The following is a 57,671-nucleotide window of genomic DNA, read 5'->3' on the forward strand; positions in this document are numbered from 1 at the left end:
AAAAAAGTGAGTTTGGCGATATAGAAATCGCTTTGCTCTATTTTAACAACATTATTATTTACTATTAAAACAAAGAGCGTCAAAATAAAACCTAAATGACCAAAAATAAAAAGATCGCCTAAATTGTTTTTAGACGACCTCGTTTTTTTATTTGTCTAAAGCTAAATTGATTTAGCCTAGTAAATGTGTTAAATAGGTTGTGTTTGAATATGATGCATCAGCGTGTCCTTATGCTCTGAAAAATAGTGATAGCCGTTTATTTATTTCAATTCTAAAATTTCAATATTTTTGAATTCTACAGGATGACTTTCGCTCTGTAAAGCAATATAACCGCCTGTTAGAGGTTGCCCATCTTTAGCTTTCCATGCTTCTGAAAAATCAGTTAAATCACCACCTACTTGAGGTTTGGTATAAGTCAGAACAATGTCGTTATTTATTTTATGCGTTATTGTGTCGTTTTTTACAATCACCTCCGCAGTAACCCATTGCTCGCCATAAAATGTTTTTGAATTTGATTCTGTACAATGGTCGGTTTTTAAATGACCTTCCATGACTACATGAGTACCTGGGGTGCATAAGTTTCCAGTAGGGCGTTTTATAGTTTTATCAACTCCTCCTAAAAGTTGCACTTCAATACTAAGTGGGAAATTTTGATCTATACCTATGCTTTCTGGAGATTGGCAATGAATCATAATACCACTATTTCGCTCTGCCCAATCTGCACCTCCTGCAACCTGTTCGCCAGTAAAGAGGTACTGCATTCTAAATTTATAATTAGAAAATGGCGTTTTATAAAACAGATGCCCGAATGAATTATTAAAATTATCGTAGCCGTCATAGGCTACTTTTATAATACCGTTTTCTGCTCGAAACGTATTATCAGGATTTTCACCTAATGGATACCCCTTTATTTTTACAATCCAATCGTTTAAATTTTCACCGTTAAATAAGGGTTCCCAATTTTCTGCAACTTCAGTAGTTGTTTTTTCTTTACAGCTTACTGCTAATAAAAATGTGGTTATTAAAAATAATTTAAAAATATTTTTCATGTTTCTGATAGTTAATTAAATGGACCAAGCCTTACCGTTTGTAAGATTTTCTAAAGAAGTACATCCTATTTGTTCACCAGGAATAGGATCGTATGCTAAAACATGTTCTCCAACCTGTTCACTAGTTTTATAAGCCCAAACTGAAGTATTTCTAATATTCGTGAGTGTGTTAAAAATAATAGCATCTTCATGGTCTTCATTGTGTTTGTCGCCATAAAATTTCTGTTGTTCTTTGCTAGATCTTAAATATTTAGCGAGTAGAATATCATAATCTTCTTTTTTTATAACGGAGAGGTTATCATCAACAATATTTAGAGCCTTAAAAATAAGCTCTATTCCTTTTTTGAACTTAATTTTCTCTTCGTCTTCATAAACTTTAAAAACAAATAAATCTATAAATTCTGGAACGTTTACCTCTAAAGCTCCAGGCGAACTTTCAGTTTTAGGTAAAATTAAATCAACCAAATTTGTTAAAACAGTGCCTTCTGTGATAGATAAAAATTGCGGTGCCCAAATTTTGGGTTCTGTTTTACAACTATGAAGTAAACTTAGTATTGATGGCGCAGCAACTGTATATCCTAAGGTTAGTCCTAATCCTTTTAAAACGTCTCTTCTATTCATGATTACAAGCTTTTAAATTGTTTAGCGGCATGATTTGCCGCTCTTGCGGTAATTGCCATGTATGTTAAGGAGGGGTTTTGGCAACCTGAAGATGTCATACAAGCACCATCAGTAACATAAACATTAGTAACTGTATGAATTTGATTGTATTCGTTTAAAATGGATGTTTTTGGGTTCTTACCCATGCGAGCAGTTCCCATTTCATGAATTCCAATGCCAGGTGCGGCTAATTTATTGAAGGTTTTGATGTCTCTAAACCCTGCTTTTTCTAGCATTTCGCTAGCTTGTTGAATCATATCTTTACGCATAATTAGCTCATTTTCTTTCCACTCCGCATCAAAAGTTATGGTAGGTAAGCCCCAATCATCTAGTTTATCATAATCAAGTGTCATTTTGTTGTCATGATTTGGTAAACATTCCCCAAAACCTCCCAGTCCCATGCGCCATTCACCAGGTTCTAATATTTTCTCTTTGTATTCTGCACCATAAGCAAGTTCTGCAACATGTTCTGAAATAGCACCTCTTCCAGCGCCTCCTTGATATCCATAACCTCGCAAGAAATTTTTATTTGTAGTTTTTTCATTTCCTAAATTTCTAAATCTCGGAATATAAATTCCCGTTGGACGTCTTCCTTTGTAATATTTATCATTGAATCCGTCAAATTTTCCTGATGCACCAGCTCCTAAATGATGATCCATAATATTATGACCTAATTCTCCTGAATCATTGCCTAATCCATTTGGAAAACGATCTGATTTAGATTGAAGCAAAATAGATGCTGATGCCATAGATGATGCGCAACAAAAAATTATTTTAGCATTAAAAACAAACGTTTCTTTAGTTTCAGTATCAATAACTTTTACGCCAGTTGCTTTTTTTGAATCGGCATCATAAATAATTTCGTGTACTATAGAATTGGGTCTTAAGGTCATATTACCTGTAAGTTCTGCGGCAGGTAAGGTTGAAGAATTACTGCTAAAATACGCTCCGAATGGGCAGCCTCTTCTGCATCTGGCTCGGTATTGGCATTTGCTCCTTCCGTTATAAGCTTTAGAACTATTTATATGTGCAGTTCTTCCTATAGTAAGAAGTCTATCATCATAATTTTTAGAGAGTTGATTTTTTAAATGTTCCTCAACACAATTTAATTCCATGGGAGGTTCAAAAATACCATCAGGTAATTGAGGTAATCCTAGGTTCTCACCGCTAACTCCAATATAGCTTTCAACATAATCATACCAAGGGGCGAGATCTTTATAGCGAATTGGCCAATCTACACCATGACCATCTTTTTTGTTAGCTTCAAAATCTAAATCGCTCAATCTGTAGCTTTGTCTGCCCCATGTGATTGATCGACCTCCAACATGATAACCGCGCATCCAGTCAAAACGTTTTGTTTCGTTATAGGGGTGTTTTAAATCGTCTACAAACCAATGTTTACTTTCAAATTTTGTAGTATACCTAGTTCTACTTTGCTTTAACTGTCTTGCTTTATCTTCTTCAGTAATGTAGTTTCTTAATTCCATATCCCAAGGGTCAAGGTTTGCCGTTGGGTAATCAGTAATATGTTTTATCATACGACCACGTTCTAAAACCAGTGTTTTTAGGCCTTTTTCGCATAACTCTTTGGCAGCCCAACCCCCGGAAATACCGGTTCCAATTACTATAGCGTCATAAGAGTTCGGGGCGTTGCTTATTTCTTCTTTAGTCATTACAAAGTTTTTTCATTTTTAAATATTTGAAAATATGGTATTAAATTTAATTTAATATGGCAATTTTTTGTTATAAAAATAGAGAAATTAATAATTTAATTCATAATTATTAGAAAATTAACTAATTTGGCCAGTAAATTTTTTTTAGTATTTCATATCATAAAAACACCACGTTTTTAAAATGATATATTTTTTTCATATCACAATATTTTAATTATATATTCAATTTAATATTAGATATCCATGAAAAGACGACAATTCGTAAAAAGAACAACTCAGGCAAGTGTGGCTGTTTCGATGCTTGGTTTTGCAGCCTGTAAAAGTGATAAAAAAAACGACAAAGTAGAAAATGAGATAATAAATGATGAGACTTCTTTGTTTTTCAAAATGTCTTTGGCTGAGTGGTCGTTGCATCGTACTTTATTTGATAAGAAAATGGATCATTTAGACTTTGCTGCCAAATCTAGAAGCTTTGGTTTTGATGGTGTGGAATATGTTAATGGGTTTTTTAAGGATAAGGCCAAGGATATGTCTTACCTAAAAGAAATGAAATTAAGAGCAAATGCTGAAGGACAACAAAATGTACTAATTATGATTGATGGTGAAGGTGCTTTGGCAAATGTAGATATTAAAAAAAGAATGGAAGCGATTGAAAATCACTACAAGTGGGTTGAAGCTGCACATTTTTTAGGGTGTCACGCCATCCGTGTTAATTTAGCAGGTGGTATTGATAAAAAAGAAGCTGTTAAAGCAAGCGTAGATTCCTTAAATAAACTTTCTGAGTTTGCAAAAGGTTCAAATATCAATATATTGGTTGAAAATCATGGCGGGTTTTCTTCTAATGGCGAATGGATGCAAGAGGTGTTTTCAGAAGTGAAAAATGAAAATTGCGGCACACTGCCAGATTTTGGTAATTTTTGCATTACAAAAGATAAAGATAGAAATTGTATTGAAGCTTATGATAGATATAAGGGCATGCAAGAATTGTTGCCTTTCGCTAAAGCGGTAAGTGCAAAATCTTATGATTTTAATGAAGCTGGAGATGATACAAAAATCGATTACTATAAAATCATGAAAATGGTAAAGGACTCTGGCTATAAAGGTTTTGTTGGTGTAGAATATGAAGGCAACATTAAATCAGAAGAAGAAGGTATCCAATTAACCAGAGATTTATTGACGCGAGTGGGAAAACAACTCTCATGATTTTTTTAACGAATTAGCCTTAATATTTTAACATGGAAAACATGAACAAGAATAGACTCTTTTTGGCAAGTTGCCTTGCTTTAATCACCACAGCTATGACTTTTGCTATTCGAGCAAGGTTGGAAACCGTTTTTGGACCAGAAGGTATTGGCTTAACCTTAGAGCAAATTGGTTATGCGTTTACGCCTGCTTTTTTTGGGTTCACACTGGCAATGATTTTTGGTGGTCCTTTAGTGGATTTTCTGGGGATTAAAAAAATTACTTGGATAGCTTTTGTAACGCACGCCATTGGAATTATCTGGACTATAATGGCCGATTCTATGAGTGCTCTTTTTATCGCTACTTTATTTGTTGGAATTGGTAACGGTATGGTTGAAGCGGCATTAAACCCTATGATTGCATCCATGTACACAGAAGAAAAAACTAAAATGCTTAATAGGTTTCATGTATGGTTTCCTGGAGGTATTGTAATTGGTGCTATTGTAGGTTGGTTAGTGATGGATGTTATGGGGCAAAGTTGGCAGATTATGGTAGCCACATTGTTTATACCTTTAGTTATTTATGGCGTTTTGTTTTATGGTCAAAAATTTCCAGTTACAGAGCGTATTCAAATGGGCATTAGTAATAAAAAAATGTTTTCAAGTATAGGTAAACCGCTATTCTTGTTTGTGGCGTTTTGCATGTTTTTAACAGCAGCTTCAGAATTAGGAACTACACAACGCATCGAATCTCTTTTAAAAGAATCTGTTGCTGTTCCACTTTTGGTTTTGGCATTTATAAATGGGATTATGGCCTTGGGGCGATTATTTGCAGGTCCTGTAGTTCATAAACTCAAACCAGCTGGTATGTTGTTGTATTCAGCAATATTTACGTTTATAGGTTTATGGTTACTCACTGTAGCCAGTGGTGGAATGACTTTTGTTGCAGCAGCTGTTTTTGCCATTGGAGTTACGTTTTTCTGGCCAACCATGTTAGGTTTTGTGGCAGAATATTTACCTGAAACAGGAGCTTTAGGTTTGTCTATTATGGGAGGCGCTGGTATGTTTTCAGTGTCATTAGTACTACCGATTATGGGAAAATTAATGGATGAAGCTAATGCAGTAGAAGCTTTAAGAACCATGTCGATACTTCCAGCAATACTTATTGGTGCTTTTATCGGACTTAATATTTACATGAAAAAAAGAAGTAAAACAGAACAAGTATAATTAAAATATGTCAAGAAAATTAAGAATGGGAATGATTGGAGGTGGCACTGGTTCGTTCATTGGGGATGTTCACAGAAAGGCTTCTTCTATAGATGGGATGATAGAACTAGTTTGTGGCGCTTTTAGTAGTAGTGCAGAAAAATCAATAGCTTCAGGAAAAGCATTATTTCTTCCGGAAGACAGATGTTACGGTAGTTTTGAAGATATGATTTTAAAAGAAAAAGCACTTCCTGTAAGTGAGCGTATGGATTTTGTGGCTATTGTAACGCCGAATCATATGCATTTTCCGCCCGCAAAATTAGCTTTAGAAAGTGGGTTTCATGTAGTTTGTGATAAACCGATGACACTCACTTTAGATGAAGCTATCGCATTAGAAAAAATTGTTGCTAAAAGCGGAAAACTTTTTGCTTTAACCCATAATTATACGGGACATCCACTTGTAAAACAGGCGAAAGCTATGGTTGCTAAAGGCGATTTAGGTGAAATAAGAAAGATTCAAGTACAATATTTACAGGGTTGGTTATCTACCGCAGTTGAAAAAACAGGACAGAAACAAGCGTCTTGGAGAATGGACCCTAAGAAGTCAGGAATTGGTGGAGCTTTAGGCGATATTGGTACCCATGCTGAAAATTTAGTGGAGTACATTACAGGTTTAAAAATTGATGAATTAGCGGCAGATTTAGGTCGGTTTGGCGACGGTAGAATTCTTGATGATGATGGTAATTTATTACTCAGAATGGAAAATGGAGCAAAAGGCACGATGTCAATTTCTCAAATTGCTTTAGGTGAAGAAAATAATTTGGCTATTAAAGTTTATGGCGAAAAGGGCAGTTTAGAATGGCATCAAGAAAATCCAAATCAATTGATAACGCGTTGGTTGGAACAACCTGTGAAAGTTTTTACTCCAAATGGGAATGATTTATATGATGAAGCTTTGAATGTGTCGCGTATTCCAGCAGGACATCCTGAGGGGTATTTAGAAGCTTTTGCAACCATTTATAAAAATTTTGCAATACATCTTATGGCTGTTTTAGACGGGAAAACTATCGAAAAACCAGATTATCCAACAGTTAAAGATGGTGTTCGAGGTATGAAATTTATTTATGCTGCGGTTGAGAGTGATAAGCATAATGCAGCTTGGACAAAATTTAATGAGTAATTCAGACCTGTTAGGTTTTTGAAACCTGATAGGTCTTAATATAGAAAAGAAATCTAAAAGTTATAAAATGAATTTGGCGGATATGCCCGCGTTAGGGATTGAACGGCATGTTGGAGCTCCTCGCAGAGAGCGACTAGTGAAAGCCCGACCCTTCTGGGTAACGCCAAAAAAACAAATAATAATTGAGTTCTAGTTCTTCCCTTTTGGGGAGGTTAGGTGGGGCTTTTAGATATAGAAAGATGAAAACAATAAAAGGACCAGCGGTTTTTTTAGCTCAATTTGCAGGAAGTAAAGCGCCATTTAATAGTTTAGATGGCATGTGTAAATGGGCTGCGGATTTAGGTTATAAAGGCATACAAATTCCAACTTGGGAACCTAATTTGATAGCTATTGAAAAAGCTGCTGAAAGCCAAACGTATTGTGATGAGCTAAAAGGAAAAGTAAATTCGTATGGCTTAGAAATTACAGAATTATCAACACATTTACAAGGGCAATTGGTGGCTGTAAATCCTGCTTATGACGCTATGTTTGATGGTTTTGCACCAAAAGCGGTTAGAGCTAACCCGAAGGCAAGAACGGATTGGGCTATAGATTTCGTAAAAAAAGCGGGCACAGCGAGTGGAAGATTAGGTTTGAAATCGCACGCCACATTTTCAGGGGCATTATTATGGCATACCATGTATCCGTGGCCACAACGACCAAATGGTTTGGTAGAGTTAGGTTTTGAAGAATTAGCAAATAGATGGCTACCTATTTTAAATCATTTTGATGGGCATGGTGTTGATATTTGTTATGAATTGCATCCTGGGGAAGATTTGCATGATGGTGTAACATTCGAACGTTTTTTAGAAGTAACAAATAATCATACGCGTGCTAATATTCTTTATGACCCCAGTCATTTTGTACTTCAACAATTGGACTATTTAACATTTATAGATTACTATCATGAGCGCATTAAGGCGTTTCATGTAAAAGATGCTGAGTTTAATCCAACAGGAAAACAAGGTGTTTATGGCGGGTATTCTGATTGGAAAGGTCGCGCTGGACGGTTTCGTTCTCTAGGGGATGGACAGGTGGATTTTAAAGGTATTTTTTCAAAATTGACGACTTATGATTGCGATGTTTGGGCTGTTATGGAATGGGAATGTTGTATTAAATCTTCAGAACAAGGCGCAAAAGAAGGCGCACCATTTATAAAAAAGCACATTATTGAAGCTGCAAAGCGTAGTTTTGATGATTTTGCAGGCGGTGAAACAGACGAAGATTATTTAAAAAGTATTTTAGGTATATAGCATACATCCTAATGAAAAGTATTTTAATCCTATTAATAAGTCTATTACTTTTTAGGTGTAATAAAAAGCAATCCGAAGAAGTTATAAAAGAAGAGCAAAAAGAGTTAATTGAGCCAACAAAACCAGAAGAAACTGAGTTATACGAGCCCGTACCTCCTTCAGTTAGCCCAAAAGGTCAAAATGGAGTTCCTAGTGATGCTATGGTGTTGTTTGATGGTAGTAATTTAGATGAATGGGAGATGGCTTATGGAAATGACGAAGTTACTTGGATTTTGAATGACGATGATAAAAGTATGACGGTTCATAGAACTGATGGTGTTAAAAATGCAACAATTCAAACCAAAAAAGTATTTGGTTCTGTGCAACTTCATATGGAATGGAAATCTCCAGAGGAAATAAAGGGCGATGGACAACATAGAGGGAATAGTGGCGTATTTCTTCAAGGAACATACGAAGTACAAATTTTAGATAATAATGATAACGACACCTATGTAAATGGACAAGTAGGGGCTATTTACAAACAATCTGTTCCGTTGGCTAAAGCGTCAGTGCCAACCGGAGAATGGAATACTTACGATATTATTTACCATGCACCAGAGTTTAATGAGTTAGGTGAAAAAACAAAATCGGCAACTATAACGGTTCTTCATAATGGGGTTTTAATTCAAGATCATTTTGAAATAAAAGGGAGCACCGAATATATTGGTTGGCCAAATAATTCAGCACATGGAAAGGCGCCTATAAAACTTCAGGATCATGGTGATGCTGTAAGTTATAGAAATATTTGGGTTCGAGAGTTAGATTAAAAAAAATAGAATTAATAAATACACGATTCTAATCGTACTTTTATTTATCAAAACTTATAATTTTTAAATTTTTTAAAACAAAATATCAGAAAAAAAGAGATTTACATAATTTTTGTCAAAAACCATATCATTTTTAGGCGTTTATAAAATAAAGTCTTAGTTTTACAGCATGGAAAATTTAAAAAATAAAATACGTTATGTGTTTCGCAGGTTGCCCGCAAGCAATCCCCGTCGCCGCTTTTAATCTTCATTTAAAGCAAAAACCAGTACGTAATTTAATTTTTTCATAGTGTCCAATTTTTTTATCATAGCAGTTCAAAATAAAGTTAATTCATTAATTAACAATAATAGTATGTGCCGTATTTTTCCACGTCGCCCGTAAGGGTGTGTTCAAAACTTATTGAACTAGGTGAGTCCAGTTCAGCTATCGAAAACAGAAAATAATAGACATTCAATACAAAAAAGGAAATGAAGGTTGTAATAGCCGATAAATCACATATTAAATACGCAGAGGTAATCTGTGAAACTATTGCAGAGTCTGCAGCGGTAAGAGGAACCGGTATCGCTAAACGTACTCCAGAATATATTTCAACTAAAATGGAAAACGGTAATGCGGTTATTGCATTAGATGGCGATAAATTTGCAGGTTTCTGTTATATAGAAAAATGGGGTCATGGTAAGTATGTTGCTAACTCAGGATTGATTGTTCATCCCGATTATAGAGGGGTTGGGCTTGCAAAAAAAATTAAGCATAAAGTATTTCAGCACTCCAGAAAAAAATTTCCAGATGCTAAAGTATTTAGTATAACTACAGGTTTTGCGGTTATGAAAATGAATACAGATTTGGGTTATCGACCTGTTCCCTTTTCAGAATTAACAGACGACCCTACGTTTTGGGACGGTTGCCAAACTTGTAAAAACTATGATGTTTTAACGCGTACTAACAGAAAAATGTGTTTGTGTACAGGGATGCTTTACGATGCCAAAGCAAAAAATAATTCAGGAGCTAAAAAAATTAAGGATAAAGCGTTTAAGAGGTTAAAGCATATTAAAGAAACCATGTTTCTAAAAAAAGATAAAAAGTAGATTACCGCTTTTGCGGGAATAAAAAATAATTAGATTTCCACGAAGGTGGAAAAAAAACAACTAAAAATGGAAAAATTAGTAATAGCATACAGTGGCGGTTTAGATACTTCGTATTGTGCAGTTAGTTTATCAAAAGCATATGATGTTCATGCAGTAAGTGTGAACACGGGAGGATTTACTAAAGAAGAAATAAAACATATTGAAAGTAACGCCTATAAAATGGGTGTTTCAACGTACAAGAATATTGATGCGATCTCTACATTTTATCAAAAAGTAGTCAAGTATTTGATATTTGGAAACGTATTAAAAAACAATACGTATCCTTTATCCGTGAGTGCAGAACGTATTATACAAGCTATTGAGATTGTTGAATATGCTAAAAGCATAGATGCAGAATATATTGCACATGGTAGTACCGGAGCAGGTAACGATCAAGTACGTTTTGATATGATTTTTCAAACATTGGCGCCAAATATTAAAATTATTACACCAATTAGAGACCAAAAATTAACGAGACAAGAAGAAATAGATTATTTAAAATCTGAAGGCATTGATATGTCTTGGGAAAAATCAAAGTATTCTATAAATAAAGGGCTTTGGGGAACAAGTGTTGGAGGTGTTGAGACTTTAAATTCTGAAAAACCATTACCAAATGAAGCGTACCCATCACAATTAAAGCATGCCGAAGACGAAAAAGTGAAATTAACTTTTTTAGAAGGTGAATTGGTTGCCGTAAATGGTATAGAAAACGATCCGGAAATTAATATCGAGGTTTTAAATAATCTGGCATCGCCTTATGCTATTGGTAGAGATATTCATGTGGGTGATACCATTGTTGGGATTAAAGGGCGTGTTGGTTTTGAAGCTGCGGCGGCTTTAATTACTATTAAAGCACATCATTTGTTAGAAAAGCATAACTTGACTAAATGGCAATTACAACATAAAGAATATCTGTCTAGTTTTTACGGCATGCATTTACATGAAGGACAATATTTGGATCCTGTGATGCGAAACATTGAAGCATTTTTACAAAGTAGTCAAGAGATGGTTTCTGGTGATGTTACAGTAACTTTAAAACCGTATCACTTTTCACTGGATGGCATTGTTTCAAAACATGACTTAATGAGTGCTAAGTTTGGAAGTTATGGTGAAGAAAATAAAGCTTGGACTGCTGACGATGCTAAAGGGTTTATTAAAATTCTAGGAAATCAAAACAAAATTTACAGACAAGTAAATTCTTAAGATATGATTGAGGTCTGCGAGGTTTTTAAACCTTGTAGGTCTGTAAAAAGAAATGTCAAAATGAAAAAAATAAAAGCAGGAATTATTGGAGGTGCTGGCTATACGGCAGGTGAATTAATTAGATTATTAATTAATCATCCAGAAACTGAAATTGATTTTGTATTCAGTACAAGTAATGCTGGAAATAACATTAGTAAGGTGCACCAAGATTTAGTTGGGAGTTTAGACTTAAAGTTTACAGATACCGTTAACCCAAATGTTGATGTATTGTTTTTGTGTTTGGGTCATGGGAATTCGGTAAAGTTTTTATCTTCAAATACGTTTTCTGATAACACAAAAATTATTGATTTAGGAAATGATTTTAGATTGGAAGCTGATAAGGTTTTTAATGGAAAGACTTTTGTTTATGGTTTGCCTGAATTACAAAGAGAAGATATTAAGAGAGCAAAATATATTGCAAATCCAGGGTGTTTTGCTACAGCGATTCAGCTCGGGTTATTGCCTTTAGCAGATAAAGGTTTGTTGAATAATGATGTGCATATTAATGCCGTAACAGGAGCAACGGGAGCAGGAACATCGTTATCTGCAACCACCCATTATACTTGGAGAGATAATAATTTTTCGTATTATAAACCATTTACGCATCAGCATTTAGGAGAAATTAATCAGTCGGTAAATCAGTTACAAAATGATTTTTCGTCAGAGATTATTTTTATGCCTAACCGAGGTAATTTTTCGAGAGGTATATTTGCTACGATTTATACTGATTTTGAAGGCTCTGTTGAAGAAGCAAAAGCGATGTACAAAGCGTTTTATGCCACTGCTAAATTTACGTTTGTTTCTGATGATTTTTTACATATGAAACAGGTGGTGAATACCAATAAATGTTTGGTGCATTTACATAAGCATAATGGTAAGTTGTTGATTACGAGTGTTATTGATAATTTATTGAAAGGGGCTTCTGGTCAAGCAGTACAGAATATGAATTTAATGTTTGGTTTAGAAGAAACAAGAGGGATACAATTGAAGGCTACTTATTTTTAAGAAGCCCCACCTAACCTCCCCATAGAGGAGGAAACTATTGCGGAACGATACGTTGATGACGTTAGAACTAGGATAAGAGATTCTTCTAACATAGAGGTAATTAAAATGTATTAGTGAAAAAAATAATAACTTAAAATAAAAGTTCTTTTTTTCTCCCCTATGGGGAGGTTAGGAGGGGCGCATTATAATTATGAAAATAGCCATTATAGGTACCGGAAATTTAGGAAGTTCTATTGCTAAGGGATTGATTGGAAATAAATCGTTTACATCGTTGTATTTAAGTGATATTAACACAGGAAATGTTGACCAGTTTAGTGCTGTGGATGGTGTGGTGGTTACTAATGATAATGCGTTAGCTATTGCAGCATCAGATGTTGTGATTTTTGCGCTTCAGCCGAAGCATATTGATAAGGTTTTGGCAAATGTTGCTAATCAGATTACAAAAAAGCATGTGGTAATGTCGGTTGCTGCAGGTGTTGGGATTGCTAGAATTGAAGGCGTTATTGGCGATGATAAAATGATTATTCGTGTAATGCCTAATACTGCAATATCTATTGGAAAATCGATGACTTGTTTAGCGTCGAATGCTAATGCCAAGTCAAAAATGGATATGGCAAAAGGGATTTTTAATCAGTTGGGAACTACGATGGTGATTCCTGAAGATCAAATTCAAGCTGCTACCGTTATTTGCGCTAGTGGTATTGCGTTTTGGATGCGTTTAGTGCGTGCCACAACTCAAGGTGCAATTCAGTTAGGTTTTGAGTCTCATGAAGCTCATGAATTAGCCCTACAAACGTGTTATGGTGCGGCAAGTTTATTGATAGAATCGGGAAGACATCCTGAGGAAGAAATAGACCGTGTAACCACACCAAGTGGATGTACTATTGAAGGCTTAAATGAGATGGAACATCAAGGTTTAAGCTCTTCGCTTATTAAAGGGATTACTGCATCTTTTGAGAAAATTAATCAATTAAAGAAAAACTAATATGTCATTATTTAATGTTTATCCACTTTATGATGTAACACCAGTTTCAGGAAAAGATGTTTTTGTTTACGATGAAAAAGGAACTGAATATTTAGACCTTTATGGGGGGCATGCCGTAATTTCTATTGGACATGCGCACCCTAAATATGTAGAAGCTGTTACGAATCAGGTTTCAAAACTTGGTTTTTATTCTAATGCCGTACAGAATCCTTTGCAGGTTGAATTGGCTGATAAAATTGAAGCGCTCTCAGGTTGCAAAGACTACGAATTGTTTTTGTGTAATTCTGGGGCAGAGGCCAATGAAAATGCTTTGAAATTAGCCTCTTTTAAAACAGGTAAATCTAGAGTTATTGCTTTTAAAAACGGATTTCATGGAAGAACTTCGGCAGCAGTAGCAGCAACTGACAATACAAATATTATTGCTCCTATAAATGCACAACAGAAAGTAACTATTCTTGAGTTGAATGATATTTTAGGTGTTAAAGCCGAATTAGAAAAGGGTGATGTTTGTGCGGTAATTGTGGAATTTATTCAAGGTGTAGGTGGTTTAGATCAGGCGCATACTGAATTTTTTGAACAGGTTGATTTGCTTTGTAAAGCCAATAACACGATGTTTATTGCAGATGAGGTTCAGTCGGGTTACGGACGGTCGGGAAAATTCTTTGCGTTTCAATATTATCGTGTTACGCCAGATATCATTTCTATTGCAAAAGGTATGGGGAATGGTTTCCCTATTGGAGGTATTTTAATTCATCCAGATATTGAAGCCAAGTTTGGCATGCTAGGAACTACTTTTGGTGGAAATCATCTTGCTTGTGCAGCTGGTTTATCAGTTTTAAATGCGATTGAAGACCAAAGCTTAATGGATAATGTTAATACGATGTCTGCTTACTTTATAAAATTGGCGGAATCTATTCCCCAGGTAAAAAAGATTAAAGGACGCGGATTAATGTTAGGTTTAGAATTTGATTTTGAAGTTGGCAACCTTAGAAAAAAACTAATTTATAATCATCATATTTTTACTGGAGGTGCATCAAATAAAAAGGTATTGCGAATTTTGCCACCATTAACCGTTAGAAAAGAACATATTTCTATGTTTTTTGAAGCATTAATTGAAGCATTAGCTGAAGTTGAATTAACCGTTGAATAAACCATGAATACACTATTATCTATAGAAACAAGAAACGCGGTTTTACTTAAAATGGCTGTGCTTTTAGAGCGAGAGCGCCATGCGATTATCGCTATTAATATGAAAGATTTAGGCGCTTACAAAGGGGATGATATCTCTATGTTTGATCGTTTAAAAGTTGACGATGCTAAGGTAGATGAAATGATAAAATCTGTAACGCATTTAGCATCTCAAGAAGACCCAGTTGGTGTTGAGCGTTTCAGTTTTAAACATGAGAATGGTATGCAGGTTTATAATAAAACAGCATCATTTGGTACGGTTTTAATTATTTATGAATCTCGACCAGATGTTACGGTTGAAGCTGCTGGTATTGCCTTTAAATCAGGAAACAAAATTTTACTAAAAGGTGGTAAAGAATCTTTAAAATCAAATTTAAAGATTGTAGCATTATGGCACGAAGCTTTAAACGAATTTGGTGCTTCTACTGATTGGGTTGAGTATTTACAATTCAATAGAACCGAGACCCAAGCCTTTTTAGAAAAACCAACTCAAAAAGTAGACTTAATCGTTCCTCGTGGCGGAGAACGTTTAATTGCTTTTGTAAAAGAACATGCCACCTGTCCTGTGATTATTAGTGGTCGAGGAAACAATTTTGTGTATGTGCATGAAGAAGCTGATTTGAATATCGCTTTAGATGTGATTATGAATGGGAAATCAAAAATATCAGCTTGTAATGCAGTAGATAAGGTTTTGATAGATCAAAATCTACCTAATAAAAATGAATTTGTAAAAGCCTTAATTTCAAAATTAAAGGATTTTAAAATTGAAGTCTTAGGGGATGATGTAATTGCTGAAACTAATGCACTTGAACGTATTAAATCGGATGCTATTTGGTATGAAGAATTTTTAGATTATAAAATATTAATTGGAGAAATAGGTTCTAATCAAGATACTATTGCTATGATTAATAAATATTCTGGAGGGCATTCATCTGTTATTGTAACATCAAATGAAGTTGAAGCTAAATTATTTATGGAAAATGTTGATACTGCTGCAGTGTACCATAATGCATCTACGCGTTTTACAGATGGCGGACAATTAGGTTTAGGTGGCGAGTTAGCCATAAGTACAGATAAATTACACCAACGCGGTCCAATTGGTTTACAACATTTGGTAACAAATAAATGGTATGTTCATGGAAATGGACAAATACGATAAACATGCAAAAGAAGAAACGCATTTTACTTAAAATAGGTTCTAATACGCTAACCAAGGAAACCGATAATATCTCTAGAGGTAAAATTGAGGACATTGCAAGTCAGATAGCAAAGCTTAAAGATACGCATGAGTTTGTTATTGTAAGTTCTGGAGCTATTGCTGTGGCTAAACAATTTGTAAAATTGGAAAGTCAACGTAAAGAACTTTTTGTAAAACAAGCATTAGCGTCTATAGGTCAACCACATCTTATTCGAATCTATCAAGAGATTTTTAGAGAATATGGCCTACTAACATCACAATGCTTATTGTCGTATTCAGATTTTGAAAAAAAGGAAAGTAAAACCAATATTGTAAACACCATTAATGTATTGGTTAACAATAATTACATTCCAATAATTAATGAAAATGATACCGTTGCTACAGATGAAATTAAATTTGGGGATAACGATAAATTGGGTGCTTTAACAGCATCGCTATTAAAAGTAGATTTGTTTATAATAGCCACTAATACAAATGGTATCTATACCAAACAGTCTATTGAAAATAACACGCCCGAAACTATTAAGGAAGTGTCAGATTTTGAGGCATTAAAACAGCAAGTCGTTAACTCAAAATCATCGCACGGTAGTGGTGGTATGCAATCGAAAATAGAAGCCGCTTCAGTGACTAAAAAAGTAAATATAGAAACATGGATTGTAAACGGACTGGAAGATAATTTTATAGTAAACGCTATGGAAAATAAGGTGCCGTTTACTAAAATAAAATAACCTGCGAGGTTTTAAAAACCTTGTAGGTTTAGAAACAAATTGGATAAATTTGAATTAAAATATATTACCACTAAAAGCTCTTATTATAAAGAAGCAGTTGTAATTAGAGAAAAACTATTTTTCAGAATATGGATAATAGTTTAAATTTAATTAATGATGAATTTGAGTCTGAAGGGATTCATTTAGTGTGTTTAAATAAAGGTAAAGTTGTTGGTGTTGGACGTTTAAATATTGAAAACGAAACGAGCGTTATTTCTCAAATGGCCATAGAGAAGTCGTTGCAAACACATGGCATTGGAACAAAAATAGTAAAGGAATTAATAAGATATAGTAAGGAGAAGAACATAGCTAAAATTGAATTAAGTGCTAGAGAAACAGCTATAGCATTTTATGAGAAATTTGATTTTTTAGCCTTGGGAAATAAATATCCATCCAACAAAACAGGAATCATCCATCAAAAGATGGTATTGAAAATAGAATAGTAAAAATGAAACATTACACATCCATAAACGATATAGATAACATCAATGCTTGGATTGAAGAAGCAAAAGCTTTAAAAGCAAATCCGCTCAAGCATATTGAATTAGGTAAAAATAAAACCCTAGGTTTATTATTCTTTAATTCGAGTTTACGGACGCGATTAAGCACTCAAAAAGCAGCATTGAATTTAGGGATGAATCCGATTGTTATGAATGTATCTGGTGATGCTTGGGGCATTGAGTTTGGTGATGGGACAGTGATGAATGGAAATACCGCAGAACATATTAAAGAAGCTGCAGCAGTGGTTTCTCAGTATTGTGATATTATAGCTGTAAGAGCATTTCCAACACTTATTGATAAAGCTAAAGATGAAAGTGAACAGGTATTAAAATCATTTACAAAGTTTGCTTCGGTGCCTGTTATCAATATGGAAAGTGCAACAGGACATCCACTGCAAGGTTTAACAGATGCTATTACGATATCAGAACACGCAAAAGTTAAAAAGCCAAAAGTGGTTCTAAGTTGGGCGCCACATATTAAAGCATTACCACATGCCGTAGCTAATAGTTTTACTCAGGCGATGCAAAAAATGGATGTTGAATTCGTTATTGCTAACCCAGAAGGCTATAATTTGAATCCTGAAATTACTGGAGATACACCAATTTATCATAATCAATACGAAGCGTTTAAAGATGCCGATTTTGTATATACTAAAAACTGGAGTTCTTATGGTGATTATGGAAAAGTTGTAAATACAGACCCCAATTGGATGATAACTAAAAATAAAATAGGGGATGCTAAATTTATGCATTGCTTACCAGTAAGACGGAATGTAGTTGTTGAAGATGCAGTTTTAGACAGCGATAGTTCATTGGTTATTCAACAAGCAAATAACAGAACTTATGCCGCGCAATTGGTGCTTAAAAAGATATTAGAAAATATAAAGTAATACACAACGTGCGAGGTTTCCAAAACCTTGTAGGTTTAAAAGTAAAGACCTGTCAGGTTTTTAAAACCTGACAGGTCTGGTAAAAGCTAAATGAAAGAAAAATTATCCATAGTAAAAATAGGAGGAAACATCATTGAAGATGAAGTGTCTTTAATGGCTTTTCTAAAATTATTTTCTAATTTGGAAGGGAAGAAAATTTTGGTACATGGCGGCGGAAAACGAGCCACAAATATCGCTTCAAAATTAGGTATAGAATCGAAAATGATAAATGGTAGACGTATTACAGATGCTGAAACTTTGGAGGTGATTACTATGGTTTACGGTGGTTTGGTGAATAAAAATGTGGTTGCAAAATTACAAGCGTTAAAAACAGATGCCATAGGATTAACAGGTGCAGATGTAAATAGCATTAAATCTGATAAGCGCCCCGTAAAAGATATCGATTTTGGTTTTGTTGGTGATGTAAAAGAAGTAGCTTATCAGTCGATTGACAAATTAATTCAAGCGTATTTTACACCTGTTTTTTGTGCGATAACGCACGATGGAAACGGACAGTTGTTAAATACGAATGCAGATACCATAACATCGCAAGTAGCTGTTGGAATGAGTAATCTTTATGAAACATCAATTTATTATTGTTTTGAATTGAATGGGGTTTTAGAAGATATTAACGATAAAAACTCAGTAGTTAAGCATATTGATTCTAAGATTTATAAAGATTTATTAGAAAAAGGCATTATAGCAGATGGGATGCTTCCAAAACTAGAAAATTGTTTCGATGCTTTGAAAAATGGTGTTAATACTATAAATATGGGGAATACCTCCATGTTAACACAAGAAAATGATAATTTCACCAAAATAACCTTATAAATGGGACTAGAGAAATTAACAGATGATGCCATATCACTTTTAAAAAAGCTGATAGAAACACAATCCTTTTCTGCTGAAGAGGGTAAAACAGCATTGCATATTGAAGATTGGTTTAAAAGGTGTAAGGTCGATTTTAAACGTACAAAAAATAATGTTTGGGCTGTCAATAAGTATTTTGATGAAAGCAAACCAACGCTATTATTAAACTCCCATCATGATACGGTAAAACCAAATTCAGCATACACCAACGACCCATTTAAAGCTCATGTAGAAGATGGAAAATTATACGGTTTAGGCAGTAATGATGCAGGTGGTTGTTTAGTGTCCTTAATTGCAACGTTTACTCATTTTTATAATCATACAGATTTAAAATATAATTTGGTTATTGTCGCTTCCGCGGAAGAAGAAAATAGTGGTCCTGATGGATTAAACAGTATGCTACCAATAATTCCGAAAATAGATGTAGCTATTGTTGGCGAACCTACTTTAATGAATTTGGCTGTAGCCGAAAAAGGCTTAGTTGTTTTTGATGCTGTTATAGACGGTACACCAAGTCATGCAGCACATCCTAACGAGAATAATGCTATTTATAATAGTATTGGAGCATTACAATGGTTCGAAAACTTTAAGTTTGAAAAAGGCTCAAAAGCGTTGGGTGATGTGAAATTGACGGTGACTCAAATTAATGCAGGTTCGCAGCATAATGTGGTTCCTGGACATGTAGATTTAGTGATTGATGTTCGGGTGAATGATGCGTATAGTAATGCCGAAATTGCAGAAATTTTGCAAGAGAAAGCACCAGTAACTAAAATTACACCACGTAGTTTGCGATTAAATTCATCATCCATTCCTGTGGAACACGATTTGGTAAAAGCTGGAATTGCTATGGGAAGAACAACTTATGGGTCGCCAACATTATCAGACCAAGCCGTATTATCTTGTCCGAGTTTAAAATTAGGACCAGGAGATAGTACACGTTCGCATTCAGCTAATGAATTTATTTATGTGAATGAAATAGAAGAAGGCATACAAATTTATGTTGAGTTGTTAAATCGAGTAATAATTCCTGCGTAGGCAGGAATCTCTTTAAAATATAAGTTTTTTTCATTGAGGAAAACTGATAGTAGAAAGTAAATACACTGAATGTTTTAAACGCGTTAGTGTAATATAAATAAAAGTTTAATTAAAAATGAAAGCGGAGATTTCTGCTTTCGCAGAAATATATGAAACTCTGGGACAAAGGCATATCGATAGATAAAAAAATAGAACAATTTACTGTTGGAAACGACCGAGAAATTGATATTCATATAGCAAAGTATGATGTTATTGCATCAAAAGCGCATGCTAAAATGCTTCAAAAAATTGGGATTATAACTGTAGAAGAATTAGTCGATTTATTGAGCGGTCTAAAAACCTTAGAATTACAGATTGAAGATGGCACTTTTGTTATCGATGCTCAGTTTGAAGATGTACATTCTAAAATAGAATTTGAATTAACCAAGTCTTTAGGTGAAGTCGGAAAAAAAATCCACACTGCACGTTCAAGGAATGATCAAGTTTTAGTGGCTTGTAATTTGTATTACAAAGACCATTTAAAACTTATAAAAGATAAGACTAACACGCTTTTCGAAACGCTTTTAAGTTTAGCAGAAACCTATAAAGACAAAGTTTTACCGGGTTACACGCATTTGCAAGTTGCTATGCCATCATCATTCGGATTATGGTTTTCTGCTTATGCAGAACTCATGATTGATGATGTGTTTTTATTAGATGCTGCCATTAAAACTGTAGATCAAAACCCATTAGGTTCGGCTGCAGGTTACGGCAGCTCATTCCCAATAGATAGAGAATTAACCACTAAAGAGATGGGTTTTGCGACGCTAAAATACAATGTTGTTGCAGCACAAATGGGACGCGGTAAAAACGAGCGCACCATTGCAGCAGCATTAGGAGGTTTATGTAACACGTTATCTCGTTTTGCTATGGATGTGTGTTTGTATATGAGTCAGAATTTTGGTTTTATTTCTTTTCCTGATGAATTAACTACGGGCAGCAGCATTATGCCTCATAAAAAGAACCCAGATGTATTTGAATTGATTCGCGGAAAGTGTAACAAGATTCAAGCTTTACAATCTGAAATGATTCTAATAACCAATAATTTACCAAGTGGTTATCACAGAGATTTTCAGTTGCTAAAAGAAAATATGATTGCTGCTTTTGAAGAGTTAAAAGATATTCTAGATATTTTCAATTACTCGATTCAGCAAATCATTGTGAAAGATGTAGATGTTCACAGCGATTTGTATAAATATCTTTTTACTGTTGATAACATCAATACTTTGGTAGTTGAAGGTCAAAGTTTTAGAGAAGCTTACCAGAAAATTGGAGGACAAGTGCAAGATGGGACTTATGTTCCTGATACTTCAAAAAAGCATACGCATGCTGGGAGCATTCATAATTTGTGTTTGGATGAAATAAAGGCTAAATTTCCTAAATAATTTATATATGCTTTTAAAATGAAATGGTATTGTCTTTTATTTGGTTTGTTGTTTGCTTTTAATAATGGATTCGCTCAAAATCAGGTAGTTAATCTATGGGATGAGATTCCAAATAGCCAAGAAACTACTGAGGAAGAACATATTGAAATAGATGGTATTGTTAAAATATCTTTAGTAAAAACACCTACATTAGAGATTTTTTTACCGCCAAAACGTACTTCTATTGATAAATCTGTGATTATTTGTCCTGGTGGTGGATATCGTATATTATCTTATGATTGGGAAGGAACTGAAATTGCAAAATGGCTAAATAGTAAGGGTATAGCGGCTTTTGTTTTAAAGTCAAGATTACCATTGTCAAAGTCATTAATTGTACCTCATGAAGCACCACTGCAAGATGCTCAAAGAGCAGTACGATGGGTAAGACACCATGCCGAAAAATTAGGTTTAAACCCGAATAAAGTAGGTGTGATTGGCTTTTCAGCAGGAGGGCATTTGGCTTCTACATTAGGCATTCAATTTGATTCTCCAAATAATTTCAAGGAACAAACCATAGATTCCGTTTCTGCTCGACCAGATTTTATGGCGCTAATTTATCCTGTGGTTACTATGATGGATGATTATACGCATAAAGGTTCTCAAAGAAATTTGCTAGGTGAAAATCCTAGTAAGGTTTTAAAAACACAATATTCTAACGAGCTGCAAGTCACTCAAAATACACCACCTACATTTATTGTTCATTCTACGGATGATACGGTTGTGCCGGTTGAAAACAGCTTGAATTTGTATAAGGCTCTAAAAGACAAAGGTGTTAAAGCGGAAATGCATATTTACCCTCATGGTAGACATGGTTTTGGATTAGCTATTGGAAAAACGTATTTACAATCATGGACAGATAGGTTTGAAGACTGGTTGAAATCTTTGTAGAGCATTCCATCACAATTTTTTGGGTAAAATTAAAAGTAAGTTTGCCGAGTAAGAATTTATTTAACTTTGTTAAATGTAAGCTTAAGTCGTGTAACACTCGATAAAGTTTGTCTTGCCCTGAAATATGGCTACAGCGGAGAAACAGAGCGAGGACTTGTAATCCTTCGATTCCGCCCAAGATAAATTACTTGCCCGACCCTTTTCGGATAACGCCCAAATTAATAATCTATCTAAAATAAAAGCATTAAAAAAGCGCACTGGTTACAATGCGCTTTTAAGGACTTTCCACAAAATGTTTACTTTAATTTGTTTGTTGACTAACTCAAATAATTAAATAATTGTGGATTGCCCTAAATGTATATTGGTAAAGTTTAGATTTGTTTCGTCCGGATTTTGTATAAAATCTTCTATAAAATCGCCCACTTTTGTTGTGGTTATATTATCGTATTTGTTGTTTAAATCTGGCGTTGTAATATGCAGTTTAAGCGACTTGTCAACCCCTTCTCTAACTAAAGCTGCTTCTTCATAAAGTCCAAAATGATCTAACAACATAGCTGCCGCTAAAATTGAGGCAATAGGGCTTGCTATACCTTTATTGGCAGCTTTGGAATAAGCGCCATGTATAGGCTCAAACATAGCGTGTTTATCACCAATAGATGCTGATGCTAATAGACCAATAGAACCCACGATAACGCTAGCTTCTTCTGATAGGATATCGCCAAACATGTTTTCGGTTAAAATAACATCAAACTGTCGCGGATGAATAATAAGCTCCATAGCGGCATTGTCAATATACATATAATGCACTCTTACATTGGGATATTGTGGCGCTATTTCTTTTACAATGCGACGCCAAAGCCGGGAGCTTTCCAAAACATTGGCCTTATCTACTAAAGTTAATTTATGTTTTCTGGATTGAGCCGCTTTGAATGCTAAATGTGTAATACGCTCAATCTCAAAACGGTTATATTCGCAAACATCTGAAGCTGTATTGCCATCGTCGCTTAAGTAACGTTTTCCATAATAAATTCCGCCAGTTAATTCGCGATAAATAAGAATATTGGTGTCTTTTATTTGTTTTACTTTTAATGAGGATTTGCTTAGTAAATCTTCATAAGCGATTATTGGACGTATGTTTGTATATAAGCCTAGTTCTTTACGAATGCCTAATAAACCTTGCTCTGGGCGAATTTTAGCATCTGGATCTTCATCAAATTTGGTGTCTCCAATAGCCCCAAATAAAACAGCATCTGCTTTTTTACAAATACTAATGGTTTCTTCTGGTAACGGATTCCCCGTTTTATCTATAGCACTTGATCCAATCAGAGCTTTTTGAAATGTAAATATGTGGTTAAATTCCATAGCAACAGCTTTCAAAACCTTAACGGCTTGAGCGATAACTTCTGGACCTATACCATCGCCTGGTAATACGGCAATATTTAATTTCATTTAAGCAGAAATAATGTCGTTGTATACTTTACTATTTTCTATAATTTTATGGATATCATTATCATCAACTTCTTTTTTCTTATCGGCAAAATCTAGAAAATTTGTATAGATGACATCCAATTGAAGTTTTGTTAATTCGTATCCCACTTTTTTTGCTCTGTAAGCTAATGCTGCTCTTCCGCTTCTTGCTGTTAAAACAATAGCAGATTCGGTTACTCCAACTGCTTTAGGGTCTATTATTTCGTAAGTTTCACGATTTTTAATCACACCATCTTGGTGAATTCCAGAACTGTGCGCAAAAGCATTAGCACCTACAATAGCTTTGTTAGGCTGTGTGTAAATCCCCATACTATCAGAAACTAATTGGCTAATACCGTAAAGCATTTCCGTTTTAATATTGGTATCAAGATTTAAGTAAGGGTGTTGCTTTAAAATCATTACAACTTCTTCTAAAGCTGTATTTCCTGCGCGTTCTCCAATACCATTAACAGTACATTCAATTTGACGCGCACCATTGATAACGCCTTCAATAGAATTTGCAGTAGCTAACCCTAAATCGTTATGACAATGACAAGATAAAATAGCCTTTTCAATACCTTTTACGTTTTCTTTTAAGTATTTTATTTTTGCTCCATATTCACTTGGTAAACAATACCCTGTGGTATCTGGAATATTTAAAACTGTAGCTCCAGCTTTAATAACGGCTTCACAAACACGTGCTAAATATTCGTTATCTGTTCTACCGGCATCTTCGGCGTAAAACTCAACGTCTTCAACAAAAGATTTTGCATAACTTACGGCTTTTACAGCACGTTCAATAATAGCATCTTGTGTCGATTTAAATTTAAATTTTATATGAGATTCTGATGTTCCAATACCGGTATGGATTCTTGGTTTTTTAGCATATTTTAATGCTTCACCAGCTACTTTTATATCATTTTCTACAGATCGGGTTAAACCACAAACGGTAGCGTATTTTACAATTTTAGAAATTTCTTCAACTGATTTGAAATCTCCGGGGCTAGATACCGGAAAACCAGCTTCAATAATGTCAACTCCTAATAAATCAAGCTGTTCAGCTATAATTAATTTTTGGTCAGTATTTAACTTACAGCCAGGGACTTGTTCACCGTCTCTTAACGTTGTATCAAAAATTTGGACTTTATTATCAGACATTTATTAAAATATATTTTCGTATTCTTATACGAATGTATATTTTGGTTTATTAAATACCCAACTTTATATTTAATTTTTACGATGTTTAACTAGTTAAATATTGTTTTAAATAACTGAAAATCAGTTTTATATCACTGTTTTTATGACTATAACGAAAGAGCAAAAAGATAATTTATTTGTATTGATAAAATCGTTGTCTAAATCGGAAAAAAGGCAATTCAAACTTTATGTTGGTCGATTGGGTGTTAACGAAGACTCAAAATTCTTAATGCTTTTTAATATTCTGGACAAACTTTCGGTGTATGATGAAGCTGTTATTCTCAAAAAAGGCATTGTAAAAAAACAGCAACTTTCAAATTTAAAAGCACACCTCTACAAACAAATTTTAATTAGTTTAAGATTAAATCCATCACATCAAGATATCCGAATTCAAATCCGAGAACAGTTGGATTTTGCGACCATTTTATACCATAAAGGACTTTATAAACAAAGCTTAAAAATTTTAGATAAAGCTAAAAATTTAGCCATTTCAAATGAAGAAAAAAATGTGGCTTATGAAATTGTTGAGCTTGAAAAAATTATTGAATCTCAGTACATTACAAGAAGTTTGAGCAATAGGGCAGATGAGCTTTCTATTCAAGCCAAAGCACTTAGTTTACAAAATGTTTTAGCAAGTAAATTATCTAATTTGTCACTTCAATTATATGGTTTATTCTTAAAAATGGGTTACATAAAAAATGATGAAGATTATCAAATTATAACAAAGTATTTTAACGATAGACTTCCTAAATATGATATTAATAAACTTGCATTTAGAGAAAAACTCTGGCTTTATAAATCGTATTTATGGTATAGTTTTTTAACTGTCGATTTTTTGTCTTGTTATAAATATGCTTCAAAATGGGTTGATTTATTCTACGAAAATAAAGATATGATTGCTTTAAATCCTGTGTTTTTCCTTAGAGGAAATCACTATTTATTGGAGTCCTTGTTTTATCTCAGACAATACGAGAAATTTAAGTTTTCTTTATCTAGATTTGAAGCTATTACGAAAGAAAAATGGTTTCCTTTAGATGATAATATTGATGGATTGGCTTTTCTATATATTTACAACAATAAATTTAATTTACATTTTATAGAAGGTAGTTTTCAAGAAGGATTGCCTTTAATTGATGAGGTTTTAGAGCGTTTAGAGAATTATAAAAATCGAATAGACGAGCATCATATTATGGTGTTTTATTACAAAATAGCAAGTATGTATTTTGGTGCTGGCGATAACAAAAAATGCATCTATTATTTAGAAAAAATAATTAGCAATAAATCATTACAAATGCGCGAAGATTTGTTGTGTTTTTCAAGAATTTTAAACCTAGTTGCACACTACGAAGCCGGATTGGATTATAATTTAGATGTTTTAATTAAAAGTACTTATAAGTTTTTGATTAAAATGGAAGATTTATATGAAGTCCAGAAAGAGTTTATAAAATTTTTGCGGGGTTTAGGGGATATTTATCCACACGAAGTAAAAGGAGAATTCATAAAACTTCACAAGAAATTAAAGGAATTTGAAAACGATCCTTATCAAAGCCGTTCCTTTTTGTATTTAGATATTATCTCATGGTTAGAGTCTAAAATAGAGAATAAGCCAATCGGACTTATTATTAGAAATAAGTTCAAAAAAATAGATCAAAATATGTCATAACCTGTTTTTTGCCTCAACGCGAATCTTGCCAAAAACGAACCACTGGAATCCTTTTTGCATCCCTCTGCTTAAGCCGTTTTAAAGAATCGTTTCATATTGTATTTGTAGAAGTTTAATAACTCAATTGAGATTAAAAAATAAAAGTTTCTGCTAAAAAATTTGGATATTAACTTTTCTGAACGAATATTTGCACCCACAAAGTTCAAACACGTATTGAAATGTTATCAAGAAAGGCAGAGGGATTAGACCCGTTGAAGCCTTAGCAACCCTTTAAACTTATTAAAGAAGGTGCTAAATTCTACTTAAACTACCAATTCATTTATTGGTGTTTGGATAGATAACCCCAAAAAAATTACTTCAAGTAATTTTAAAAATTCTTTATAACATTTTTCTAATAAGCACACTTTTTAAGTGCATTTTGACTTTTTAAATTATTAATTAAAAAAAATTAGAAAAATGAGCGATCAAAAATTAGCAACAAACGCATTACACGCAGGACATGATGTAGCAGCAAACGGTGGAACAAGAGCTGTACCAATTTATCAAACAACATCATATGTTTTTAACAACTCAGACCATGCGGCAAACCTGTTTTCATTACAAGAATTAGGATTTATTTATACCCGTTTAAACAATCCAACAAACCAAATTTTACAAGATCGTTTAGCAGCTGTTGAAGGCGGAATTGGCGCGGTAGTTTTTGCGTCTGGAACAGCAGCGATTTCAACAGGATTATTAACGTTATTAAAAGCAGGAGACCATATTGTAGCGTCAAGTAGCTTGTACGGAGGCACATACAATTTGTTAAGTGTAACCTTACCAAGATTTGGTATTACAACAACCTTTGTAGATGCTTCAAACCCAGATAACTTTTCGGCAGCAGTGCAAGATAATACAAGAGCATTTTTTGTAGAATCTTTAGGGAATCCTAAATTAGATGTTTTAGATTTAGAAGCTATTGCAGAACATTCAAAAGCAGCAGAAGTGCCTTTTATAGTCGATAATACAGTGGCTACACCAGCATTGTTAAATCCAATTAAGCATGGAGCAAACATTGTAATACACTCATTAACTAAATATATTGGCGGCCAAGGAACATCTCTTGGGGGTGCTATTATTGATGCAGGTACTTTTAATTGGGCAAACGGAAAATTCCCAGAATTTACAGAGCCATCTGCTGGTTACCACGGGTTAAAATATCATGATGTATTAGGTGCAGCATCTTTTACTTTCAAATTAATTTTAGAAGGTTTAAGAGATTTTGGAGGCGCTATAAGTCCAACAAATGCTTTCAATATTATCCAAGGTTTAGAGACGTTGCCAGTTAGAATTAAACAACATAGTGAAAATGCTTTAGAAATAGCAACATGGTTGGAAGCGCAAGATGAAATAGCTTGGGTAAACTATCCAGGATTAAAAAGTAGTAAATACAATGCCTTGGCAAACAAATATTTACCAAAAGGTCAAAGTGGTATCGTAACTTTTGGACATAAAGGCGGTTTTGATGCTGCTAAAAAAATAGCTGATAACACTAAGTTGTTTTCATTGTTAGCCAATATTGGAGATACTAAATCTTTAATTATTCACCCAGGAAGTACAACACACCAACAATTAGATGAAGCAGAACAAGCTTCAGCAGGTGTGTCTGGAGATTTAATTCGTTTATCCGTGGGTATTGAAGATATTGACGATTTGAAAGCGGATTTGAAGCAAGCGTTCGCAACGATATAACTGAAATCATTATAGACCTGTCAGGTTTTTAAAACCTGGCAGGTCTAATAAAAATAAACCTTTGAAATATCCATTACAACACATCATTTTAAAAGATTTCACGACCCAAAATGGTGTGCTTAATTCTGAAATAAAGTTAAGTTATCAAGTTTTTGGTAAACCCTTAGGACATGCACCAATAGTTTTGGTAAACCATGCACTAACAGGGAACAGTGATGTTGCCGGAGATGATGGCTGGTGGAAAGATTTGGTAGGCGATGATAAGGTTATAGATACAAAAATCTATACCGTTTTAGCATTCAATATTCCGGGTAATGGTTTTGATGGATTTGTAATTGATAATTATAAAGATTTTGTGGCTCGAGATGTTGCAGAACTCTTTTTGAAAGGATTAAAAGAATTAAATACAGGTAAGGTATTTGCTGCTATAGGCGGTTCTTTAGGTGGTGGAATAGCTTGGGAAATGGCAGTTCTAAAACCTGATTTTACAGAGCATTTAGTAGTTGTTGCTACCGATTGGAAATCGACAGACTGGTTAATTGCCAATTGTCAAATTCAAGAGCAATTCCTGTTAAATTCCAAACATCCAGTGCATGATGCTAGAATGCATGCTATGTTATGTTACCGCACTCCAGAGTCTTTCAAAGAGCGTTTTAAACGTTCTAAAAATGATGATTTAGAGATTTTTAATGTGGAAAGCTGGTTGTTGCATCATGGTAAAAAACTGCAAGAGCGTTTTCAATTATCGGCTTACAAGTTGATGAATCAGTTATTAAAGTCTATAGATGTTACAAAAGGCAGGTCGAGTAATTTTAATGTACTTGAAAATATAGAAGCTAAAATTCATATCGTTGGTGTAGATTCTGATTTATTTTTTACGGCAGAAGAAAATAGAGAAACTCACAAACAGTTGGCGTTAACCCACCCTAATGTTACCTATAATGAAATTCATTCGGTACATGGGCATGATGCTTTTTTAATGGAATACGAACAACTCGAAAAAATTATAGAAGGCATTTTTGTGCCACATTCTAAAAGAAAACCTATGAAAGTATTAAAATTTGGAGGCAAATCTTTAGCCAACGGAAAAGGCTTGAGCACGGTGCTTTCAATAATTAAAAATAAGGTAAATGATGGAGAGCGATTAAGTATTGTTGTTTCAGCAAGAGGTTCTGCTACCAATGATTTAGAAGTTATTCTGAATAAAGCTTTAAAAGGCGAGTCTTATAAAGAAGACCTAGAAACGTTTAAAAAATATCAAATTGAACCTTTAAAAAGCATCGATTTTTATGAAGAATTTTCAACCTTAGATAAGTTATTTGAAGGCGTTAGTTTACTTCGCGATTATAGTAAAAAAACAAAAGATAATATTTTAGCGCAAGGCGAATTATTATCCGTGAAACTCATTGCTAGTTTGTTAAACCAGCTGGGTATAAAAGCCAATGCAACAGATGCTCGGATATTTATTAAAACGGATGAAACTTTTGGTAATGCACAGCCTTTATCAAAAATATCAAAAGAAAACACACAAGCTTATTTTAGTAAAAATAAAGACACTATTAATGTCGTTACAGGTTTTATTGCTTCAAATTTAAAAGACGAAACAACCACCTTAGGAAGAAATGGTAGTAACTATACAGCCGCTTTATTGGCTAATTTCTTAGATGCTGAAGAATTACAAAACTACACACACGTAAGTGGTATATATACTGCAGATCCTGTTTTAGTTCCGGACGCTAAACAAATTAGAGAATTATCATTTAGTGAAGCCAATGAATTAGCCAATTTTGGGACCTCTGTATTACATGCAAAAACTATAATTCCTTTAGTTGAAAAGAATATCAACCTACGTATTTTGAATACGTTTAATGCAGATGATAAAGGCACCTTAATAACAGCAAAACCAAGTACTAAAGAGGTAACATCATTATCTATTTTAGACAATGTAGCGTTGCTGAACCTTGAAGGTCGAGGTTTACTTGGAAAGATTGGTGTGGATGCTAGAATATTTGGTGCATTAAGCAAATATGGCATTAGTGTAAGTATCGTGTCTCAAGGTTCTTCAGAACGAGGCATCGGTTTAATTATTGATGCAGACCAAGCAAATCAAGCCGTTATTGCTTTAGAGCGTGAGTTTGAAAGTGATTTTTATTCTCAAGATGTGAATAAAATTGCTGTGATTGATGACGTAGCGGTAATTTCTATTATTGGAATTGAACTGAGTTCATTTCATAAACCATTTAATGCCTTAATTAAAAATCAAATCACACCATTACTTTTTAATAATACCGTTACTGGAAAGAATGTGAGTTTGGTGGTTAAAAAATCGCAATTACATAAGGCTGTAAATGTGATTCATGGTGAAGTATTCGGGATTTCTAAAAAGATAAATATTGCTATTTTTGGACACGGTGGTGTTGGTGGCGCTTTAATAAATCAAATTTTAAAATCGAAAGACGATATTGAGAAACGCAAAGGGATTAACTTAAATGTTTTTGCTATTGCAAATTCTAAAAAACTGATTTTAAATAAAAATGGTGCTGATGCAAACTGGGAAGATGCTATAAAATACAGTGCGTACGAAAGTGCTATCGATGATATTATTACCTATGCGAAGAACCACCATTTAGAAAACTTAATTGCGGTAGATAATACAGCGAGTTCAGAATTTTACCAGAATTATATTCCTTTAGTTGAAGCTGGTTTTGATTTAGTATCCTCTAACAAAATAGCGAATACTATTTCTCATGATTTTTACAAAGAATTACGAGTTCAATTAAAAGAAAATAATAAGCAGTATTTATATGAAACTACGGTTGGCGCAGGATTACCGTTAATTGATACCATTAAATTGTTACATGAATCTGGAGAGAATATTACTAGAATTCGTGGTGTATTCTCTGGAACATTAAGTTATTTATTCAATAATTTTTCGGTTGAAGACAAGCCGTTTAGCGAAATTATTCAAGAAACTGTTGATAAAGGTTTTACAGAACCAGACCCACGTGAAGATTTTTCAGGAAATGATGTAGCTAGAAAGCTTTTAATTCTTGCAAGAGAGTTAGATTTGCAAAATGAATTTGAAGATGTTGAGGTGTTGAATTTAATACCTGAAGCATACAGAGCTATTTCAGTTGAAGATTTTTTATCGCAATTGCATGTTTTAGACGACCAATATCAGAAGATAAAAGACGACCAAAAAGAGGGGCATGTGCTAAGGTATGTGGGCGATTTATCGGGAGATTTGTCACAAGAAAAAGGACGTTTAGAAGTGAAATTAGTTTCCATTCCAGAAGATAGTACGTTGGGTCATGTAAAGGGGTCTGATGCTATTTTTGAAATATTTACAGAAAGTTATGGGGAACAACCTATTGTGATTCAAGGTGCTGGAGCTGGGGCAGAAGTAACAGCAAGAGGCGTTTTTGGAGATATTTTGAGGTTGAGTAAGCATATTAATTAAATAGACTTATTATTTCTGCGAAGGCGGGAATCTAGAAGTTCAAGCCTTATTGGTTGTCGAAAAACAGACCTACAAGGTTTTGCAAATCTCGCAGTTCTGCTAGTAGATAAATATGATGTTTAGTTTGAAAACTGTTTTTGGAGGATAGGTGCATTAGGGATTGCAGAGGAAAGCTCACAGCCCGACGAAGGAGGTGCGAGGACTTGCAACGTAAAGCCCGACCCTTTAGGGTAATGCCCAAATAAAAAAAATTAAAATAGACCTTTCAGGTTTTCAAAACCTAAATGGTCTGAAACTAAGAAATGAGCAAGAATAAAAAAAAAATTGAAACCGAAGCTATAAGAATACAGAGTGAAAGATCTCAGTTTTCAGAGCATTCTACACCATTATATCTAACTTCTGGATTTGTATTTGACGATGCTGAGGACATGAGAGCATCATTTGCTGAAGAAAAGCAACGCGATTTATACAGCCGTTATAGTAACCCAAACGTTAGCGAATTTGTAGATAAAGTTTGCGCCATGGAAGGTGCAGAAGCAGGTTTTGCATTTGCGAGTGGCATGGCTGCGGTGTTTTCAACATTTGCTACCCTTTTAGACGCTGGAGACCATGTGTTATCATGCAGTTCTGTATTTGGGGCAACTCATGGTTTGTTTACCAAATATTTCCCTAAATGGAATATTGAGTGTTCTTATTTTAATATTAATGAAGTTGATAGTATAGAGGGTTTAATTCAACCAAATACAAAGTTTATTTATGCTGAAACACCAACAAATCCTGGAGTGGATGTCTTAGATATGGATGCGCTGAGTGCTATTTGTAAAAAGCATAATTTGTTATTGGTTATTGATAATTGTTTTGCGACGCCCTATTTACAAAACCCAATTAAGCATGGTGCTGATTTAGTGATTCATTCAGCTACCAAACTAATGGATGGACAAGGTCGTGTGCTTGGTGGCATTACAGTTGGTAAAAAAGAGTTGATTCGAGAAATTTATTTATTCTCTAGATTGACAGGGCCATCCATGAGTCCTTTTAACGCTTGGGTATTATCTAAATCTTTGGAAACCCTTGCTCTTCGGGTTGAGAAACATTGTGAAAATGCTTTAAAATTGGCAATATATTTAGAGGCACATCCTAAAGTAAAATGGGTAAAATATCCGTTTTTAAAGTCTCATCCTAAATACGAAATTGCTAAGAAACAAATGCGATTAGGAGGTAATATTATTGCTTTTGAAGTGGAAGGTGGTTTAGATAGTGGTAGGGCCTTTTTAAATGCCATTAAAATGTGCTCATTATCAGCTAATTTAGGAGATACAAGGACTATTGTAACACATCCAGCAAGTACGACACATGCTAAGGTAGAGCAAGATGTAAAGGTTGCGGCAGGTATTACAGACGGTATGGTGCGTGTTTCAGTTGGTTTAGAACATGTGGACGATATTATTGAGGATTTGGAGCAAGCTTTAGAAAACTAAGCTTTTCAAAGTTCTATTTAATGTGTGAATATTGACTGCTTTTTTTAAACTCCATAAATCATCAGTAGAGGATAAAAAGAGAAACTCTATGTATTTTCATTATTATAGAAAAAACAACCCCGTTTTTATAGGCTTTTGGTCTGTTAACAGGGTTGTTTTTTTTATTTGAGTTTACAACTTAGTTTCTAGTCTGTAAGTATTTATTGATAACCTTAATTATTATAATTACTTTAAACATATTCTACTTTATTTAAAACATTCCAGGAATACCTGGAAGTTGTCCTACTAAGGCTAAGGAAACTATGCAAATAATAAACATGATACCTGGGATAATTAGTTTTTCTTTTAAGGACAATTCTTTCGCTCTTTCTTTATCGCCAATTAAGCCAAGGTTATCAAGTAACATGGTTAAGGCCCAACCAAAAACAGGGTTTACAAAAGCACAGGCAAAAATACAAGTACCTGCACTTAGGGAGTCATTATGTTTTTGTACCATTTGCATCCCGGCCTCTAGTAATGGTAAAAATACACCAACAATAAGAGCGACTCTAAGTACGGGTTCCCACATGGCTAAGTCCATGGGGTAGCCAAAAATAGCAGCTAAAACACATAGCAATGCCGTAAGTATTGCGCCACCCGGAATTGGGCGTTTTGCAATTGCCGCAGGAATCATATAAGTTCCCCAAGAAGACGCTATATTTCCTCCTCCTAAAAAAGATCCTACAATTTGACGAATGGAAGCTACGGTCATGGTGTCATCAACATCCATTAAAACATCTTTTGCTTTTTTAGGATAGTTTAATTCTTGAAATACGCGATGACCTAAATAATCTGGAGACCACATGGCTACTGCTAGAATAGCGAAAGGAATTACTGCTATATAATGGCTAAAATCTGGCCATCCTAGTTGCCAGCCTGTATGCTCTCCCCACCACCATAAAGGGTTCATATGTGGTAAACCAGGTTTTGTGGAAAACTCAAAATCAGCACCCATTGAAAAAGCAATAATACCAGCAAGAGCAGAGCATAAAGGAATAGCAAGCCATCTTTTTTTAATACGAGCTAAATAGGCGTAAATAAGAATAGTTACTCCAATAACTACAAACGAAATCGTACTTGTTTTAGCGTTTGAAGCCCAAGTTTCTAATTTTGTTATTTGACCAATAAGACCAACAGCGCCTAGATAAATAAGTAGACCGCCACGAACTCCTACACCTGTTAAGGTCATCAGTTTAGACCCTCCTTTTGTAATACTTAAAGTGAGTCCAAAAACACCAATAAGAATTCCTAAAGCAAGTGGATGTCCTCCTGCAGCAGCAATAACAGGTATTAAGGGTATCATGGGGCCATGTGTGCCTGCTAGATTTGCACGAGGATTAAGGATTGCAGAAAAGATAATAACAAAAATCCCGCCGGCTATCAATAGTTCATATCTAACATTTTCTGCAACAAATTCTGGCGAAAGACCAAATTGAGTTGCAAAAGCGGCTACCATTGCTGTTACCATGACAACTTTACCTATAGTTGCCGCTAAAGCAGGAACCCAATCTTCAATTTCAATATTAAAATCTCTAAAGGGTAAATGAATGCGCCAACGGCGAAACTTCATAATAGATAATTCATGTTCTAAATAGTCTTCTCTTTTTTCAAATTCACTTGACTTTTTACGTTGCTCTTGGTAAGAGTTGTCTTTGTCTTTCTTCATCTATAAGTTCTGTTAATAAAATACAAATTCACTAAATTAGGAATAGAAAGGTTTATTTGTCTATTCTTAAAATGACTGTTACAAAACTAGTATGTTCACTGTCTTTCAAATATGAGAATTGTTAGTTTTTTTGTTTTTTTTTTTTTTTTCAGATTTATATGTAAGTTTTTTAACTAAAGTTTTACTGATGTAAAAAGCCTATCATCGATGCAAAAGAAATGATTTAAACCTAAGTTTTGATTAGGTGGTATTTCAATAATGTGTTTTTTTATGGTTTAGATAAGTGGATACTTAGTGAATAATTTTTAGAATACTGGTTTTTAATAAATTATAAGTTTTTGTAAAACTAATAGCACTCCACTAAAATACTTATATTAGCATCATGCTATCTAAAAAAACAAAATACGGACTTAAGGCGTTAACTTTCATCGCAAGAAGTGAAAGTGATATGCCAGTTCAGGTTAGTCTGATTGCAAAAAGTGAACAAATTCCACCAAAATTTTTAGAAGGTATACTTTTAACCCTAAGAAAATCCGGTATTTTAGGTTCCAAAAAAGGGAAACATGGCGGCTACTATTTGCGACATAAACCTTCTGAAATAAAAATGACCGATGTGATGCGCGTTTTAGAAGGGCCAATTGCCATGGTGCCTTGTGTTAGTCTCAATTATTATGAAAAATGCGACGACTGCCCTGATGAAAACCTATGTAGTGTGCATAAACTCATGGTTCAAGTGCGTGATAATACACTTAAAGTGTTTAGAAATACGACTTTAGCTGATTTGTCTAATACTAATGTCTGAAGAATTCTCAATATTTTTCTGTATTTAACAAGATTATTCACTCTTTACTCTAAAATTATTCCATTATTCTAAAAAGTTGTTAAATCTCTTTTTTGTCTTGTAAAATGTTTTACATTTGTATTCCCTACTAAATCGATAGGGTTAATATAAAACAATTACAAATGATTGCACAAATGTTAGTAAAAAACAAAGAAAAATCGACCTATAAGGAGGACAGTACCAATGAAAAACCTTTGAGAAGTGTTGTGAAATCTCTTAGTTGGAGAACCATTGGAACTTTAGATACGATTTTGATTTCTTGGTTGATAACAGGTAAGTTAGACTTAGCATTTTCAATCGGTGGTATCGAGCTGGTTACTAAAATGGTGTTATACTTTTTCCATGAGCGTGTTTGGAATTCAATTAAGTGGGGTAAATAAATAGCGATTAATATGTTTACAGATACTCAAATAGAAGAATTAAACAAAAGTTTTGAAAAAGCAACACCTTCTGAAATTATTCATAAGGCTTTTGAGCTTAATAAAAAAGCAGTTGTTACAACTAATTTCAGGCCTTATGAAGCTGCTATTTTGCATGCAGTCAGTAAAATAGAATCTACGATTCCTGTGGTTTGGTGTGATACGGGTTATAATACACCTCAAACGTATAAGCATGCAGAACAAGTTATTAAAGATTTAAACTTAAATGTGTCTTTATATGTGCCAAAACAAACGTCTTCTCATAGGGATGTGGTTATGGGAATACCAAGTGTAGATGCGCCAGAACATGGGTTGTTTACAGAGCAAGTAAAGCTTGAGCCCTTTAAAAGAGCCATGGATGAGCATAAGCCTAACGTTTGGTTTACAAACCTACGTCAAGGTCAAACTGCATTTAGAAATAGCATAGGGATTTTTAGCTTAAGTAAAGATGGCGTTTTAAAAGTGAGTCCATTTTATTATTGGTCTGATGAAAAACTAGATGCCTACCTTGGCGACAATAACTTACCAAACGAGTTTAAATATTTCGATCCAACAAAAGCATTAGAAAATAGAGAGTGTGGTTTACACGCTTAATTTAGTTTACGGTCGCAGTCACGGTAAACACTAATAAAACTAAATAGAAACAACAATATTCTTACTACACCCGAGTAAGAATCCCTCCCTTCTGGGGAGGTTAGGTGGGGCTTATTATGAAAAAAGACACATCAACTATCAATTCATTAGAAAACGAAGCGATATACATTATGAGAGAAGTGGCAGCGCAGTTTGAAAAGCCTGTGTTATTATTCTCAGGAGGAAAAGATTCAATTACGTTAGTAAGGCTGGCTGTTAAAGCATTTTATCCTGCAAAAGTGCCTTTTCCACTAATGCACATTGATACTGGGCACAACTTTCCGGAAACAATTGAATTTAGAGACCGTTTGTGTAAGGAATTAGGTTTAGAATTGATTGTTAGAAATGTACAAGATTCTATTGATGAAGGAAAAGTAAAAGAAGAATCTGGACGTTACGCAAGTAGAAATATGTTGCAAACGACGACACTTTTAGATGCGTTAGAAGAATTCAAATTTGATGCAGCTATTGGTGGAGCAAGACGTGACGAAGAAAAAGCAAGAGCAAAAGAACGTATTTTTTCAGTTCGTGATGATTTCGGACAATGGGATGAAAAAAATCAACGCCCAGAGTTGTTTGATATGTTAAATGGAGAAATTGATCATGGTCAAAATGTTCGTGTATTCCCAATTTCAAACTGGACAGAATTAGATGTTTGGTCTTACATAGAAAAAGAAAATATCGAAATTCCATCCATTTATTTTGCACACAAACGTAAAGTCTTTTTAAGAGATGGTATGATTTGGTCTGCTGAAGATGAAGTGGTTTATAGGGATGATAACGAAGAAGTATTAGAAAAAATGGTGCGTTTTAGAACCGTTGGCGATATGAGTTGTACTGCAGCAGTATTATCAGACGCTGTTTCAATTTCTAAAGTAGTGGAAGAAATTAGAGATTCTACAATATCAGAGCGTGGCGCACGTATTGATGATAAACGCTCTGAAGCAGCCATGGAAAAACGTAAACAACAAGGGTATTTTTAAAAAGCCCACTAGCCCTCAGAAGGGGGAACTAGTAAGTTTGCTTATAACAAATCCTGCGAGTTTTTAAAAACCTTGTAGGTATAAAAATTAAATTTAAAACAACAATACTTTTACTTCACCCGAGTAAGAGTTCCTCCCTCTTGGGGAGGTTAGGAGGGGCCGCTTATGGAAGTATTAAAAATAGCAACAGCAGGAAGTGTAGATGACGGAAAAAGTACGCTAATAGGACGTATTCTTTACGATACAAAATCGTTAACTACAGATAAGTTAGAAGCCATTGAAAAAACGAGTAAACAACGTGGTTATGATTACTTAGATTTTTCATTAGCTACGGATGGTTTAGTTGCCGAAAGAGAACAAGGTATTACTATTGATGTAGCACATATTTATTTTTCAACTAAAAAGAAAAGTTACATTATTGCAGATACTCCTGGTCATGTTGAGTATACAAGAAACATGGTAACCGGAGCTTCAACATCACAAGCATCTATCATCTTAATTGATGCTAGAAAAGGGGTGATTGAGCAAACTAATCGTCACTTCTTCATCAATAATTTATTAAGAATTAAGGATGTGGTTGTTGCCATCAATAAAATGGACTTGGTTGATTATTCTGAAGCCACTTACAATAAAATTAAAGCTGATTTTTCTGAATTGATGAGCAAAAGAGACTATCAAGATCAAAAAATAACATTCATCCCAGTGAGTGCTTTAAAAGGTGATAATGTTGTAAACAAATCCGATAAAATGCCATGGTATAAAGGTGAAGCTTTGTTGGAGCATTTAGAACAATTAGATAAAGCTGATATTTTTAATGTGGGAACACCACGTTTTCCTGTGCAATATGTGGTTCGTCCAAAAACTGAAGAATTTCATGATTATAGAGGTTATGCTGGAAAAGTTTATGGAGGCGATTTAAGTGTTGGTGATGACATTATTGTATTGCCCTCAAAAACACGTTCTAAAATAAAAGATATTTATTTCTATGATGAAACTTATGAAACAGCTTCAAGACGCTCATCTGTAACCATTACTTTAGAAAACGATATTAATGTAAGTCGTGGAGACATGATTGTAAAAGAAAACGACTTACCAACAATTGATAAGCAATTTACTGCCAACATTTGTTGGATGGATTCAGAACAATTAACTCCTGGAGGAAAGTATATTGTTCAGCATGGTGTTAATAAAGTATTGGCTAAAGTGGATCGCATCAACCACAAAATAAACCCAGATTATTCAGGTTTTGAAAAGAACGTTACGGGTTTGTCAATTAATGATATTGCGTCAGTAAGTTTCAAATTAAACAAACCAATTTTTTATGATCAGTTTAAAAATCATAGAACAAACGGGTCTTTTATTTTAATCGATCCACAGTCAAATCATACGGTTGGTGCTGGTTTTATCCAGTAAAAAGCCCCTAGCTCCCGAAGGGCGAAATAGCTAGGTTTGATAAAAATAAGTTTTCTTATAAGGTTTAAAAACCAAATAAGTATTGAAAAAATAAATAAAAATAAGTTGCTTCTCATGAGTAATATTTTCTCCCTTTTTGGGAGGTTAGGAGGGGCTTTTAATAACAATATTCTTGCTTTACCCGAGTAAGAATTCCTCCCCTTTTGGGAGGTTAGGAGGGCCTTGTATATGCAAAGTTTTAGAACAGAGTTTGAAAATCCAATTGTAGAAAAGGATATTATAGAATTAGCCAATAAAATTGAGCTTTTTCATAACGGTAAAATAGACGAAGAAAAATTTAGAAGTCTGCGTTTAGCACGTGGAGTTTACGGTCAGCGTCAAGAAGGCGTTCAAATGATTCGTATTAAACTGCCTTACGGAAAAGTAAAAAGTAATCAATTACACAGAATTTCTGATGTTTCAGATGAATATTCAAGAGGAAGATTACATATTACAACTCGTCAAGATATTCAAATTCACTATGTGGATTTGAATAGAACTCCAGAATTGTGGGCAGAATTAGAAAAAGATGATGTTACGCTTAGAGAAGCTTGTGGTAACACCGTAAGAAACGTAACAGCAAGTGAGACTGCGGGTATCGATATTGATGAACCATTTGATGTGTCTCCTTATGCAGATGCGTTATATAAATTTTTCTTAAGAAACCCTATTTGTCAAGAAATGGGACGTAAGTTCAAGGTTTCTTTTTCATCATCTGATGAAGATACAGGATTGTCATACATGCACGATTTAGGATTTATAGCTAAGATTAAAAATGGAGAACGTGGTTTTAAAGTGATGATTGGTGGAGGATTAGGTTCTCAGCCTCGTATTGCAGATGTGTTATACGATTTCTTGCCTACGGATAAAATTATTCCAGTGATGGAAGGGGCTTTAAGAATTTTTGACCGTCATGGTGAACGTAAAAGTCGTGCTAAAGCGCGAATGAAATTCTTAATAAAAGATATAGGGCTAGATGCTTTTAAAGCTTTGGTTGAAGCAGAACAAAATGCGATTGAATTCAAATCAGTTGCCATTGATGTAGATGCTTATGAAGCTTCAGTGCCAGTTACTGTTACTGAAATTCCTGAAGTAAGTATTAAAGACCAACAAGCATTTGAAACTTGGAAGTCAACAAACTTAATGCCTCAAAAACAGGAAGGTTATGTGGCTATAGGTATTAAAGTACTGCTCGGAGATTTTTATACAGACAAAGCTAGGTTGTTAGCAGATTTAGTTGAAAACTATGCGGCTGGCGAGATTCGTTTATCACTTCGTCAAAATATAGTAATTCCTTTTGTGAAAAGAGAATTAATTCCGTTTTTCTACACAGAATTAGAGAAACTTGGTTTTGTTGAAGCAGGGTATAATAAAGCCATTGATATTACAGCTTGTCCCGGAACAGATACATGTAACCTTGGTATTGCAAGTAGTACAGGGATTTCTGTGGAATTGGAACGTATGCTTAAAGAGGAATATCCACAGTATTTGAAGAACGAAGATTTAGTGATTAAAATTAGTGGATGTATGAATGCTTGTGGACAACATAATATGGCAAATATTGGTTTCCAGGGGATGACGGTAAGAACGCCAGATAAATTAGTTGCTCCAGCATTACAAGTATTGTTGGGAGGTGGTAATTTAGGAGACGGAAATGCAGCATTTGCAGATAAAGTAGTAAAAGTACCAAGTAAAAGAGGACCAGAAGCTTTAAGACTTATTCTGAATGATTTTGAGGCTAATGCTAACGGAAAACCATTTGTTGAATATTACAAAGAAAAAGGTGAAAAGTATTTTTACGATTTCTTAAGTGATTTACAAGATGTTACTAATTTAACTCAAGAAGATTTTATTGATTGGGGTGAAGAAGAGAAATATGTTAAAGAGATTGGGATTGGTGAATGTGCTGGTGTCGTTATCGATTTAATTGCTACTTTATTTTTAGAAAGCGAAGAGAAAATTGGAAATGCAAAAGAATCTTTTGATAATAAAGTGTATTCAAGTGCTATTTATCATGCTTATAGTTCTTTAGTTAATTCTGCGAAGGCGTTATTATTAGCTGAAAATAAGAAAACAAATACGCATGCCGGAATTATAAGTCAATTTGATGAGTTGTTTATTGAAAGCGGAAGTATAGATTTAGGTGCTTCTTTTTCCGAATTGATATATCAAATTAATAAATTTGCACCAACTAAAGATTTTGCTACAAAGTATATTGAGAATGCAAATCAGTTTTTAGAAAAAGTAAGAGCTTACAGAGAAACTCAAACTAAACTAGAAAAAAAGCTGTTTAATAAAATAATGAGTATTAACAATCCAAAATTAACTGTTGTAGGTGCTGGACCTGGCGATGAAGATTTAATTACGCTTAAAGCAATTAAGGCGATTGAATCTGCAAACGTTATTTTATATGATGCGCTTATTAACGAATCGTTACTTAAATATGCTTCAGAAGACACCGAGCTTATTTTTGTAGGGAAACGTAGAGGGTGTTATGCTTTTCAGCAGGAGCAAATTAATGAGCTAATTGTTACTAAAGCCAAAGCGAAAGGTCATGTAGTAAGATTGAAAGGTGGCGACCCATTTATTTTTGGTCGTGGTGCAGAGGAGATTGATTATGCAAGAGAATTTGGTATAGAAACCTATGTAGTTCCTGGTATTTCATCGGCATTAGCGGTTCCGGCTTATCAAGGCATTCCGTTAACAAAACGAGGGGCTTCAGAAAGTTTTTGGGTAGTTACTGCAACTACAAAAGACCATGCTTTATCAAGTGATGTGGAGTTAGCAGCAAAATCAACTGCAACTATCGTTATTTTAATGGGTATGCATAAGTTGAGTGAAATAGTTAAAGTGTTTTATGCTGAAAATAAAAGAAATACGCCTGTAGCTATTATTCAAAATGGAACCCGAGATAATGAAAATGTAGGTGTTGGAACGATACGTAACATTCAACAGGTTGTGAAAGAAAAGCAACTTGCAGCTCCAGCCATTATAGTGATTGGAGATGTTGTGAAAGAAAGAGCAACATTAGATTCGATATCAAAAGAAGTGGTTGAACAATAAATTATGGAAAGAAATAATTTATATCCTATTTTTTTGAAAGCTAAAAGCTTAAATGTGCTTATTGTTGGAGGTGGGAATGTCGCTGAAGAAAAATTAACGTTCTTATTAAAATCGAGTCCTGATGCACATGTAACTATGGTGTCGCCGATGTTTCTGGAGGGCACTATAGCCCTTGCAAAAAAAGGATGTGTTACATTGGTTGAAGATGTTTATAAAAAAAAGTATATAATTGGCAAGCATATGGTTGTTGCAACGACAGATATACCTGATGTTAATGTTCAGGTTTGGAAAGATTGCAGAGCAGAATCCAAATTAGTAAATGTTGCCGATAATCCACCATATTGCGATTTTTATATGGGAGGTATTGTAACAAAAGGCAATGTAAAAGTGGCTATTAGTACTAATGGAAAGTCGCCAACCACCGCAAAACGTTTGCGTCAGTTTTTTGAGGATGTGATCCCTGAAAATGTAGACGATTTGGTAAAGAATTTAAACGAGTATAGAAAAACAATAAAAGGGGATTTCGAAGAAAAAGTGGAAACTTTAAACGAATTCACAAAAGGATTAATTGAAACATCAGATAGAAAGATTAATCAAAAAGAAAAATAATTACAATAATGTTACATGTGACCATTTAAAAGCAATAAGAATGAGCACATTAAAAAAAAGAATCATAGAATGATTAAGACTGATATACTTATCATAGGTGCAGGACCAACAGGTTTATTTACTGTATTTGAAGCAGGATTATTAAAATTGAAATGTCATTTAATTGACGCATTGCCGCAACCAGGAGGACAATGTTCTGAGATTTATCCTAAGAAGCCTATATATGATATTCCTGGATTTCCAGAAATTTTAGCTGGAGATTTAACTAGAAATTTATTGGAACAAGGCAAACAATTCGAGCCTGGATTTACGTTAGGTGAGCGTGCTGAAACTATCGAAAAACAAGACGATGGCTCTTTTATTGTTACTACAAATAAAGGGACACAACATCATGCGCCTATAGTTGCTATTGCAGGTGGTTTAGGGTCTTTTGAACCTAGAAAACCAGCTATTGAAGGTATTGCAGACTATGAAGATAAAGGTGTGGAATATATTATTAAAGACCCTGAGTTTTACAGAGATAAACGTGTTGTGATTTCTGGTGGTGGAGATTCTGCATTGGATTGGAGTATTTTCTTGACAGATGTGGCTTCAGAAGTAACCTTAATTCATAGAAGAAACGAATTTAGAGGCGCTTTAGATTCTGTTGAAAAAGTAGGTGAGTTAACTAAAGCTGGTAAAATTAATTTAGTAACACCTGCCGAGGTAAAAGAATTACATGGTGATGGGAAAATTGAAGCGGTTAGTTATGTTAGAGATGGCGAAACTATTAAAAAAGAAACAGACCATTTTATTCCATTATTCGGGTTGTCTCCAAAATTAGGACCCATAGGGAATTGGGGATTAGATATTGAAAAGAATGCGATTAAAGTTGATAATTCCCTAAATTACCAAACAAATATTCCTGGTATATTTGCTATTGGTGATGTAAACACTTATCCTGAGAAATTGAAATTGATTTTATGTGGTTTCCATGAGGCTACTTTAATGTGCCAAGCGGCTTACAGAATTATTAATCCAGGAAAAAGATTAGTATTAAAATATACAACAGTTAGTGGTATTGATGGTTTTGATGGATCTCGTAAAGAAGCTCCAAAAGCAGTTGTTCAAGCCATTAATTAATGCAAATTATATAAAATTTAGTTTTGAAAATGACCTTGGCGGATAGCTGCATTAGGGATTGAAACGGCATCCTTTTTTGACATTAAAAGCAAAAAAGATATAGTGGAAAGCCCGACCCTTTAGGGGAATGCCAAAACATAAAAATGATTAATAAATATAATCCTGCAAGGTTTTTAATACTTTGTAGGATTTAGTGTTTCATATAGGAGGGATTTAAAAGGATAAGTTTTACTTTTGTTTTCTGATATTTTAAGCACTAAATAATTCAAATCGCGCAAATGAAAAGTTATAATGTTTGTTTGAAAGATACCGCAAAAACATTCACGAAAAGATTGTTTTATGCTTTATTTGATTGTGAGCAAGAGGAAGTTCATGAGCATTATTTAGAAGAAACATTTATTAAAATACTTACTAAGTTAGAGATAGAGAATGGCAAGGCAATTTGGGCGACATTTAAAACTGAACTTCCTGAAATAAGAAAGAAACTCGATTTAGATGCTATTGCTTTTGAAAATAATGACCCAGCTTCACACTCTTTAGCTGAAATTTATATGGCTTATCCTGGTTTTTATGCCATTTCAATTTATAGATTAAGTCATGCGCTTTATAAATTGGGGGTTTATATTTTACCAAGAATGATGAGTGAATATATTCATGGGATTACAGGTGTTGATATTCATCCGGGAGCAACTATTGGTGAGTCTTTTTATATAGACCACGGAACTGGAATTGTAATTGGGGAAACATCTATTATTGGTAACAATGTTAAGATTTATCAGGGTGTTACTTTAGGTGGTATTTCGGTATCAAAAAGTATGGCTTCCACAAAACGACATCCAACTATTGAAGACAATGTGTGCATTTATGCTAATGCCACTGTTTTAGGAGGCGATATTGTGATAGGCGCAAATAGTATAATAGGCGCTAACGTTTGGATTACCGAATCTGTGCCTGAAAATTCATTAGTAACGTATCAAACTGAAATTAAAATAAGACCAAGAAAAAATGGAATTCGAAAATAGTATTATTGGTCAAATAGGCAATACACCATTGGTTGAAGCTACACATTTGATATCAAAAAAAGGGGTTAGGCTATTTCTAAAATTAGAAGGGAATAATCCTGGTGGAAGTGTAAAAGATAGACCAGCTTTTAATATGATTAATGAGGCCTTAAAACGAGGTGACATTAAAAAAGGAGGCACTTTAGTTGAGGCTACCAGCGGAAATACTGGTATTGCATTAGCTTTTATTTCCAAGCTTTTAGGATTGAATATGGTATTAATTATGCCTGAGAACTCAACTGAAGAGCGTGTTAAAACGATGCGTGCTTATGGAGCTGAGGTTATTTTAACACCTGCTGATGTTGGTATTGAAGGGTCTAGAGATTTAGCTTTTAAGCTTCGTGATGAAAAAGGCTATACGCTTTTAAATCAGTTTGAAAATGATGATAACTGGAAAGCGCATTATAAAACTACGGGTCCTGAAATTTGGGAAGCAACAAAAGGGAAAATTACACATTTTGTAGCCACCATGGGGACTACAGGAACAATAATGGGGACTTCTAGCTTCTTGAAAGAGAAAAATAAGGCTATTACAATTGTTGGCGCTCAACCTGCTGATGGAGCTAGAATACCTGGAATTCGTAAATGGTCTCCAGATTATGTGCCAAAGTTTTTTGATCGTTCTAAAGTAGATGTTGTTATTGATGTTACAGAAGAAGATGCTAAAACAACAACCATAAATTTAGCCAAAGAAGAAGGTGTTTTTGCAGGTATGAGTAGTGGTGGTTCTGTGTATTGTGCTTTAAAAACAGCTGAATCTATTGATGAGGGCGTAATTGTGGCTATTATTTGCGACAGAGGCGATAGGTATTTGTCATCAACATTGTTTGAGTAAATCATTATGTAATTATGCTACGAGATTTTTAAAACCTTGAAGGTGTAATAAAATTAAATATTAAAAAGAAAAGACCTATCATGTTCTAGAAATATAACTGGTCTGAAAAAGAATAACATGTCAAATATAAAACAAGCTTTAAAAGAACGAATTTTAGTTTTAGATGGCGCTATGGGCACCATGCTACAAGCTTATAAGTTCACGGAAGACGATTTTAGAGGCGAGCGCTTTAAAGATTATCCAACGCCATTACAGGGCAATAACGACTTGTTGTCTATTACGCAACCAGAAGCCATAAAAACGATTCACGGAAAATATTTTGAAGCTGGAGCAGATATTGTTGAAACCAATACGTTTTCAGGAACAACTATTGCCATGGCAGATTACCAAATGGAGGATTTGGTTTATGAATTGAATTATGAGTCGGCTAAAATAGCAAAAGAAGTTGCTGACGAATTTACAGCTAAAGAACCGCATAAACCACGTTTTGTTGCTGGATCTATTGGACCTACAAACAGAACAGCTAGTATGTCGCCAGATGTAAATGATCCTGGATATAGAGCAGTAACTTTTGATGAATTAAGAATAGCATATAAGCAACAAGTTGAAGCTTTGGTTGATGGTGGTGTCGATTTATTATTAGTTGAAACTGTTTTTGATACACTTAACGCGAAAGCTGCATTATTTGCTATTGAAGAAGTGAAAGATGAAAGAGATATAGATATACCAACCATGTTAAGTGGAACCATTACGGATGCATCAGGAAGAACACTATCTGGACAAACCGCTGAAGCTTTTTTAATTTCAGTATCCCATATTCCATTGTTGTCCGTTGGGTTTAATTGTGCTTTAGGAGCTAATTTATTACAACCCCATTTAGAGGCAATTGCGTCTAAAACAGAATTTGCAGTTTCTGCACATCCAAACGCAGGTTTACCTAATGCTTTTGGTGAGTATGATGAAACTCCAGAAGAAATGGGAGAGCAAATCGAAGAATATCTAAAGAAAAATTTAATAAATATTATTGGGGGTTGTTGTGGGACAAGTCCAGAGCATATTAGGGTTATTGCAAATATAGCTTCCAAATACAAACCGCGTCGTCATGCTGAACTAGTTTCGGCATCGCATTAAAAAGAGGAATGAAAGTTAAGCAAACAAAATACATGAAACTTTCGGGGTTAGAACCACTAATCTTGAATGAAAACAGTAATTTTATAAATGTTGGGGAGCGTACTAATGTTGCAGGCTCCCGAAAATTTCTTCGGTTAATTAAAGAAGAAAAATTTGATGAAGCTCTGGATATAGCAAGACACCAAGTAGATGGAGGTGCTCAAATTATCGATATTAATTTTGATGATGGTTTGATTGATGGTAAACAAGCCATGATTCGTTTTTTGAATTTGATAGCTGCCGAACCAGATATTTGTCGTGTACCTATTATGATTGACAGTTCTAAATGGGAAATCATTGAAGCTGGTTTGCAAGTGGTGCAAGGTAAATGTGTTGTGAATTCTATTTCACTTAAAGAAGGGGAAGACAAGTTTATTTGGGAAGCAAAGCAAATAAAACGTTACGGAGCTGCAGTGATTGTTATGGCTTTTGATGAAGTTGGGCAAGCCGATAATTACGATAGACGTATAGAAATAGCAAAACGGTCTTACGATGTTTTAGTGAATAAAGTTGGTTTTCCTTCAGAAGATATCATTTTCGATTTAAACATTTTTCCTGTAGCAACAGGTATGGACGAACACCGAAGAAACGCTATTGATTTTATAGAGGCCACACGATGGGTGCGTCAAAATTTAAAGAATGTTAGTGTGAGTGGTGGTGTGAGTAACGTATCGTTTTCGTTTAGAGGAAATAATGGCGTTCGTGAAGCGATGCACTCGGTATTTTTATATCATGCTATTCAAGCAGGTATGAATATAGGTATAGTAAATCCTGCACTTTTAGAGATTTATGATGATATTCCAAAGGATTTATTAGAGCATGTTGAAGACGTTATTTTAGATAGAAGAGACGATGCTACAGAGCGTTTACTAGATTTTGCAGAAACTGTTAAAGGCTCAAAAGTAGAAAAAGGACTGGATTTATCATGGCGAGAAAATCCACTACAGGATAGAATAACTCATGCTTTAGTAAAAGGGATAGACGCTTATATTATTGAAGATGTTGAGCAAGCAAGACAAGAAGCTAAAAAACCTATAGAAGTTATTGAAGGTCATTTAATGATTGGAATGAATGTGGTTGGGGATTTGTTTGGCGCAGGAAAAATGTTTTTACCTCAGGTAGTAAAATCTGCGCGGGTTATGAAAAAGGCAGTAGGCTATTTAAACCCGTTTATAGAAGCTGAAAAAGGCGATAAACAAGAGCCTGTTGGTAAAATATTAATGGCAACTGTAAAAGGCGATGTGCACGATATCGGTAAAAACATTGTGAGTGTAGTATTGGCTTGTAACAATTATGAAATAGTGGATTTAGGTGTTATGGTACCACCTGAAAAAATTATTGAAACAGCTATTAAAGAACGTGTGGATGCTATTGGATTATCTGGATTAATTACACCATCGCTTGATGAAATGGTATATCTGGCAAAGGAAATGCAACGTCAGAATTTTGAATTACCATTATTAATCGGAGGCGCAACAACATCTAAAGCGCACACAGCAGTAAAGATTGATACGCAGTATAACAGTGCCGTAGTACATGTAAACGATGCTTCAAGAGCAGTAACGGTTGTGGGTGATTTATTGAATAAGAAAACATCACATGAGTATGTGTCAAAAATGAAAGCGGATTATGATGAATTCCGAATTAAGTTTTTAAAACGTGGTAAAGAGAAATCATATATTTCAATTGAAGAAGCTAGAAATAGAAAATATAAAATTGATTGGGAAACTTCTGAAATTTTAAAGCCAAAGGAATTAGGTGTTCAGATTTTAAAGCAATTAAGCTTAAAAGAATTAGAACCTTTTATAGATTGGAGTCCGTTTTTTAGAAGTTGGGATTTACATGGTAAATTTCCAGATATTTTAACGGATAAAGTGGTTGGAGAGCAAGCAACAATTATGTACAATGAAGCTCAAGACATGATTCAAGACATCATAGCAAAACAACTTTTAAAACCAAAGGGTGTTTTTGGATTGTTTGAGGCAAATGCTATACATGAAGATGATATTTCTGTTCAGAAAAAAGGGAAAGAAGTAGCTGTTTTTAGAACCTTACGTCAGCAATTAAAAAAGCGTGAAGGGATTCCAAATCATGCTTTGGCAGATTTTATAGCACCAAAAGAATCAGGTAAAACGGATTATATTGGCGCCTTTTGCGTGGGTATTTTTGGAGCACAAGAATTAGCGGATGGTTATAGAGCTAAAGAAGATGATTATAATGCCATAATGGCGCAAGCCATAGCTGATCGTTTTGCAGAGGCTTTCGCTGAATATTTGCATAAGCAAGTTAGAACGAAACATTGGGGCTATGCTGCTAATGAAGATTTAACAAACAATGATTTAATTAAAGAAAGTTATAAAGGCATTCGTCCTGCACCGGGGTATCCTGCGTGTCCTGATCATTTAGAAAAGGAAACGATTTGGGAATTGCTAGAGGTTGAAAAGCTAATTGGAGTAAAACTAACCGAGAGTTTAGCCATGTGGCCAGCAGCTGCAGTTTCGGGTTATTATTTTGGTAATCCGGAAGCTAAATATTTTGGTTTAGGTAAAATTACCGACGACCAAGTAACGGATTATGCAACTAGAAAAGGCATCACTAAAGACAAGGCTAGAAAGTGGTTACATCCAACACTTGCAGAACAATAGTTATGAAGTTTATAGAGTTAACTTTAGGTAGTTATATTATATCTCATGGATATGATAATAAAAATAAAGAAGCATTACAACACGTTCATTCGGAAACATTTTCGAAAAAATTAGTTGCTATTTCTAGAATAAAATCTGTAAGCGAAAAATATATTTTAACGGATTATGTTGACGGCAGATGGATTTATTGGGAGTATAAAGAGGATTTCGAAGATGTGAAAAGACTATTGGGTTAGTAGTCCCTGCGTTAGGGATTGAACGGTTTGTTTGAGCTCCCCGACATAGGAGGGAGCGAGTAGTGAAAGCCCGACCCTTGTGGTAACGCCCAAAGAATAAATTTAAAAAAGAAGTTATTTGTGCCTTAATTACCTAGAGCATAAAAAAAATAAATAATTAATAACAAATACACTTACCCGCCCGAGTAAGAGTTCCCCATTTGGGGTAAGGGGGCTTGTAGTATGAAAGTAACAGATCACATAAAAAACGCTAACGATAAAACTTTGTTTTCTTTTGAAGTTATACCACCTAAAAAGGGAAAGAATATCCAGGATTTATATAATAATATAGATCCGTTAATGGAGTTTAAACCACCATTTATTGATGTAACAACCTCCCGTGAAGAGTATGTTTATATTGATAAAGGTAATGGCCTATTAGATAAACGAATTACCCGTATGCGACCCGGTACTGTAGGGATTTGTGCTTCGATTATGCATAAATATAAAGTAGATGCTATTCCGCATTTATTATGTGGTGGATTTACCAGAGAGGAGACTGAATATGTCTTGGTTGATTGCCATTATTTAGGATTGGATAATGTAATGGCACTGCGTGGTGATTCGATGAAAGAGGAGGCTTATTTTACACCCTGCGAAGGTGGTCATGCCTATGCAAGTCAGTTGGTAGAGCAAATTGCAACATTGAATAGAGGTAAATATTTGCATGATGATATTGTTGTTGAAAGTAATTCTGATTTTTGTATTGGGGTGGCTGGGTATCCTGAAAAACACATGGAAGCACCATCATTAGCTACCGATTTAAAACGACTAAAAGCTAAGGTAGATGCTGGTGCTGATTATGTGGTAACTCAAATGTTTTTTGATAATAATAAGTATTTTGAGTTTGTAAAACAAGCGAGGGCTTTGGGTATTAAAGTGCCGATAATTCCAGGAATTAAGCCTATTGCTGTTAAGCGCCATTTGCAATTATTACCACAAGTATTTAAAATTGATTTGCCAGAAGATTTAATTGATGCAGTTGAGGGATGTAAAGATAATAAAGCCGTAAGACAGGTAGGTATTGAGTTTGCAATTCAGCAATCTAAAGAATTGAGGGCAGCAGGAGTGCCTGTGTTGCATTATTATTCTATGGGTAAGAGTGATAATGTAAAAGCCATTGCTGAGGCTTTATTTTAAATATTCTGTTACATTTGTGGTACGTAATCCCTATATGAAATTAGTTTACACCTATGTGTTTTGTTTAATTTTTGCAGTTGCTTTTGCACAAGACAAAACGCACTCGTCTTATTTTGATGTTAATTATTATAAGGGCAATATTGCGCTTCACAATAACGAAATTCTTCATTTGATAACTGGGCATCCAGAGGGTGTTATTTTAAGTTGGAATAAAAAAACCTATGGTTTTGAAGATTGGGAACAGCGTTTTAATTATCCAGATTATGGTGTCTCGTTTGCTTATCAAGGTATGAAAAGCCCTGTTTTAGGGAATAATTACTCGCTATATGCTCATTATAATTTTTACTTTTTAAACCGTAATTTGATGTTTCGTATAGGTCAAGGAATAGGGTATAATACCAATCCGTATCATAGAGAAACTAACTTTAAAAATGTAGCATTTGGTACTAAATTTGGAAGTAGTACATATGTGATGCTTAATTATAAAAAGGAACGTATTATTGATAGGTTTGGTGTACAGGCAGGGTTTTCACTGATTCATTATTCTAATGCCAATGTGAAATCGCCAAACAATGGTACAAACTCTATAACTTTTAATGTTGGTCTTAATTATAATTTGGAGGCTACTGATTTAGAATACCAAAATACCTTAGATAAAAAAGCAGACCAAGATTTTTCTGAATCTATTAAGTATAATTTAGTTTTTAGAACGGGAATTAATGAAAGTGATATTGTAGGTAGCGGACAATATGCGATGTATGTGCTTTCTGCTTATGCAGATAAAAGAATTAATAAAACAAGTGCCTTACAATTAGGTGCGGATATTTTCTTTTCAAATTTTTTAAAAGAGCTTATTTTTTATCAAAGTGTTGCTTTTCCTGAGAGAGGTTTGTCGGGAAATGAAGACCACAAAAGGATTGGTGTTTTTGCTGGCCATGAACTTTTTATTAATAAAACATCCTTAATAACGCAACTGGGATACTATATATATTATCCATTTGATTTTGAAGGACAAACTTACGCTAGGATAGGGTTGAAACGTTATTTTTCAAAAAAGTGGTTTGGTGCTTTAACTCTTAAAGCGCATGGAGCGAAAGCTGAAGGTGTTGAATTTGGATTAGGTGTAAGGTTATAATTCAAATAATTATGGAACAAAGATTAACAATTGTAACGCTAGGGGTAAATGATTTAAAAATTGCATCTGATTTTTATGAAAATAAATTTGGATGGAAGAAAACAAAATCTAGTAATGAGCACATTGTTTTTTTTCAATTGAATGGTATCCTTTTATCGTTGTATCCACGAAAAAAATTAGCAGATGATGCGAACGTAAGTGTTGAAGGGTCGGGTTTTGAAGGGTTAACTTTGGCTTATAATACCAGAACAAAAGAAGATGTTGATGAATTAATCGAAACCCTTGAAAACAAAGGTGTTAAAATTGTGAAACGACCAGAAGATGCAGTGTGGGGAGGTTATAGTAGCTATGTTGCTGATATGGATGATAATCTTTGGGAAATTGCTTTTAATCCTTTTTTATCTTTAGATGAAAACGGAAATACATCAGAAGAATAAACTTAAATGAAAAGTTTGAAATACATAGTTTTATTTTTTTTAATTATCGCTTGCGATAGTGAAGATACTGGTGATTGTTTTCAAAAGGCAGGCAGTGTTATTCAACAGGAAATTGCCCTTTCTAGTTTTGATAAAATTCTGGTAAATAGAGATATTGAGTTAGTGATTAAGGAAGGGGTTGCTCAAAGCGTTATTATAGAAACAGGAAAGAATTTGATTAATGATGTGATTACTGAGGTTGTTGACGGCAGACTAATTTTAACTGATAACAATACATGCAACTATGTTAGAGATTATGGAATTACAAAAGTATATATAACATCGCCAAATATTACTGAAATAAGAAGTTCTACACAATATGATGTTAGTTCTGATGGGGTTTTAACCTATCCGAGTTTAACTGTTTTATCTGAGGATTTTGGTGCTCCTGGAACATTTAACATAGGAGATTTTAGGTTACAAATAGACAATGCAAGTTTCAGTTTAGTATTTAATAATCTGTCTGTTTGTTACATTTCTGGGGAGACAGATAATTTGAGTGTGACATTTGCAGCAGGAACCTCTCGATTTGAAGGACGAAATTTAATAGCCCAAAATGTTTTTGTTATAAATAGAGGTTCAAATGATATGATTGTAAATCCGCAACAAGAAATTAAAGGTAGAATTTCTGGAATTGGAAATGTTATTTCTGTAAATACACCTCTAATTATTGATGTAGAAGAAGTCTACAGAGGACGATTAGTTTTTGAATAATGCTACAGACTGTTTTGCAATTTCTAATTCTTCATCCGTAGGAATTATTAATACTTTTACTTTTGATGTTTCAGTACTAACAACCGTTAATTTGTCTGGTCTTACTTTGTTTTTTTCTGTGTCTAAAGTAATGCCCAAATAATCTAAGTCTTCGCAAATGCGTTGTCTCATTTCAGGAGAGTTTTCTCCAATTCCGGCAGTAAAAACAATAGCATCTAATCCGTTTAAAATAGCGGTATAGCTTCCTATATATTTCTTTATACGATATGCATTCATTTGTAATGCTAACTGACAATTTTTATTGCCTTCTTCAGCTTCAGATAGAATATCTCTTAAATCACTAAACCCTGTTAATCCTAACATCCCACTTTTCTTTTGAAGAATGTCATTAATTTCATCTAAGCTGTAATTAAATTTTTTTGCTAAATGAAAGATTAAAGACTGATCAATGTCACCAGAACGTGTTCCCATGATTAATCCATTAACAGGAGAAAAACCTAGTGTGTGGTCGATACTTTTTCCATCTTTAACAGCGGTCATGCTGCACCCATTTCCTAAATGGATAGTTATAATTTTTGAATGTTGTTTGCCTAAATATGCAATAGCTTTTTCTGAAACGAATTTATGACTAGTGCCATGAAATCCATACATACGAATATGGTGTTTTTCTAAAAATTCATTAGGTATGGCATATTTATAAGCATGTTCTGGTATGGTTTGATGGAATGCTGTATCAAAAACGGCGACTTGTTTTGCGTTTGGAAATATCGCTTCAGCAACCTCAATTCCTTCTAAATTGGCAGGGTTGTGTAAAGGTGCTAAGCTTGAAAGTGCTTTGATTTTATCTTTTACAGTTGGAGTAATCTCAGTAGTATCAGTAAAATGTTTACCGCCATGAACCACACGATGTCCAACAATTTCAATGGCATCAGCAGATTTGATAATGCCTGTTTCTTTATCTAATAATTGTTTCGATAATAATTCTAACCCTACTTTATGGTTTGGTATAGCTTGTACAACTTCAATAGTGTCTTTTTTAGTTTTGAATTTGAATTTAGCGTCATCAAATCCAATACGCTCAATTAAACCAGAACAAAGAATGGTTTTTTCTGGCATTGAAAACAGTTGAAACTTTAGTGACGAACTTCCTGAGTTTAAAACAAGTACTTGCATATTAAAAGTCTTGAGCTTGAATTGCGGTTATAATTACGGTACTGTAAATGTCATCAGCAGTACAACCTCTACTTAAATCGTTTACGGGTTTATTTAATCCTTGTAGCATTGGCCCAATAGCTAATGCACCTGTTTCTCGTTGTACAGCTTTGTAAGTGTTGTTTCCAGTATTTAAATCAGGGAAAATTAAAACACTAGCTTGTCCTGCAACCTCAGAGTCTGGTAATTTACTTTTTCCGATGCGCATATCTACCGCAGCATCATATTGTATAGGACCTTCAATTTTAATTTGAGGAGCTAGTTTTTTGACTATTTCTGTTGCTTCTCTTACGCGCTCTACATCTTCACCTTTTCCAGAAGCACCAGAAGAATAGGATAACATCGCTACTTTAGGCTCTACACCAAAATCTTGAGCGGTTTTTGCTGATGAAATCGCTATTTCTGCTAACTGTTCTGCATTGGGGTTTGGATTGATTGCACAATCTCCAAAAATAGAAACGCGATCTTCTAGACACATAAAGAATACTGATGATACAATATTAACTCCAGGTTTTGTTTTTATGAATTGTAATGCTGGACGTAACGTGTGTGCCGTAGTATGTACAGCACCAGAAACCATACCGTCTGCATGACCTTTATAAATCATCATGGTAGCGAAGTACGATACGTCTGACATGGTGTCTCGAGCCATATCTAAATTGATGTTTTTATGCTTCCTTAACTCGTAAAATGTATTTACATAATCTTCAAAGTGAGGCGATTTTTGAGGAGAAATAATATTGACATCCTTTAAGTTTAAAGGGATATCTAATTTTTCAACGGTTTCACTTATTTCTTCTTCATTACCTATTAAAGTTAAATCGACTACTTGAGCATCAATTAATCTGGCAGCGGCACGCAGGACACGTTCATCATTACCTTCCGGTAAAACAATGTGCTTTTTGTTTTTTAAAGCACGTTGTAATAAGTTGTACTGAAACATTCTTGGTGTAAATATATCAGATTCGAATGTAATTAAGTCATTAGCCAATTTATCCGTATCAACATGTTTTTCAAACGTTGCGATGGAGGTCTCAATTTTTTCAATATTTTCAGCGTAAATCCTAGATTTTATTTTACCAATTTCATTGGCTACCAAGAAGGTGCCACCTTTTACACTTATGATTGGAACTATGCTTGAAAGTCCTTCTATCAATTTTAAAATAGATTCTTCAGGCAACAATCCACCAGTTAAAACAATTCCAGAAATTTTCGGATAATTTTTGGAAATATTAGCCTGAAGTGAACCTAAAATAATATCGGCTCTGTCTCCCGCAGTTATTACCAAGCAATCGTCTTTTAATTGAATTAGATAATTGCGAAGTTGCATGGTAGCTACGTTAAAACTGTCAACTTGGTTATTTATCATGTCACGCCCAAAAAGAATATTGCCTTTTAGTTTTCTTACAATTTCCTTAACTGTAGGGCTTGCAAGACTGCTAATTTTAGGTATTACAGTAATATCAGTATTTCCCTTGATACGTTCTTTTAAAAGCTCTTTAAGGGTTTCAATATCTACAGGATTAATCTTATTGGTCATTATAGAAAGTACATCAACTTCCTCTTTAAAGGTGTCGTGTGCTAACTGAACGTTGTCGACAATTTCATTTAACGGTTTTCCATCACCTTGAGAAACAATAATAACAGGTAATCCTAAATTTTTTGAAATTAACATGTTAATATCTAATTCAAGGCTAGAATTTTCATGAGAGAAATCGGTGCCTTCAACTAAAACGATATCAAATTTTTCCTCTAAATTTTTATATTTCTTAATGATGTGATCTATAACATCACCAGACTTTCCTTTATTATATAAATCTAAAACTTCACTTCTGGTGTATGCAAAGGTTTTTTTATAATTAATATCAATTTCAAAATAGGATACCACGGTATTTATGTGGTTATCGGTTTCGCCTTCTTTTGTGTCTTCTATAATGGGCCTAAAATATCCCACTTTTGCAGTTTTACCTAACAACATTCGCATTAGTCCAAGAACAACAATAGATTTACCACTATTAGGTTCAATGGTTGCAACATAAATTCCTTTACTCATCTTTAGTTTTTAAGGTCATACAAATATAGGTCTTTAACTGCTTTTTGTAAAGACATATACCTTGCATTTAGTATTTAATAATACAAAATTAGTATCTTAAAGTGGTCATGAAGATGATATTTGTCATACTTGATTAAAAAACTAAAAAATCTAAAAAAATGATAGTTATTTTATAGTTAAATCTCTAAACAAACTTTCTAAACTCGTATTCTTTTGATTCAGTTGCAAAATCTTCAATTGATTATCATGAGCGAAATCAAAAACGTAAGAGCGCATGTCTTCTGAGGTTTTAAACGTTATTTCGTAAACAAAATCGTGAGTATTCACAACTTTTTTAGCTTTAGGAAGTTTAAGTAAAAAGGCTTCTTCAATACGATAATCGAACTCAACAATCACCACCTGTTCTTTTTCATCTCTAAGGTCTTTCAGTTTTTTATCGGCAACTATTTCACCTTTATTTATTATGATAACGCGGTCGCACATCGCTTCAACCTCTTGCATGATATGTGTTGAAAGAAATACCGTTTTTGTTTTTCCTATGGATTTGATAAGATTTCTAATGTCTACTAATTGGTTTGGATCTAAACCTGTAGTTGGTTCATCTAAAATTAAAACTTCAGGATTGTGTAATAAGGCAGTTGCTAAACCCACCCGCTGACGATAGCCTTTTGAGAGTTGACTAATTTTTTTGTGAGCTTCTGGAGTTAAGCCCGTTAATTCAACAACGTCATCAATACGTTGCTTACTTACTCCATATATTTTTGCGTTAAATGCTAAATACTCTTTAACATAGTGTTCTAAATATAAAGGATTGTGCTCTGGAAGGTAGCCAACGCTTTGTTGTACTTCTTTTGAATTGGTATCTACATGATAACCATTTACTTTGGCAT

General features: G+C 34.2%; 48 protein-coding genes, 1 pseudogene and 1 riboswitch (1 of these 50 running past the window's edge). Of the genes and pseudogenes, 40 read left to right on the forward strand and 9 right to left on the reverse strand.

The window, feature by feature from the left end; genetic code table 11:
* Window positions 1–260: 260 nt before the first annotated feature.
* From P8K68_RS04825 to P8K68_RS04835, 3 genes are read right to left on the reverse strand one after another with little or no spacing between them, the layout of a single operon-like run.
* Complete coding sequence (locus P8K68_RS04825) at window positions 261–1,049, reverse strand: DUF1080 domain-containing protein (protein WP_300248529.1); 789 nt, start codon at window positions 1,047–1,049, stop codon at window positions 261–263.
* A gap of 15 nt (window positions 1,050–1,064) precedes the next feature.
* Window positions 1,065–1,670 carry a gluconate 2-dehydrogenase subunit 3 family protein gene (locus P8K68_RS04830; protein WP_300248530.1) on the reverse strand — a complete coding sequence of 202 codons (606 nt, stop codon included), beginning with the start codon at window positions 1,668–1,670 and terminating at the stop codon, window positions 1,065–1,067.
* Between the two features lie 2 nt (window positions 1,671–1,672).
* Window positions 1,673–3,382, reverse strand: a complete 1,710-nt coding sequence (locus P8K68_RS04835; RefSeq protein WP_300248531.1) for a GMC family oxidoreductase — start codon at window positions 3,380–3,382, stop codon at window positions 1,673–1,675.
* Window positions 3,383–3,625: 243 nt separating this feature from the next.
* Here P8K68_RS04835 and P8K68_RS04840 point away from each other — a divergent pair, with 243 nt between their 5' ends.
* The 18 genes from P8K68_RS04840 to P8K68_RS04925 all read left to right on the forward strand — a co-directional run bounded on the left by P8K68_RS04840 (window position 3,626) and on the right by P8K68_RS04925 (window position 22,242).
* Window positions 3,626–4,585: a sugar phosphate isomerase/epimerase family protein gene (locus tag P8K68_RS04840; RefSeq protein WP_300248532.1), complete on the forward strand. Its 960-nt coding sequence runs from the start codon at window positions 3,626–3,628 to the stop codon at window positions 4,583–4,585.
* Between the two features lie 41 nt (window positions 4,586–4,626).
* Window positions 4,627–5,790: an MFS transporter gene (locus P8K68_RS04845; RefSeq protein WP_300248533.1), complete on the forward strand. Its 1,164-nt coding sequence runs from the start codon at window positions 4,627–4,629 to the stop codon at window positions 5,788–5,790.
* 7 nt (window positions 5,791–5,797) lie between these two features.
* A complete protein-coding gene (locus P8K68_RS04850) occupies window positions 5,798–6,949 on the forward strand; it encodes a Gfo/Idh/MocA family oxidoreductase (RefSeq protein ID WP_300248534.1) in 1,152 nt (383 codons plus the stop codon).
* A gap of 239 nt (window positions 6,950–7,188) precedes the next feature.
* Entirely contained in the window at window positions 7,189–8,241 is a 1,053-nt protein-coding gene (locus P8K68_RS04855) for a sugar phosphate isomerase/epimerase (RefSeq protein WP_300248535.1), read from the forward strand.
* 11 nt (window positions 8,242–8,252) lie between these two features.
* A complete protein-coding gene (locus tag P8K68_RS04860; RefSeq protein ID WP_300248536.1) occupies window positions 8,253–9,047 on the forward strand; it encodes a DUF1080 domain-containing protein in 795 nt (264 codons plus the stop codon).
* Between the two features lie 468 nt (window positions 9,048–9,515).
* Entirely contained in the window at window positions 9,516–10,133 is a 618-nt protein-coding gene (locus tag P8K68_RS04865) for a GNAT family N-acetyltransferase (protein ID WP_300248538.1), read from the forward strand.
* A gap of 66 nt (window positions 10,134–10,199) precedes the next feature.
* The gene (locus P8K68_RS04870) at window positions 10,200–11,375 is read left to right on the forward strand and encodes an argininosuccinate synthase domain-containing protein (protein ID WP_300248539.1); all 1,176 of its coding nucleotides are present in this window, start codon (window positions 10,200–10,202) and stop codon (window positions 11,373–11,375) included.
* A 60-nt stretch (window positions 11,376–11,435) separates the two neighbouring features.
* Window positions 11,436–12,419, forward strand: a complete 984-nt coding sequence (gene argC, locus P8K68_RS04875) for an N-acetyl-gamma-glutamyl-phosphate reductase (protein ID WP_300248540.1) — start codon at window positions 11,436–11,438, stop codon at window positions 12,417–12,419.
* Between the two features lie 190 nt (window positions 12,420–12,609).
* Window positions 12,610–13,404 carry a pyrroline-5-carboxylate reductase gene (gene proC / locus P8K68_RS04880; RefSeq protein ID WP_300248541.1) on the forward strand — a complete coding sequence of 265 codons (795 nt, stop codon included), beginning with the start codon at window positions 12,610–12,612 and terminating at the stop codon, window positions 13,402–13,404.
* A 1-nt stretch (window position 13,405) separates the two neighbouring features.
* A complete protein-coding gene (locus P8K68_RS04885) occupies window positions 13,406–14,554 on the forward strand; it encodes an aminotransferase class III-fold pyridoxal phosphate-dependent enzyme (protein WP_300248543.1) in 1,149 nt (382 codons plus the stop codon).
* A gap of 3 nt (window positions 14,555–14,557) precedes the next feature.
* Window positions 14,558–15,751: a glutamate-5-semialdehyde dehydrogenase gene (locus P8K68_RS04890; RefSeq protein ID WP_300248545.1), complete on the forward strand. Its 1,194-nt coding sequence runs from the start codon at window positions 14,558–14,560 to the stop codon at window positions 15,749–15,751.
* 2 nt (window positions 15,752–15,753) lie between these two features.
* Window positions 15,754–16,518 carry a glutamate 5-kinase gene (gene proB, locus P8K68_RS04895; RefSeq protein WP_300248547.1) on the forward strand — a complete coding sequence of 255 codons (765 nt, stop codon included), beginning with the start codon at window positions 15,754–15,756 and terminating at the stop codon, window positions 16,516–16,518.
* 128 nt (window positions 16,519–16,646) lie between these two features.
* Entirely contained in the window at window positions 16,647–17,000 is a 354-nt protein-coding gene (locus P8K68_RS04900; protein ID WP_300248549.1) for a GNAT family N-acetyltransferase, read from the forward strand.
* A 5-nt stretch (window positions 17,001–17,005) separates the two neighbouring features.
* Window positions 17,006–17,947, forward strand: coding sequence for an N-acetylornithine carbamoyltransferase (locus P8K68_RS04905; RefSeq protein WP_300248551.1), 942 nt, complete (start codon window positions 17,006–17,008; stop codon window positions 17,945–17,947).
* Window positions 17,948–18,037: 90 nt separating this feature from the next.
* On the forward strand, window positions 18,038–18,817 hold the full coding sequence (gene argB, locus P8K68_RS04910; RefSeq protein ID WP_300248553.1) for an acetylglutamate kinase: 780 nt from the start codon (window positions 18,038–18,040) through the stop codon (window positions 18,815–18,817).
* Window positions 18,818–19,891 (forward strand): M20 family metallo-hydrolase, encoded by a 1,074-nt coding sequence (locus tag P8K68_RS04915; RefSeq protein ID WP_300248555.1) that lies wholly within the window; start codon window positions 18,818–18,820, stop codon window positions 19,889–19,891. It begins immediately after the preceding gene.
* Window positions 19,892–20,040: 149 nt separating this feature from the next.
* On the forward strand, window positions 20,041–21,315 hold the full coding sequence (gene argH / locus P8K68_RS04920) for an argininosuccinate lyase (RefSeq protein ID WP_300248556.1): 1,275 nt from the start codon (window positions 20,041–20,043) through the stop codon (window positions 21,313–21,315).
* Between the two features lie 18 nt (window positions 21,316–21,333).
* Window positions 21,334–22,242 carry an alpha/beta hydrolase gene (locus tag P8K68_RS04925; protein ID WP_300248557.1) on the forward strand — a complete coding sequence of 303 codons (909 nt, stop codon included), beginning with the start codon at window positions 21,334–21,336 and terminating at the stop codon, window positions 22,240–22,242.
* 330 nt (window positions 22,243–22,572) lie between these two features.
* On the opposite strand, the gene leuB is transcribed toward P8K68_RS04925, so the two are convergent.
* A complete protein-coding gene (gene leuB / locus P8K68_RS04930; RefSeq protein ID WP_300248558.1) occupies window positions 22,573–23,691 on the reverse strand; it encodes a 3-isopropylmalate dehydrogenase in 1,119 nt (372 codons plus the stop codon).
* Window positions 23,692–24,867, reverse strand: coding sequence for a 2-isopropylmalate synthase (locus tag P8K68_RS04935; protein WP_300248560.1), 1,176 nt, complete (start codon window positions 24,865–24,867; stop codon window positions 23,692–23,694).
* A gap of 142 nt (window positions 24,868–25,009) precedes the next feature.
* Here P8K68_RS04935 and P8K68_RS04940 point away from each other — a divergent pair, with 142 nt between their 5' ends.
* From P8K68_RS04940 to P8K68_RS04955, 4 genes are all read left to right on the forward strand, one after another.
* Window positions 25,010–26,569, forward strand: a complete 1,560-nt coding sequence (locus P8K68_RS04940) for a hypothetical protein (protein ID WP_300248561.1) — start codon at window positions 25,010–25,012, stop codon at window positions 26,567–26,569.
* Between the two features lie 218 nt (window positions 26,570–26,787).
* Window positions 26,788–26,913, forward strand: a riboswitch (SAM riboswitch).
* Between the two features lie 112 nt (window positions 26,914–27,025).
* Window positions 27,026–28,300 (forward strand): O-acetylhomoserine aminocarboxypropyltransferase/cysteine synthase family protein, encoded by a 1,275-nt coding sequence (locus tag P8K68_RS04945; RefSeq protein WP_300248562.1) that lies wholly within the window; start codon window positions 27,026–27,028, stop codon window positions 28,298–28,300.
* Window positions 28,301–28,361: 61 nt separating this feature from the next.
* Window positions 28,362–31,760: a bifunctional aspartate kinase/homoserine dehydrogenase I gene (gene thrA, locus P8K68_RS04950; protein ID WP_300248563.1), complete on the forward strand. Its 3,399-nt coding sequence runs from the start codon at window positions 28,362–28,364 to the stop codon at window positions 31,758–31,760.
* A gap of 302 nt (window positions 31,761–32,062) precedes the next feature.
* Window positions 32,063–33,238 carry an aminotransferase class I/II-fold pyridoxal phosphate-dependent enzyme gene (locus P8K68_RS04955; protein ID WP_300248564.1) on the forward strand — a complete coding sequence of 392 codons (1,176 nt, stop codon included), beginning with the start codon at window positions 32,063–32,065 and terminating at the stop codon, window positions 33,236–33,238.
* A 250-nt stretch (window positions 33,239–33,488) separates the two neighbouring features.
* On the opposite strand, the gene P8K68_RS04960 is transcribed toward P8K68_RS04955, so the two are convergent.
* Window positions 33,489–34,943 carry a DUF3360 family protein gene (locus P8K68_RS04960; protein WP_300248565.1) on the reverse strand — a complete coding sequence of 485 codons (1,455 nt, stop codon included), beginning with the start codon at window positions 34,941–34,943 and terminating at the stop codon, window positions 33,489–33,491.
* A 382-nt stretch (window positions 34,944–35,325) separates the two neighbouring features.
* On the opposite strand from P8K68_RS04960, the gene P8K68_RS04965 reads away from it, so the two are divergent.
* The 18 genes and pseudogenes from P8K68_RS04965 (at window position 35,326) to P8K68_RS05050 (ending at window position 53,516) form a co-directional block, all read left to right on the forward strand.
* Window positions 35,326–35,745 (forward strand): Rrf2 family transcriptional regulator, encoded by a 420-nt coding sequence (locus P8K68_RS04965; protein ID WP_300248566.1) that lies wholly within the window; start codon window positions 35,326–35,328, stop codon window positions 35,743–35,745.
* A gap of 161 nt (window positions 35,746–35,906) precedes the next feature.
* Window positions 35,907–36,164 (forward strand): DUF2061 domain-containing protein, encoded by a 258-nt coding sequence (locus P8K68_RS04970; protein ID WP_300248567.1) that lies wholly within the window; start codon window positions 35,907–35,909, stop codon window positions 36,162–36,164.
* Window positions 36,165–36,176: 12 nt separating this feature from the next.
* A complete protein-coding gene (locus tag P8K68_RS04975) occupies window positions 36,177–36,797 on the forward strand; it encodes a phosphoadenosine phosphosulfate reductase family protein (protein ID WP_300248568.1) in 621 nt (206 codons plus the stop codon).
* Window positions 36,798–36,913: 116 nt separating this feature from the next.
* Window positions 36,914–37,819: a sulfate adenylyltransferase subunit CysD gene (gene cysD / locus P8K68_RS04980; RefSeq protein ID WP_300248569.1), complete on the forward strand. Its 906-nt coding sequence runs from the start codon at window positions 36,914–36,916 to the stop codon at window positions 37,817–37,819.
* 165 nt (window positions 37,820–37,984) lie between these two features.
* Complete coding sequence (locus tag P8K68_RS04985; protein WP_300248570.1) at window positions 37,985–39,232, forward strand: GTP-binding protein; 1,248 nt, start codon at window positions 37,985–37,987, stop codon at window positions 39,230–39,232.
* Window positions 39,233–39,460: 228 nt separating this feature from the next.
* Window positions 39,461–41,533, forward strand: a pseudogene (locus P8K68_RS04990) (HEPN domain-containing protein); the annotation flags it as partial.
* 39 nt (window positions 41,534–41,572) lie between these two features.
* Window positions 41,573–42,334: a uroporphyrinogen-III C-methyltransferase gene (gene cobA, locus P8K68_RS04995; RefSeq protein WP_300248657.1), complete on the forward strand. Its 762-nt coding sequence runs from the start codon at window positions 41,573–41,575 to the stop codon at window positions 42,332–42,334.
* A gap of 3 nt (window positions 42,335–42,337) precedes the next feature.
* A complete protein-coding gene (locus P8K68_RS05000) occupies window positions 42,338–42,943 on the forward strand; it encodes a bifunctional precorrin-2 dehydrogenase/sirohydrochlorin ferrochelatase (RefSeq protein ID WP_300248571.1) in 606 nt (201 codons plus the stop codon).
* 69 nt (window positions 42,944–43,012) lie between these two features.
* Window positions 43,013–44,065, forward strand: a complete 1,053-nt coding sequence (locus P8K68_RS05005; protein WP_300248572.1) for an NAD(P)/FAD-dependent oxidoreductase — start codon at window positions 43,013–43,015, stop codon at window positions 44,063–44,065.
* 278 nt (window positions 44,066–44,343) lie between these two features.
* On the forward strand, window positions 44,344–45,087 hold the full coding sequence (gene epsC / locus P8K68_RS05010; protein ID WP_300248573.1) for a serine O-acetyltransferase EpsC: 744 nt from the start codon (window positions 44,344–44,346) through the stop codon (window positions 45,085–45,087).
* On the forward strand, window positions 45,071–45,961 hold the full coding sequence (gene cysM / locus P8K68_RS05015; RefSeq protein ID WP_300248574.1) for a cysteine synthase CysM: 891 nt from the start codon (window positions 45,071–45,073) through the stop codon (window positions 45,959–45,961). The genes epsC and cysM overlap by 17 nt, the downstream gene beginning before the upstream one ends.
* A 117-nt stretch (window positions 45,962–46,078) precedes the next feature.
* Entirely contained in the window at window positions 46,079–47,092 is a 1,014-nt protein-coding gene (locus tag P8K68_RS05020; RefSeq protein ID WP_300248575.1) for a homocysteine S-methyltransferase family protein, read from the forward strand.
* A gap of 8 nt (window positions 47,093–47,100) precedes the next feature.
* A complete protein-coding gene (gene metH, locus P8K68_RS05025; protein WP_300248576.1) occupies window positions 47,101–49,776 on the forward strand; it encodes a methionine synthase in 2,676 nt (891 codons plus the stop codon).
* 2 nt (window positions 49,777–49,778) lie between these two features.
* Window positions 49,779–50,012 (forward strand): hypothetical protein, encoded by a 234-nt coding sequence (locus P8K68_RS05030; RefSeq protein ID WP_300248577.1) that lies wholly within the window; start codon window positions 49,779–49,781, stop codon window positions 50,010–50,012.
* Between the two features lie 222 nt (window positions 50,013–50,234).
* The gene (gene metF / locus P8K68_RS05035; protein WP_300248578.1) at window positions 50,235–51,191 is read left to right on the forward strand and encodes a methylenetetrahydrofolate reductase [NAD(P)H]; all 957 of its coding nucleotides are present in this window, start codon (window positions 50,235–50,237) and stop codon (window positions 51,189–51,191) included.
* 34 nt (window positions 51,192–51,225) lie between these two features.
* Window positions 51,226–52,326, forward strand: coding sequence for an acyloxyacyl hydrolase (locus tag P8K68_RS05040; protein WP_300248579.1), 1,101 nt, complete (start codon window positions 51,226–51,228; stop codon window positions 52,324–52,326).
* 11 nt (window positions 52,327–52,337) lie between these two features.
* A complete protein-coding gene (locus tag P8K68_RS05045; protein ID WP_300248580.1) occupies window positions 52,338–52,763 on the forward strand; it encodes a VOC family protein in 426 nt (141 codons plus the stop codon).
* A gap of 6 nt (window positions 52,764–52,769) precedes the next feature.
* Window positions 52,770–53,516: a head GIN domain-containing protein gene (locus tag P8K68_RS05050; protein WP_300248581.1), complete on the forward strand. Its 747-nt coding sequence runs from the start codon at window positions 52,770–52,772 to the stop codon at window positions 53,514–53,516.
* Here P8K68_RS05050 and P8K68_RS05055 read toward each other — a convergent pair.
* The 3 genes from P8K68_RS05055 to gldA form a co-directional block, all read right to left on the reverse strand.
* The gene (locus tag P8K68_RS05055) at window positions 53,502–54,689 is read right to left on the reverse strand and encodes an acetate kinase (RefSeq protein WP_300248582.1); all 1,188 of its coding nucleotides are present in this window, start codon (window positions 54,687–54,689) and stop codon (window positions 53,502–53,504) included. The genes P8K68_RS05050 and P8K68_RS05055 overlap by 15 nt on opposite strands.
* Window position 54,690: 1 nt before the next feature.
* Window positions 54,691–56,781: a phosphate acetyltransferase gene (gene pta, locus P8K68_RS05060; protein ID WP_300248583.1), complete on the reverse strand. Its 2,091-nt coding sequence runs from the start codon at window positions 56,779–56,781 to the stop codon at window positions 54,691–54,693.
* Between the two features lie 165 nt (window positions 56,782–56,946).
* Window positions 56,947–57,671, reverse strand: the 3' portion of a protein-coding gene (gene gldA / locus P8K68_RS05065; RefSeq protein WP_300248584.1) for a gliding motility-associated ABC transporter ATP-binding subunit GldA. 172 nt of this gene lie beyond the right edge of the window; 725 of the gene's 897 nt are visible here — the last part of the coding sequence; its start codon lies off the right edge, out of view — the gene reads right to left on this strand; it ends in the stop codon at window positions 56,947–56,949.

The sequence above is a fragment of the Algibacter sp. genome, assembly GCF_029245835.1.
Taxonomy (GTDB): Bacteria; Bacteroidota; Bacteroidia; order Flavobacteriales; family Flavobacteriaceae; genus Algibacter_B.

Coding starts and splice junctions, on each gene's coding strand:
- P8K68_RS04825 (WP_300248529.1), bottom strand. CDS start 1,049: ATGAAAAATATTTTTAAATTATTTTTAATAACCACATTTTTATTAGCA.
- P8K68_RS04830 (WP_300248530.1), bottom strand. CDS start 1,670: ATGAATAGAAGAGACGTTTTAAAAGGATTAGGACTAACCTTAGGATAT.
- P8K68_RS04835 (WP_300248531.1), bottom strand. CDS start 3,382: ATGACTAAAGAAGAAATAAGCAACGCCCCGAACTCTTATGACGCTATA.
- P8K68_RS04840 (WP_300248532.1), top strand. CDS start 3,626: ATGAAAAGACGACAATTCGTAAAAAGAACAACTCAGGCAAGTGTGGCT.
- P8K68_RS04845 (WP_300248533.1), top strand. CDS start 4,627: ATGAACAAGAATAGACTCTTTTTGGCAAGTTGCCTTGCTTTAATCACC.
- P8K68_RS04850 (WP_300248534.1), top strand. CDS start 5,798: ATGTCAAGAAAATTAAGAATGGGAATGATTGGAGGTGGCACTGGTTCG.
- P8K68_RS04855 (WP_300248535.1), top strand. CDS start 7,189: ATGAAAACAATAAAAGGACCAGCGGTTTTTTTAGCTCAATTTGCAGGA.
- P8K68_RS04860 (WP_300248536.1), top strand. CDS start 8,253: ATGAAAAGTATTTTAATCCTATTAATAAGTCTATTACTTTTTAGGTGT.
- P8K68_RS04865 (WP_300248538.1), top strand. CDS start 9,516: ATGAAGGTTGTAATAGCCGATAAATCACATATTAAATACGCAGAGGTA.
- P8K68_RS04870 (WP_300248539.1), top strand. CDS start 10,200: ATGGAAAAATTAGTAATAGCATACAGTGGCGGTTTAGATACTTCGTAT.
- argC (WP_300248540.1), top strand. CDS start 11,436: ATGAAAAAAATAAAAGCAGGAATTATTGGAGGTGCTGGCTATACGGCA.
- proC (WP_300248541.1), top strand. CDS start 12,610: ATGAAAATAGCCATTATAGGTACCGGAAATTTAGGAAGTTCTATTGCT.
- P8K68_RS04885 (WP_300248543.1), top strand. CDS start 13,406: ATGTCATTATTTAATGTTTATCCACTTTATGATGTAACACCAGTTTCA.
- P8K68_RS04890 (WP_300248545.1), top strand. CDS start 14,558: ATGAATACACTATTATCTATAGAAACAAGAAACGCGGTTTTACTTAAA.
- proB (WP_300248547.1), top strand. CDS start 15,754: ATGCAAAAGAAGAAACGCATTTTACTTAAAATAGGTTCTAATACGCTA.
- P8K68_RS04900 (WP_300248549.1), top strand. CDS start 16,647: ATGGATAATAGTTTAAATTTAATTAATGATGAATTTGAGTCTGAAGGG.
- P8K68_RS04905 (WP_300248551.1), top strand. CDS start 17,006: ATGAAACATTACACATCCATAAACGATATAGATAACATCAATGCTTGG.
- argB (WP_300248553.1), top strand. CDS start 18,038: ATGAAAGAAAAATTATCCATAGTAAAAATAGGAGGAAACATCATTGAA.
- P8K68_RS04915 (WP_300248555.1), top strand. CDS start 18,818: ATGGGACTAGAGAAATTAACAGATGATGCCATATCACTTTTAAAAAAG.
- argH (WP_300248556.1), top strand. CDS start 20,041: ATGAAACTCTGGGACAAAGGCATATCGATAGATAAAAAAATAGAACAA.
- P8K68_RS04925 (WP_300248557.1), top strand. CDS start 21,334: ATGAAATGGTATTGTCTTTTATTTGGTTTGTTGTTTGCTTTTAATAAT.
- leuB (WP_300248558.1), bottom strand. CDS start 23,691: ATGAAATTAAATATTGCCGTATTACCAGGCGATGGTATAGGTCCAGAA.
- P8K68_RS04935 (WP_300248560.1), bottom strand. CDS start 24,867: ATGTCTGATAATAAAGTCCAAATTTTTGATACAACGTTAAGAGACGGT.
- P8K68_RS04940 (WP_300248561.1), top strand. CDS start 25,010: ATGACTATAACGAAAGAGCAAAAAGATAATTTATTTGTATTGATAAAA.
- P8K68_RS04945 (WP_300248562.1), top strand. CDS start 27,026: ATGAGCGATCAAAAATTAGCAACAAACGCATTACACGCAGGACATGAT.
- P8K68_RS04955 (WP_300248564.1), top strand. CDS start 32,063: ATGAGCAAGAATAAAAAAAAAATTGAAACCGAAGCTATAAGAATACAG.
- P8K68_RS04960 (WP_300248565.1), bottom strand. CDS start 34,943: ATGAAGAAAGACAAAGACAACTCTTACCAAGAGCAACGTAAAAAGTCA.
- P8K68_RS04965 (WP_300248566.1), top strand. CDS start 35,326: ATGCTATCTAAAAAAACAAAATACGGACTTAAGGCGTTAACTTTCATC.
- P8K68_RS04970 (WP_300248567.1), top strand. CDS start 35,907: ATGATTGCACAAATGTTAGTAAAAAACAAAGAAAAATCGACCTATAAG.
- P8K68_RS04975 (WP_300248568.1), top strand. CDS start 36,177: ATGTTTACAGATACTCAAATAGAAGAATTAAACAAAAGTTTTGAAAAA.
- cysD (WP_300248569.1), top strand. CDS start 36,914: ATGAAAAAAGACACATCAACTATCAATTCATTAGAAAACGAAGCGATA.
- P8K68_RS04985 (WP_300248570.1), top strand. CDS start 37,985: ATGGAAGTATTAAAAATAGCAACAGCAGGAAGTGTAGATGACGGAAAA.
- cobA (WP_300248657.1), top strand. CDS start 41,573: ATGAGTATTAACAATCCAAAATTAACTGTTGTAGGTGCTGGACCTGGC.
- P8K68_RS05000 (WP_300248571.1), top strand. CDS start 42,338: ATGGAAAGAAATAATTTATATCCTATTTTTTTGAAAGCTAAAAGCTTA.
- P8K68_RS05005 (WP_300248572.1), top strand. CDS start 43,013: ATGATTAAGACTGATATACTTATCATAGGTGCAGGACCAACAGGTTTA.
- epsC (WP_300248573.1), top strand. CDS start 44,344: ATGAAAAGTTATAATGTTTGTTTGAAAGATACCGCAAAAACATTCACG.
- cysM (WP_300248574.1), top strand. CDS start 45,071: ATGGAATTCGAAAATAGTATTATTGGTCAAATAGGCAATACACCATTG.
- P8K68_RS05020 (WP_300248575.1), top strand. CDS start 46,079: ATGTCAAATATAAAACAAGCTTTAAAAGAACGAATTTTAGTTTTAGAT.
- metH (WP_300248576.1), top strand. CDS start 47,101: ATGAAAGTTAAGCAAACAAAATACATGAAACTTTCGGGGTTAGAACCA.
- P8K68_RS05030 (WP_300248577.1), top strand. CDS start 49,779: ATGAAGTTTATAGAGTTAACTTTAGGTAGTTATATTATATCTCATGGA.
- metF (WP_300248578.1), top strand. CDS start 50,235: ATGAAAGTAACAGATCACATAAAAAACGCTAACGATAAAACTTTGTTT.
- P8K68_RS05040 (WP_300248579.1), top strand. CDS start 51,226: ATGAAATTAGTTTACACCTATGTGTTTTGTTTAATTTTTGCAGTTGCT.
- P8K68_RS05045 (WP_300248580.1), top strand. CDS start 52,338: ATGGAACAAAGATTAACAATTGTAACGCTAGGGGTAAATGATTTAAAA.
- P8K68_RS05050 (WP_300248581.1), top strand. CDS start 52,770: ATGAAAAGTTTGAAATACATAGTTTTATTTTTTTTAATTATCGCTTGC.
- P8K68_RS05055 (WP_300248582.1), bottom strand. CDS start 54,689: ATGCAAGTACTTGTTTTAAACTCAGGAAGTTCGTCACTAAAGTTTCAA.
- pta (WP_300248583.1), bottom strand. CDS start 56,781: ATGAGTAAAGGAATTTATGTTGCAACCATTGAACCTAATAGTGGTAAA.